Origin of the sequence: Gilliamella sp. wkB292, from assembly GCF_001690235.1 — a bacterium.
GTDB classification, from domain to species: Bacteria; Pseudomonadota; Gammaproteobacteria; order Enterobacterales; family Orbaceae; genus Gilliamella; species Gilliamella apicola_F.
Genome location: NZ_LZGO01000081.1, coordinates 1 through 46,226, shown reverse-complemented (window position 1 = coordinate 46,226; position 46,226 = coordinate 1). Strand labels below are relative to the sequence as shown.

37 protein-coding genes, 2 tRNA genes and 2 pseudogenes are annotated in these 46,226 nt (G+C 34.4%); 19 read left to right on the top strand and 22 right to left on the bottom strand.

Going from position 1 to position 46,226, the window contains the following annotated elements:
• Nucleotides 1-265: 265 nt before the first annotated feature.
• Nucleotides 266-1,729, bottom strand: a complete 1,464-nt coding sequence (locus A9G09_RS11700) for an aminoacyl-histidine dipeptidase (RefSeq protein ID WP_065635016.1) — start codon at nt 1,727-1,729, stop codon at nt 266-268.
• A 139-nt stretch (nt 1,730-1,868) separates the two neighbouring features.
• Here A9G09_RS11700 and gpt point away from each other — a divergent pair, with 139 nt between their 5' ends.
• From gpt to proA, 4 genes are read left to right on the top strand one after another with little or no spacing between them, the layout of a single operon-like run.
• On the top strand, nt 1,869-2,402 hold the full coding sequence (gene gpt, locus A9G09_RS11695; RefSeq protein ID WP_081297564.1) for a xanthine phosphoribosyltransferase: 534 nt from the start codon (nt 1,869-1,871) through the stop codon (nt 2,400-2,402).
• 19 nt (nt 2,403-2,421) lie between these two features.
• Complete coding sequence (locus A9G09_RS11690; protein WP_065635015.1) at nt 2,422-3,681, top strand: alpha/beta hydrolase; 1,260 nt, start codon at nt 2,422-2,424, stop codon at nt 3,679-3,681.
• A gap of 26 nt (nt 3,682-3,707) precedes the next feature.
• Entirely contained in the window at nt 3,708-4,817 is a 1,110-nt protein-coding gene (proB, locus tag A9G09_RS11685; protein WP_065635014.1) for a glutamate 5-kinase, read from the top strand.
• A 30-nt stretch (nt 4,818-4,847) separates the two neighbouring features.
• Nucleotides 4,848-6,101, top strand: a complete 1,254-nt coding sequence (gene proA, locus A9G09_RS11680; protein ID WP_065635013.1) for a glutamate-5-semialdehyde dehydrogenase — start codon at nt 4,848-4,850, stop codon at nt 6,099-6,101.
• Between the two features lie 56 nt (nt 6,102-6,157).
• Here proA and yegQ read toward each other — a convergent pair whose 3' ends face one another.
• Nucleotides 6,158-7,501 carry a tRNA 5-hydroxyuridine modification protein YegQ gene (gene yegQ, locus A9G09_RS11675; protein WP_065635012.1) on the bottom strand — a complete coding sequence of 448 codons (1,344 nt, stop codon included), beginning with the start codon at nt 7,499-7,501 and terminating at the stop codon, nt 6,158-6,160.
• Between the two features lie 397 nt (nt 7,502-7,898).
• On the opposite strand from yegQ, the gene A9G09_RS11670 reads away from it, so the two are divergent.
• The 3 genes and pseudogenes from A9G09_RS11670 (at nt 7,899) to A9G09_RS11660 (ending at nt 11,772) form a co-directional block, all read left to right on the top strand.
• The gene (locus A9G09_RS11670; protein ID WP_065635011.1) at nt 7,899-9,200 is read left to right on the top strand and encodes a GntP family permease; all 1,302 of its coding nucleotides are present in this window, start codon (nt 7,899-7,901) and stop codon (nt 9,198-9,200) included.
• A gap of 17 nt (nt 9,201-9,217) precedes the next feature.
• On the top strand, nt 9,218-10,375 hold the full coding sequence (locus tag A9G09_RS11665; RefSeq protein ID WP_065635010.1) for a glycerate kinase: 1,158 nt from the start codon (nt 9,218-9,220) through the stop codon (nt 10,373-10,375).
• Between the two features lie 242 nt (nt 10,376-10,617).
• Nucleotides 10,618-11,772, top strand: a pseudogene (locus tag A9G09_RS11660) (sugar diacid recognition domain-containing protein).
• A 30-nt stretch (nt 11,773-11,802) separates the two neighbouring features.
• On the opposite strand, the gene A9G09_RS11655 reads toward A9G09_RS11660, so the two are convergent.
• On the bottom strand, nt 11,803-11,994 hold the full coding sequence (locus A9G09_RS11655; RefSeq protein WP_065635009.1) for a thermostable hemolysin delta-VPH: 192 nt from the start codon (nt 11,992-11,994) through the stop codon (nt 11,803-11,805).
• A 668-nt stretch (nt 11,995-12,662) separates the two neighbouring features.
• Complete coding sequence (locus tag A9G09_RS12925) at nt 12,663-12,839, bottom strand: hypothetical protein (protein WP_176700983.1); 177 nt, start codon at nt 12,837-12,839, stop codon at nt 12,663-12,665.
• 569 nt (nt 12,840-13,408) lie between these two features.
• Here A9G09_RS12925 and A9G09_RS11650 point away from each other — a divergent pair.
• A complete protein-coding gene (locus A9G09_RS11650; RefSeq protein ID WP_065635008.1) occupies nt 13,409-14,308 on the top strand; it encodes a hypothetical protein in 900 nt (299 codons plus the stop codon).
• A gap of 460 nt (nt 14,309-14,768) precedes the next feature.
• On the opposite strand, the gene A9G09_RS11645 is transcribed toward A9G09_RS11650, so the two are convergent.
• Nucleotides 14,769-14,842: transfer RNA gene (locus A9G09_RS11645), tRNA-Cys, on the bottom strand.
• Between the two features lie 276 nt (nt 14,843-15,118).
• Here A9G09_RS11645 and A9G09_RS13270 point away from each other — a divergent pair.
• The 7 genes and pseudogenes from A9G09_RS13270 to A9G09_RS11615 form a co-directional block, all read left to right on the top strand.
• A pseudogene (locus A9G09_RS13270) lies at nt 15,119-15,271 on the top strand (helix-turn-helix domain-containing protein); the annotation flags it as partial.
• Between the two features lie 305 nt (nt 15,272-15,576).
• Nucleotides 15,577-16,416, top strand: a complete 840-nt coding sequence (locus tag A9G09_RS11640; RefSeq protein ID WP_065635007.1) for a MurR/RpiR family transcriptional regulator — start codon at nt 15,577-15,579, stop codon at nt 16,414-16,416.
• A 279-nt stretch (nt 16,417-16,695) separates the two neighbouring features.
• Complete coding sequence (locus A9G09_RS11635) at nt 16,696-17,127, top strand: PTS sugar transporter subunit IIA (protein ID WP_065635006.1); 432 nt, start codon at nt 16,696-16,698, stop codon at nt 17,125-17,127.
• A 10-nt stretch (nt 17,128-17,137) separates the two neighbouring features.
• Nucleotides 17,138-17,611, top strand: coding sequence for a PTS sugar transporter subunit IIB (locus A9G09_RS11630; RefSeq protein WP_065635005.1), 474 nt, complete (start codon nt 17,138-17,140; stop codon nt 17,609-17,611).
• A gap of 44 nt (nt 17,612-17,655) precedes the next feature.
• Nucleotides 17,656-18,450 (top strand): PTS sugar transporter subunit IIC, encoded by a 795-nt coding sequence (locus A9G09_RS11625; RefSeq protein ID WP_065635004.1) that lies wholly within the window; start codon nt 17,656-17,658, stop codon nt 18,448-18,450.
• Nucleotides 18,447-19,262: a PTS system mannose/fructose/sorbose family transporter subunit IID gene (locus tag A9G09_RS11620; protein ID WP_065635003.1), complete on the top strand. Its 816-nt coding sequence runs from the start codon at nt 18,447-18,449 to the stop codon at nt 19,260-19,262. The genes A9G09_RS11625 and A9G09_RS11620 overlap by 4 nt, the downstream gene beginning before the upstream one ends.
• A gap of 9 nt (nt 19,263-19,271) precedes the next feature.
• Complete coding sequence (locus A9G09_RS11615; RefSeq protein WP_141671582.1) at nt 19,272-20,333, top strand: tyrosine-protein phosphatase; 1,062 nt, start codon at nt 19,272-19,274, stop codon at nt 20,331-20,333.
• A 155-nt stretch (nt 20,334-20,488) separates the two neighbouring features.
• Here A9G09_RS11615 and A9G09_RS11610 read toward each other — a convergent pair whose 3' ends face one another.
• From A9G09_RS11610 to uvrA, 8 genes are all read right to left on the bottom strand, one after another.
• On the bottom strand, nt 20,489-23,554 hold the full coding sequence (locus tag A9G09_RS11610; RefSeq protein WP_065635002.1) for an FAD-binding and (Fe-S)-binding domain-containing protein: 3,066 nt from the start codon (nt 23,552-23,554) through the stop codon (nt 20,489-20,491).
• Between the two features lie 119 nt (nt 23,555-23,673).
• Nucleotides 23,674-24,285, bottom strand: a complete 612-nt coding sequence (locus A9G09_RS11605) for a YiiX/YebB-like N1pC/P60 family cysteine hydrolase (RefSeq protein WP_065635001.1) — start codon at nt 24,283-24,285, stop codon at nt 23,674-23,676.
• Nucleotides 24,286-24,373: 88 nt separating this feature from the next.
• Nucleotides 24,374-24,790 (bottom strand): DUF4878 domain-containing protein, encoded by a 417-nt coding sequence (locus A9G09_RS11600; protein WP_065635000.1) that lies wholly within the window; start codon nt 24,788-24,790, stop codon nt 24,374-24,376.
• A 145-nt stretch (nt 24,791-24,935) separates the two neighbouring features.
• A complete protein-coding gene (gene truC, locus A9G09_RS11595) occupies nt 24,936-25,643 on the bottom strand; it encodes a tRNA pseudouridine(65) synthase TruC (protein WP_081297565.1) in 708 nt (235 codons plus the stop codon).
• Between the two features lie 21 nt (nt 25,644-25,664).
• Nucleotides 25,665-26,483 (bottom strand): pyridoxal phosphatase, encoded by an 819-nt coding sequence (locus tag A9G09_RS11590; protein ID WP_065634998.1) that lies wholly within the window; start codon nt 26,481-26,483, stop codon nt 25,665-25,667.
• A 91-nt stretch (nt 26,484-26,574) separates the two neighbouring features.
• Nucleotides 26,575-27,180, bottom strand: a complete 606-nt coding sequence (gene recR, locus A9G09_RS11585; RefSeq protein ID WP_065634997.1) for a recombination mediator RecR — start codon at nt 27,178-27,180, stop codon at nt 26,575-26,577.
• 212 nt (nt 27,181-27,392) lie between these two features.
• Entirely contained in the window at nt 27,393-27,971 is a 579-nt protein-coding gene (gene plsY / locus A9G09_RS11580) for a glycerol-3-phosphate 1-O-acyltransferase PlsY (protein ID WP_065635018.1), read from the bottom strand.
• A 170-nt stretch (nt 27,972-28,141) separates the two neighbouring features.
• On the bottom strand, nt 28,142-30,982 hold the full coding sequence (gene uvrA / locus A9G09_RS11575; protein ID WP_141671585.1) for an excinuclease ABC subunit UvrA: 2,841 nt from the start codon (nt 30,980-30,982) through the stop codon (nt 28,142-28,144).
• Between the two features lie 320 nt (nt 30,983-31,302).
• Here uvrA and A9G09_RS11570 point away from each other — a divergent pair, with 320 nt between their 5' ends.
• The gene (locus A9G09_RS11570; protein ID WP_065634995.1) at nt 31,303-32,040 is read left to right on the top strand and encodes a cyclase family protein; all 738 of its coding nucleotides are present in this window, start codon (nt 31,303-31,305) and stop codon (nt 32,038-32,040) included.
• 104 nt (nt 32,041-32,144) lie between these two features.
• Here A9G09_RS11570 and A9G09_RS11565 read toward each other — a convergent pair whose 3' ends face one another.
• A complete protein-coding gene (locus tag A9G09_RS11565; protein ID WP_065634994.1) occupies nt 32,145-33,083 on the bottom strand; it encodes a sugar kinase in 939 nt (312 codons plus the stop codon).
• 27 nt (nt 33,084-33,110) lie between these two features.
• On the bottom strand, nt 33,111-33,581 hold the full coding sequence (locus tag A9G09_RS11560) for a YhcH/YjgK/YiaL family protein (protein WP_065634993.1): 471 nt from the start codon (nt 33,579-33,581) through the stop codon (nt 33,111-33,113).
• 671 nt (nt 33,582-34,252) lie between these two features.
• On the opposite strand from A9G09_RS11560, the gene A9G09_RS11555 reads away from it, so the two are divergent.
• Together A9G09_RS11555 and A9G09_RS13265 are read left to right on the top strand one after the other, a co-directional pair.
• Nucleotides 34,253-34,687, top strand: a complete 435-nt coding sequence (locus tag A9G09_RS11555; RefSeq protein WP_065634992.1) for a hypothetical protein — start codon at nt 34,253-34,255, stop codon at nt 34,685-34,687.
• Between the two features lie 992 nt (nt 34,688-35,679).
• Nucleotides 35,680-35,961, top strand: a complete 282-nt coding sequence (locus A9G09_RS13265; RefSeq protein WP_065635017.1) for a hypothetical protein — start codon at nt 35,680-35,682, stop codon at nt 35,959-35,961.
• A gap of 389 nt (nt 35,962-36,350) precedes the next feature.
• Here A9G09_RS13265 and A9G09_RS11545 read toward each other — a convergent pair whose 3' ends face one another.
• Both A9G09_RS11545 and A9G09_RS11540 read right to left on the bottom strand, forming a co-directional pair.
• Nucleotides 36,351-36,683, bottom strand: a complete 333-nt coding sequence (locus tag A9G09_RS11545; RefSeq protein WP_065634991.1) for a multidrug efflux SMR transporter — start codon at nt 36,681-36,683, stop codon at nt 36,351-36,353.
• 911 nt (nt 36,684-37,594) lie between these two features.
• Nucleotides 37,595-37,670, bottom strand: a tRNA-Lys gene (locus A9G09_RS11540).
• A gap of 238 nt (nt 37,671-37,908) precedes the next feature.
• On the opposite strand from A9G09_RS11540, the gene A9G09_RS11535 reads away from it, so the two are divergent.
• A complete protein-coding gene (locus A9G09_RS11535) occupies nt 37,909-38,580 on the top strand; it encodes an OmpW family protein (protein WP_065634990.1) in 672 nt (223 codons plus the stop codon).
• A 51-nt stretch (nt 38,581-38,631) separates the two neighbouring features.
• Here the strand turns inward: A9G09_RS11535 and A9G09_RS11530 are convergent, their stop codons facing one another.
• From A9G09_RS11530 to A9G09_RS11510, 5 genes are all read right to left on the bottom strand, one after another.
• Nucleotides 38,632-41,490: a valine--tRNA ligase gene (locus tag A9G09_RS11530; protein ID WP_065634989.1), complete on the bottom strand. Its 2,859-nt coding sequence runs from the start codon at nt 41,488-41,490 to the stop codon at nt 38,632-38,634.
• Between the two features lie 203 nt (nt 41,491-41,693).
• A complete protein-coding gene (panC, locus tag A9G09_RS11525; RefSeq protein WP_065634988.1) occupies nt 41,694-42,542 on the bottom strand; it encodes a pantoate--beta-alanine ligase in 849 nt (282 codons plus the stop codon).
• A gap of 6 nt (nt 42,543-42,548) precedes the next feature.
• Entirely contained in the window at nt 42,549-43,403 is an 855-nt protein-coding gene (panB, locus tag A9G09_RS11520; RefSeq protein WP_065634987.1) for a 3-methyl-2-oxobutanoate hydroxymethyltransferase, read from the bottom strand.
• Complete coding sequence (locus A9G09_RS11515) at nt 43,400-44,242, bottom strand: Rossmann-like and DUF2520 domain-containing protein (protein WP_065634986.1); 843 nt, start codon at nt 44,240-44,242, stop codon at nt 43,400-43,402. Before A9G09_RS11515 ends, panB begins: the two co-directional genes overlap by 4 nt.
• A 292-nt stretch (nt 44,243-44,534) precedes the next feature.
• Entirely contained in the window at nt 44,535-45,896 is a 1,362-nt protein-coding gene (locus A9G09_RS11510; RefSeq protein WP_065634985.1) for a hypothetical protein, read from the bottom strand.
• Nucleotides 45,897-46,226: the final 330 nt, after the last annotated feature.

Here is a 46,226-nt window from a genome sequence, read left to right as displayed (position 1 = left end):
AGACATATAGTAGGATATTTATTATATCAACACAAGCAATAAAATGAATTTTTATTCACTTTTTATGAATTTAATTTCATTTTTAATTTAAATTTTCGAAAGCGATTTGGACATTCTAGCGATTTATTTCATTTAACACTTTAAAAGATAGATATTTTGGCGTGATTATATGAGTCATCACGCACCAAAAATAGGTGAAGTCTAAGAAAAAGTTAGATGTAATACTAAAAAGATCCTGTCGAATAAATACGACAGGATTTTAAAATTATTTTAATTGAGTTGCAGAACGTAACATTGCAATGAGTAATTCCCAATAACGAATTACACTTTGAATATTAACTTTCTCATCAGGTGAGTGTGGTGAAACAATGGTTGGGCCAATTGAGATCATATCCATATTAGGATAAGACTGTTTAAATAAGCCACATTCTAATCCAGCATGGATAACCATAATCTTCGGTTTTTGCGAGAAGATTTCATAATACTTATCTTGTGCTAACTGTAAAAGACTCGAATTTAAATTTGGCTCCCAACCAGAATATCCCCCTTTTATTTCATAATTCGCATTAGCTAATTGACTGAGTGAGATAAGTGTTGAAACAACCGCATCTTTTGCACTATCAACTTGTGAACGAATTAAAAAATGAACATAAAGTTGGTTATCTTCAATATTCACAATGCCTAAATTTAATGAGGTTTCAACAACACCCTGCAATTGATCACTCATTCGCACTACGCCATTTGGTGCCGAATTTAGCCAATTAATAATTTTATTTTGGTGTTCTGTCGTTAAAACGCGTTTAATCTTATCAGATTTAACTTCAGTTAAGGTAATTTCTAGGTTTGGCTCGACTTTTCCTAATTCATTTTGTAATGTCGATTTGTATTGTTCAATAATAGATTCTAATTTAGATAAATCATCTTTACTTAAACTGATTTCGACAAAAGCTTCTCGTGGAATTGCATTACGGAGTGAGCCGCCTTTAATATCAGCAAGGCGAAATGAAATATCTTGCGCATATTCAGCTAAAAATCGCGCCATTAATTTAATCGCATTACCGCGCCCTAAATGTATATCACAACCAGAATGTCCTCCTTTAAGACCTTTAAGTGCGATCTGCATATAACAATCATGTTTTTCAGGTATAACCGCATAAGTCACAGCGAAAGTTGAGGTGAAATCAACCCCTCCAGCACATCCAGTAAAAATTTCGCCTTCATCTTCAGAATCAGTATTAATCAAATAGTGACTTTTTAACCAATTAGGTTGTAAACCGAATGCGCCATGCATGCCTGTTTCTTCCGACGTTGTCACTAAAACTTCAATTGGACCGTGTTCAATAGCTGGATCGATTAAAACAGCTAAAGCAGATGCCAAACCTATACCATTATCGGCGCCAAGTGTCGTTCCTTTTGCTTTAACCCATTCGCCATCAACATAGGCTTCAATAGGATCAGTAAAAAAATCATGGACAGTACCTTCATTTTTTTGTGGAACCATATCCATATGAGCTTGCAATGCAATTGATGGGCAATGTTCCATCCCTTTAGTTGCAGGTTTTGTTAACAAAATATTACCAACTTTATCAAGTTCACAACTGATGTGATGTGAATTAGCAAAATCAACAATATATTTAGTTATCATTTGTTCATGATGAGAAGGGTGTGGAATGTTACAAATATCATTAAAAATCTGCCAAACAAATTTTGGCTTTAGTGTAGATAGCATAATTTAACCTCAATATTATGTCATTAATGAATTAATGAGTGGTTTTTTTTGTCTAATCACTCTATAATAAGGTGCAATTTTACATCTATTTCAAGTCCATTAATATTAATTTATTAACGATTAAAATTGCAGGTTACTCATGTCAATAGAACAAATACTAACAGAAGAAGAAATTCAAGCTAAAAAACAACATAAAGCAGAACTCATCGCTGAAAAAGAAAAATTCAACGTAACATGGGAAATGCTACAATCCTATGGTCGACAACTTTCAAAAAGATTATTACCCGCAAACCAATGGAAAGGCATCATTGCTGTTAGTCGTGGTGGTTTAGTTCCTGCTGCTATTCTTGCTCGTGAATTAAGTATCCGTTATGTCGATACTGTTTGTATTTCAAGTTATGATCATGATCATCAACGCGAAAAGTTAATATTAAAACAAGCAAATGGCGATGGCGAAGGTTTTATTGTCGTTGATGATTTAGTTGATACAGGTAATACAGCTCATACTATTCGAGATATGTATCCTAAAGCACGCTTTGTGACTATTTTTGCCAAACCAGCAGGTAAACCATTAGTTGATGATTATATTGTCGATATCGAGCAAGACACTTGGATTGAACAACCGTGGGATACTGGGGTAATGTTTGTAAAACCGATTAGTGATCATAAATAATAAGGATACTAAGGTTGTGATGACAAATACCGAAAACCTATCAGAAAAGATCTTTAAACCACAATATGATTATCCTGAAACAACCACGCTGGTCAATCGTATCGATTGCAGCGCAGGTAACAGTGTTAGCCCATTAGATGGTGAAGTTGATTCAAAATGGTATCGGATTGTCAACCCTATTTTATGGTATTGGCGTGGTTTACCCAAATTAGAACTGGAAGAAGTACTATCAAAAATAGCAGCCTCGACCAAACGCCATACCAATGATAACTGGTTAGATTCAGTTATTGGTTATCAACCAGGTAATTGGATTTATGAGTTTTTGAATCAAGCAGCAAAATGGCAAGCCAAAGCGGATTCTATCGATAAATCCAATTTAACCGAAGATGATAAATCTAAACTAAATCAATATTATTTGATTGCTAGTCAATATTGTAGTATTGCAAGCTATCCTCATTTTAAAAATGATGAGCTAGCTATGTATGCGCAAACTTGTGCTTATCAAGCTTATCATAAGGCATTAGGCTATTCACCATTTACAAGTAAAGAATTGGAATTTAACGTCGATGGACGTAATGTTAAAACAATTTTACATTTACCACAAAATTGTGATGGTGTATGCCCTGTCGTCTTAGTATGTAATGCATTAGGTAATTTACAAATCGATTATTACCGATATTTCAGTGAATTTTTAGCACCAAATGGACTAGCTATGTTAACAGTCGATTTACCAACTGTTGGTTTTAGTCGTAACTTCGCTTTAACACAAAATAGTAGCCAAATTTACCAAGCTATCATTGAACAGCTTTCAAACATTCCTTGGATTGATAGTAATCGTGTTATTGTTGCGGGCTTTCGATTTGGCTCACATATTGCAACGCGTTTAGCTTACTTAATGCCAAATAAAATTAAAGGGTTATTTAATTTCACGCCTTTTGTTCATGAAATGTTTGTAAATAAAGAATTACAAAAAAGTCTTCCTAATGTTTATAAAGACATGTTAGCAAGCCGCCTTGGATTACCTTGTGTATCAAACCAGCAATTAGCAGCAGAATTAAATTATTTTTCGCTAAAAAATCAAGGTCTTTTGACCCATGCTTGTTCTTTGCCTGTTATGAATATTGTTTTTGAAGGTGATAAATTAAGTAGTATTAATGAAGCAAAATTAATTCATTCAACTAAGCAAAATAAAATAGTTACAATACAAAAAACACCATTACAAAAAAACTTACATGATGCTCTAACGCAATCGGTAAAATGGATGGAGACTATTTTGTAATACATTATTTTAAAAAGAGTATTGTTATGGACAATAAAAAACAACAAACTGTAGTGGTTAAACTTGGTACCAGTGTATTGACTGGTGGCACGAAAGAACTAGATCGTGCTCGAATAGTTGAATTGATTCGACAATGCTCTTACTTACATCAAGCCGGACATAAAATTATCATCGTTACATCTGGCGCAATTGCTGCGGGTCGTGAATACCTAAAATTCCCTACTCTTCCTAATACCGTTGCATCAAAACAATTGTTAGCATCTGTTGGACAAAGCAAGTTAATACAACTTTGGGAACAATTATTTTCGATTTATAAAATCTACATTGGTCAAATGTTACTAACGCGGGCCGATTTAGAAGATCGTGAAAGGTTTTTAAATGCTCAAGATGTCTTAAAGGCAATGTTAGATAACCATATCATTCCCGTAATCAATGAAAATGATGCTGTCGCTACAGCCGAAATCAAAGTTGGAGATAATGATAATTTGTCTGCACTAGCGGCTATTTTAGCCCAAGCAGATAAACTTATATTATTAACAGATATCGAGGGCTTATATACAGCCGATCCTAGATCCGACAAAAATGCAAAATTAATCGAAGAAATTGAACACATTGACGATCATTTACGTAGTATCGCAGGGGATAGTGTTTCAGGTCTTGGCACCGGAGGCATGAGCACTAAAATTCAGGCAGCCGAAGTGGCGGGTAGTGCTGGCATAGAAGTCATCATTGCTGCTGGAAATAAAGAAAATGTGATAATTGATGCCGTCAATAATCAAGCGGTGGGCACGCGTTTTTTACCACAAAAAACCCCATTAGAACATCGTAAGCATTGGTTATATGGCGCGCCAAATGCCGGAAAAGTCATACTAGATGACGGTGCTGTCAACGCGATTTTAAATAATGGTAGCTCGCTCTTACCTAAAGGAATTGTAGCGGTGGAAAAAGATTTTTCGCGTGGAGAAGTCATTGATATCTGTGATAAGTCAGGAAAACGAATCGCTAGAGGTGTAAGTCGTTATAATAGTGATGCATTAAAACAAATTGCAGGACACCACTCTCAAGAAATCAACCAAATCATTGGTTATGAATATGGCGCTGTTGCTGTACATCGTGATGATATGCTAATTAAATAACCTATAAAATACTACATGTAGAGGCAAAAAATGTTACAACAGATGGGAAAAGATGCAAAACAAGCTTCATATCAATTATCACAATGTCCTACTGCCATTAAAAATAAAGTGTTAAGTAGTATTGCTGATTTACTAGAAAAAAACAGCACAATCATCCTTAATGCAAATAAAAAAGATATTGAACTAGCTGAACAATCAGGAACAAGTGAGGCAATACTTGATCGCTTACTATTAACCCCGGAACGGCTAGCCTCTATTGCAAATGATGTACGTAAAGTCGAATTATTAACCGATCCAATCGGTCAAGTCATTGATGGTTCAACCTTAGAAAACGGATTAAAGTTACAACGTCACCGAGTACCGCTAGGCGTTATCGGCGTAATTTATGAAGCAAGACCCAATGTAACTATTGATATTGCAGCATTATGTTTAAAAACAGGAAATGCCACAATATTACGTGGCGGTAAAGAAACTATTCACACCAATACCGCTATTATAGCGATTCTTCAACAAGCATTAGAACAAGTTGGACTGCCCAAAACCGCGATACAATTTATTGATAATCCTGATCGTAAATATATCAATGAACTACTAAAGCTCGACCGATATGTTGATATGATTATTCCACGTGGTGGTTCAGCCTTGCATAAATTGTGTCGTGAACACTCCACTATTCCAGTTATTACAGGTGGAATTGGTGTTTGTCATATGTTCATGGATGAAAGTATGGATTTTGATTGTGCATTACCAATAATTATTAATGCAAAAACCCAACGTCCGAGTACTTGTAATACACTTGAAACATTACTTGTTCATACTAATATTGCCAATACATTTTTACCCAAACTAAGTCAAATCATGGCAGATAATAACGTTATATTACATGCCGATACCGATGCATTTAAAATTTTGGAAACAGGCGTTGCCAACGTATTTCCTGTTGAAGATGCAGAGCTTCGCCAAGAATGGCTATCAAAAGATTTAAATGTCGTTATTGTTGATTCATTAACTATGGCTGTTGAACATATTCGCGAATATGGCAGCGGTCATTCCGAAGCTATCTTAACGCGAGATTTAGCTAATGCGGAACAATTCGTTAATTTAGTTGATGCAGCAGCGGTTTATGTCAATGCATCTACTCGCTTTACAGATGGTGGACAATTTGGCCTGGGTGCTGAAGTTGCCGTAAGTACGCAAAAACTACATGCTCGCGGACCAATGGGACTTGAGGCATTAACGACTTATAAATGGATAGCTTTTGGTGACGATTTGATTCGTCAATAGTAAGATAGTAAAGGCTGTTCGGCTTGTTCCCCGAACAGCTTCAAATCGAAAATAAATTAATCAAAATTACGCATTAGTAGTGCATAATTTAAGTCAATTTCTTCGGGGATTGGGATATAAACAATGTGTCCATCACCAAGACCTGCTGGAACAGGTTGCCCTTTTTTATTTTCCATTCGTTCAATTACAAAGTTTTTATTGCCCTTAGGCGTCATCATTTCCACACTATCGCCCACTGAAAACTTATTTTTAACAATCACTTCGGCTAGACCATTTAAACGTTCACCGCTAAACTCACCAACAAATTGTTGTCGGTCTGACACTGAATGACTATGCACATAATTTTGCATATCTTCGTGTTTGTGACGACGTAAAAAGCCTTCGGTATAGCCTCTATGAGCTAGCGAGTCAAGTTCAGCTAATAATTGTGGATCAAAAGGTTTACCCTCACTCGCTGCATCAATAGCTTGACGGTAAACTTGAGCAGTCCTTGCACAGTAATAAAAAGACTTAGTTCGCCCTTCGATTTTTAAAGAATGAACACCAATCTTAGTCAAATCACCGACTAACTCAACAGCTCTTAAATCCTTTGAATTCATGATATAAGTACCATGCTCATCTTCATAGGCTTGCATATATTCACCTGGGCGCCCAGATTCTTCAAGCATAAAAACCTGATTAGTGGTTGGTCCAATACCTAAAGTTGGATCAATTTGCTGAACTGGTATAGGTTCACATTTATGCACAATTTGCCCTACTTCATCCTCTTTGCCTTCAGATACTTTATATTCCCAACGACACGCATTAGTACAAGTACCTTGATTTGAATCTCTTTTATTAATGTAACCGGAAAGCAGACAACGCCCTGAATACGCCATACACAGTGCACCATGAATAAATACTTCAAGTTCCATTTCAGGTACTTTTTCACGTATTTCTGCTATCTCATCGAGTGATAATTCACGCGATAAAACCACACGGGTTAATCCCATTTTGTGCCAAAATTTCACTGTCGCCCAGTTAACGGCATTCGATTGTACCGATAAATGCACTTCCATTTCTGGAAAATGCTCACGCACCAACATAATTAATCCTGGATCTGACATAATAAATGCGTCAGGTTTCATGTTGACAATAGGTTCTAGATCACGAATAAATGTTTTAAGTTTGGAATTATGTGGGGCGATATTAACCACTACATAAAACTTTTTACCTTGAGCATGCGCTTCGTTAATGCCTATAGCTAAATTTTCATGGTTAAATTCATTATTACGTACACGTAAACTATAACGAGGTTGACCGGCATAAACCGCATCGGCACCATAAGCGAACGCATAACGCATATTTTTTAAAGAACCAGCAGGAGAAAGTAACTCTGGTTTTGCATATAAAAGTGTCATTAAAAAATGCCTCTGATTTCAAGTCAGTATTACTTATCAGTAATAGGTTAAGCAAAATAGGTGGGCATTTTACGCTTTAGCGGATCGGTTGGCAAATTTATGTGAATCACTTAATTTAGAAAAATGATTTTAAGCATCATGTAAGAATAATTTTTAAAAACTACTTAAAAAATATAAAATCAATTATGTATTGAAAAATATTTTCTAACTCATTGTTAAAATGATAAATATATTTCCCAATAATGTGACGCGGCTCACATTAAATTATGACTACGCCCAATTTTTTCAGGCTAATAACTTATGATTTTTGGGCAATGTTACATAGCTTTAAACTCAACCTAAGATTAAAATTAGCCGAATTCAAATTAATGCTATTTTCAAAACAAGGAGAATTTTAATGACTGAACTGATCAATTGGTACGGTGCACTAATAGGTTTGTTTTTAGCTATTTTTTTAATTTTACGTGGTATAAATCCTGTTTATTCACTTTTCTTTGGCGCTATCATTGGGGCTTTTATTGGTGGCGCAAACTTACTTCAAACAGTATCGATATTAACTAGCGGTACACAAAGTATTATGGGAACGGTGATTCGTGTATTAGCTGCAGGTATTTTAGCTGGTGTGATGATGGAATCAGGTGCTGCAGAAACGATTGCCCAAGCAGTGGTACGAAAATTAGGTGAGAAAAAAGCACTACTTGCTTTAGCGTTAGCAACAGGAATTATTACTGCATCAGGTGTCTTTATACCTGTTGCGGTATTAATTGTAGCCCCTATCGCACTATCAGTAGGCAATAAAATGGGCATATCACGTTTAGCACTTTTATTGGCCTTATCTGGAGGCGGAAAAGCAGGAAATATTATTTCTCCAAACCCAAATACAATAGCCGTTGCAAATGGATTTAATTTAAGTTTAAGCGATGTGATGATTGCTGGTTTCATTCCTGCAATATTTGGCTTAATTGCTACAGTTGTTATTGCTTCATTAATAAAAAATAAAGGCGACAAAATTGCGACTCAAGAAGTACTAATGTTAAAAAATAATGCTGAGGAAAAAACCAATAATCCTTCATTAGGAAAAGCTATTGTCGCACCTGTTACTGCTATCTTATTACTAATGCTAAGTCCAATTGGTAATATATTTCATATTGATTTTTTAACTAACTTAAAATTAGATGCATTATATGTTTTACCTATTGCCGGTATGGTTGGTATGCTAGCGATGGGTCAGCATCGCAAAATTGCGCTGTACACTAAATCAGGTATCGATAAAATGACGCCGACTGTACTTATTTTGGTTGGAGCTGGTGCTATCGCAGGATTAATTGGTTCATCAAACTTAGCTAAACAAGTTATTGATATTATTGATTCTATGGGGATATCAGGTTATTACCTTGCACCAATTTCAGGTATTTTAATGGCTGCAGCAACCGCTTCAACATCAACAGGAGTAATTCTAGCAACAGGTACGTTTGGTACAACCATTACTGATTTAGGAATACCAAGTATAAGCGCTGCTGTCATGATGCATACCGGTGCTACTGTAATTGACTCCTTACCTCAAGGTAACTATTTCCATGTCACAGGTAATAGTATGAACATGTCAATCAAACAACGTATGAAATTAATTCCTTTCGAAGCACTTGTTGGTGGCACGATGACAATCGTCGCAACAATTTTATATGACTTTATTATTTAATATCGGGATATTATGTTATGAAACAAAAAACATTTGTACTTGCACCGGATTCTTTCAAGGAAAGTATGACTGCAAAGGAAGTTTGTAAAGCAATGGAATCAGGTTTAAAAAAAGTATACCCTGATGCAAATTTTATTCATGTTCCTATGGCTGATGGTGGTGAAGGAACAACACAATCCTTAGTTGATGCAACAAATGGTACGCTTTATTCTTGTCAAGTAACAGGCCCTTTAGGCGATAAAGTAACCGCACATTATGGAATATTAGGTGATAAAACTACTGCAGTTATTGAAATGGCTTCTGCAAGTGGCATTCAATTAATATCAAAAGAAAAACGTAACCCGTTGATTACCACAACCTACGGTACAGGTGAATTAATTCTAGCTTGCTTAAAACATGACGTAAAGAAAATCATTTTAGGTATTGGTGGTAGCGCAACTAATGATGGTGGAGCTGGAATGGCTCAAGCTTTAGGGGTTAAATTCTATGATAAAGATCATAAAATATTAAGCAAAGGTGGTGGTGCACTAGCTGAATTAGTAAAAATTGATGTGACTGATATAAATCCAGCACTAAATACAGTTCAGTTTATAGTTGCTAGTGATGTAACTAATCCATTATGCGGAGAAAAAGGTGCTTCTAACGTTTTTGGTCCACAAAAAGGGGCAACCCCTGAAATGGTCAAACAACTAGATAACAATTTAAAACATTATGCTTCGATTATCCAATCTCAACTCGGCAAAGATGTGGCGTCTATTCCCGGTGCGGGAGCTGCTGGTGGATTAGGAGCAGGATTAATGGCTTTTACTAACAGTAAAATGGAACGAGGCATTGATATTGTTATCCAGTACAGTGACTTAAAAAACAAATTAAAAGGCGCTGATTTTTGTTTCACTGGCGAAGGTGGTATTGATTTTCAGACAAAATTCGGAAAAACACCTTATGGTGTTGCACAAGTTGCTAAAAACTTAAGTATACCTGTTATTGCGTTAGCGGGTACTGTTGGTAAAAATATTAATGAACTTTATCCGGAAGGAATTGATGCAATTTTTGGCATCATTCCATGTGCTGCAAATATAGAAGATTTATTGGATTCAGGTTTTTGCAATATTGAACGAACAAGCGAAAATATAGCTCGTTTAATTAATATCGCTCAACTTAAAAACAAAATCTAGGCAACATCCGACAATAAGTAAAAAGGATAAAGTAAACTAAAAGATAAAATTTAGTTAAACTTTATCCTTTTTTATAAATAATATTTTCTTTATTAATATAGTAAAGATATTATCGTTTTCATTTTAAAAAATAATTTACATTACTTAAGTTGTTATTACTACACTAAGTTTTATACTAAATGCAATTTAGATCCAATATTTTAATGACTATTTTATTATTAATCTTTTAAGGTATTTGTTCTATGAAATCTGATAATATCTTGCCATCTCTTGCTCAATATATCGTTGAAAAAACAATGAAAATTATCAAGCACAACGTTAATGTCATGAATGGTGAGGGTAAAATTATTGGTAGTGGAGATTTGGATAGAATTGGGCAACTACATGAAGGCGCAATGCTTGCTATTTCACAAAAAAGAGTAGTAACCATCGATTCACCCACAGCAAAAAAACTTAAAGGCGTTAAACCTGGTATTAATTTTCCACTAAAATTAAACGATGAAATCGTTGGCGTAATCGGCATCACTGGCGAACCGACTCAAATCACACAATTTGCTCAGTTAGTTTGCATGTCAGCCTAAATGATGATGGAACAAGCGCAATTACTTAATCAATTATCGCAAGACAATCGCTTAAAAGAAGAATTTATTTTATCCATAATTCAATCAGAGAATACTGTAGTAGATGTAACAGAATGGAGTAGAAAACTCAATATCGATCTTTCTTTACCTTACGTTGTGGTGATAATTGAGGTTGATAGCGGTCAACTAGGCATACAAACTGCCATGAGTGAATTACAATATATACAAAATGAGATAATTAACATTACAAAGAATAATCTTGTTGCAATAAAATCATTAACAGAAATCGTCATGTTGATGCCAGCACTGAATAAATTTAATCGTTGGGATCTTGCTAGTCATAAACAAAAATTAGAACAATTAGTGAGCCATATCAAATCTTCCAGTAAATTCTTAGTGAGAATTTCATTGGGGAACTATTTTCATCAAAATAAAGATAGGATTGTCCGTTCCTATCAAACAGCTAAAACAGCGCTATTAGTCGGTAAACAAAGGATGCCACAATGCCGTAACTTTTATTATCAAGAACTTATTTTACCTGTATTACTTGATAGCCTAAATCAAGATTGGCAAGCTGAAGAGTTACTATCACCTTTGAAAAAATTACAATTAGAAGACTCTAATGGAGTACTACAAAGAACACTTTCCACTTGGTTTTGTCATAATTTACAATATAACAAAACTGCAGAAGCATTATTTATTCATCGCAATACCTTAGAGTATCGTTTAAATAAAATTGCGACTTTGACAGGATTTAATTTAGCCAAATTTGACGACCGAGTGTTACTTTATATCGCCCTGCAACTAAATAAATAGATGCGGTTGGTTTAAATTTAATAAAAATGATTATTGATTTGGACCAATTAAAGGTAAATATTCTTGCCAACGATATTCTCTAATTGGCATCGGTTTAGCATCTTTGAAATAGAGAACTAAAGCGGGTTTAATGCCATTCCAATTATCGACAAATTCATAATGAATAAGCATACCATCTTGAATTAATTTTTTTGCTTTTGCATGATAATTAAAATATGCCATAAGTTATTTTCCTTTCTGTGGTCAATAAGATTGTATTTAAATCAAAACGTATCAAAATTCACTAACAGTTTTAACTATAACTTCTATTATTTTCAGATTGTTAATAGCAGCAGACAAAATAACTTAGATCTAAGAAAATTGATGAAAACTCATTCATTAGCGACCCAATCAGATTAAAGATATCAAAATTATCAATATTTTTTTAAGAAAGAATAAACAATGCGTTACAGATATAATCCGATAATAATAAACGTAATTAATATTTTACCTGTAATGATCAATTTTCGGTTACCGCCCTTTTTTATTAGCGACAAGAAGTTAAATGGCTAAAACGAAAACGAGTCCATAAATATACCATGCCCCTAATGGAGCAGCTATATAAAGAAAGCGTAAAACATCCACACAGCTAAATCTAAGGCCACAAACACCTTGGTGCAAATAAGTTTGATTATATCAATTAATAATTTTATCTATAATCTTCTTTCGCTTTTATTAATGAACCTAGCTTTTTTATTCATCTTATCTCATCAATGATCGCTTTGACATAGTTACCAAATTTTTCTTTTTATTAAGTTACTCGAAAAAATAATTACTTTTAATATAAAAAAAGAAATTAGTTGAAACAGCATCTAAAAGATACCTTAAATTTTATTACAATAAGTTGTTCGTCATTGTAATGACCCGTTAGCATTATTATTGGTCATGATGTTTTGCATAGCTTTGCGCGGGTAACACATCGACACTTTACCTCGTGACAAAATTCTACCATTGAATAAATTAATAGCTTCTTGTTGAATACCAAGGCTATTCATTGCTTCATTTAAAACATCCCCCCCCTTTTCCAACTTTTACATCTTGTTAACTAAAGTAATAATGTAAAAAAACACGGTACTTGTATGAAATTTCTCTTGCATCAAAGTGTAATATGGCATGGTTGTTAAGTGGGAAAGAAAAAGCGTCAAAAAATGTACAAGTTATAAATATTAAGAAATTCAACTAGATTTGAATATATTATAATCTTAATAGAGTTATTAGATAAAGCATTTACATTACAGAGCAAGGGCTATTCAATGAAGCCTGAATTTAAAGAAAGTGATATTGTTATTATTTACCCTGTTGTTAAAACAACGCCTTGTGAATTTGTAGTAACAATGAAGGGAAAATCCTAAGCAACTGCTAAAAAATATAGAAAACTGGAATATAATGAACACGAAAAAATGTACTTTGAACTAATTGCTTTAAGTCAAAACTATATAATTATGAGAACATTAAAACAATAAATTAGAATTATTTGGACAATGGTTAAAGAATATTTAGAAGAAAAAGATAGTCACTTCAAATGGAGCGAGGTAAAAAAATCGACGTTTTTTTGACACAATAAAATAGATAATTTTAATTGGATATAGGAAAGAAAATGGCAAAAGATAAGACAACAGACAGAACAATATATTATCATCGATTTTCATTGATTAATATTGGTGACGAGGAAAAACCTGCTTTAAATCTTCAGGAAACATTAAAAAAAATTCTTGAGTCAAGAACAAATACATTTTTACGCTATATCAACTTGGATCATAGAGTCAGCTACATCGGAAAATACGAGTATGCAAAAGTTGAAGAGAAAGATATCTTACTTTTTCATATAGCGTTTTACGAACGTATACCAGCAGCTACCTCAGAGCCATACTGGAATGATAGAGGTGCATGTGTTTTAGTTTATAAAAACGATATGATTAGCTGTCCCTGCACCACGGGAATTTCAGCCGCATTAAAACATTTAAAATTATTAATAGGAAGTAATTTCAACTTAATTCCTTCATGTATAAAATTTAGTCCAGCGACAAAGGAAGATAAAATTAAATTAATAAAAAGAGATGGCGTGTCTTACATTGATTTAAATCTAAATCTATGTAAAGCATCACTGGAATATGCAAACTTGAAAGATCACAAGACTAAAGAGCAAATTGCGTTAGGTATATTAGGTGCATTGAAAAGTCTTTCTAATCAAAACGGTGATACTGACATTGAAGAATTAGCAAACATGAAAGTCGGTTTGACCTTTAATTTAAACCATAAAGATAAACAAATATCATCAAAACAGTTATGTGAGCTAGGCACTGCTTTTATTAATGATGAAAAAAGAGGTTATTGCATAAAAACACAGTCCGGGAATACAATTACTTTCAATGACTTAAAGATAAAAAAATCTGTAAAAGTTGAAAAAGATGGTAAAACCATGAATCTGATCAGTGCTTGGGATTGCCTGAAAAATTATTATGTAGAACTTGAAAAAAGTGGTATTACAAACGAATAACACAGTGCAAATAAACAGAAACTATCAGTTAGGATGGTTACAGTGAATATAATGAAATTTATACTAACCATTTCATTGAGTGCTTTCATGTCTTATTTAGGCAAGGATTATATAACTAATAATTCAGACGCTATTAATTTGCTGGTCAGTTTGTATTTAATACTAAGTGGTTTTCTAGTAATAATCATTCAAACTTGAATTAACGTTACAAAAAAAACATGAATTGTGTGATGCCATCAATAAAATAACAAGCATACTCACAACATAAACAAGACCTAAAATTAAACTCAATCAATCACCTAAACAAGTTAATACCTATGACAGAAAAGTCAAAGTTACACCTACGCTAAACCCACTCATAAAGAAGATTTATTCTAACTGTATATTCTAAGTATATTCCAAGTGTTTTAATTTTTTGAGCGATTAACTATTTAATTTATTGATTTGCTGGATGTCTTAATGGAGGCGCGTCCCGGAGTCGAACCGAGGTAGACGGATTTGCAATCCGCAGCATGGCCACTCTGCCAACGCGCCGTAGGGGTCTATCTGAATAGGTGGCAAATATTAGCATTGCCTTGTTTAGACGTCAAGTTTAAATAGACTATAATTACAGCAGTCATGTGTTTTGGGGTTAAATTTTTAAAAATAGATTTTATCTGTGAAAAAAAGTTACGCAATAACATATGTTTTAAAATAAAAATAGTGGTTAGCCCATGACGATGCAGTTCTTAGTCATTTTTCCATTCTTTACTCACGTAATATTTAACAGTCAATTTTAATGATGCTGATTCACCTAGTACCACCTTAAAAGACAAAGTAAAAAATTACGAGAAAGAGCTGATTATTAACGCATTAAAAAACCATAATGGTCATCGTGAAACTACCGCAAATGCCTTAGGTGTTAGTAAACGAACGTTACTTTATAAAATGCAAGAATATAAAATATTTGAAAAAATAAATTAATCATCAAAGAGTTTAACCGATCAAGCTAATCATTATCTTAGCGGTATTGCTTTTAAAAAATTTGTTAAATAATGATCTCGTTTTTGCTTTCAGTCAACAATAAGATAAAATCAAAATAATTTGCATGAATATGATTAAGTGGTATTTTACCCATCAATAGCATCAATAAAACTTAATTTATCGATTGCATCAACGTGAAATAATTAAATCACATTTAGAATAGATAAGATTTAATTATAAATTTTCTCAAACTTATACACTATTTTGTATACTCAGAATATGAGATTTAAACATTGAGGTGGGTAATGATTGATTTAAAACTTAGGGAAGTGAAAAAAGATCTGTCCGCAAAAGAACTTGCAGTGGCAACGTTTATTCAAGCAAATACCGATGCATTAAAAAACATGAGCATTCAATCATTAGCTAAATTAAATCAAGTTAGCACCAGCACCATTCTGCGTTTGTGCAATAAATTAGGATATAGTGGTTTTAGTGATTTTAAAGTCGATCTTATTTCTTCACTCCCCCGAAAACTCAACACAGATGTTTTACAAGATGACATCAATCTTAATGATTCCCTGCAAGATGTAAATAATAAAGTCCAAGCAATGGAAAAATCATCAATAGATGAAACCCACTCGATGATTAATTTAGAATCATTAAATAAAGCTATCGACCTTATTATAGATAGCAATAAAATTATTATTTTTGGCGCAAGTAGCAGTGGATTAGTTGGTAAGGAATTAGAATATCAATTAATTAAAATAAAAAAAGATGTTAGCTGTCATTTTGACTCTCATATTCAAAAAAGTATTGCTAATACTTTAGACAGCAATGATTTAATTATTATTATATCGCACTCTGGTGAAACTCCGGAATGCATAGACTTACTTAAATTAGCTCAAAAAAACAATGTGCGTTCAATTGCAATAACTAAAATGGGACAAAGTCAAGTATCGTCTCTTGCTGAGGTAATTTTACATACCACGTCAACCGAACATGTTTCTCGCTTAATTCCAATTCGCTCCAAAATATCGCAAATTTCGGTAATCAACATGCTAGTCACTAATTTGTTCATACGTAAATATGATGAACGTTTATTGCAACAAATCCTACACCGTGAAGAACGAAAATATCCACATTAATAAAACAATAATAAAACAACAAACTAAAGTTTTATTAGCCTACCTAATTTATCACTATTAATCATATTGATAGTGAATTTTATCACGTTAACCATGCCGCTATTTAAATTGTAATTAACCCAGTCCAAAAAACTTTTTTTTATAAATATGATCGAGTTCACAAATTTTTAAAAATCTAAAAAAAAGAGATGACTTACATTGCACATAGATGTAATTTTATTACTAAATATAAAACACATATAAGTAATATTATTACTAAAAAGCTAAAGGAAATAGATGATGCAAACACAAATACCAATCATTCTTGCTAGTCATGGCCCGTTTGCACAAGGTGCACTTGAATGTGCCGAAATGCTGATGGGTGAACAATCAAAAGTGCAAGTGATTTCGGTTTTAATCGATAGCAATATCGATAATTTACGCCAACAAATGCAAGAAAGTTATCAAAAATTAAATAATGGTAAAGGTGTAATTATTTTAGTCGATATTCTTGGAGGAACACCATGCAATCTTGCCAGTGAACTTTTATTAAATCATGATGATGTATTGCTATTTTGCGGTTTTAACATCCCTGTTTTACTTGAAGTTTTCAATAATCGAGAAGGAACTCTTAACGACGTTAAATCAGCCATTGAAGAAGTCTTTCCACAAAGCTGTATCGACGTACGCCAAGTTCTTAATTCTGAACGCGAACAATCTAATGAGCTGTAAGGAGAACACCATGCCAATTAATGTAGCTAGAATTGATGATCGTTTAATTCATGGACAAGTAATTACTACTTGGGTAAAAAATTACGATATTGAACAGGTACTTATAATCAATGATAAGGCCGCTGCGGATAAAGTACAACAATCAGTACTAACCATGTCTGCACCGCCAGGATTAAAAGTATTGGTTTTTGGTGTTCAACAATTCATTGATATCTTAAAAAAGACCCCTATCAAAAAACGTACTATGCTACTTTTTACCAATAGTATTGATGTTAATGCTTTAATCGAAGGCGGACTTGAACTAGAAAAATTAAATGTCGGTGGTATGCGCATGCAAGACGGACGTCATCAATTATCAAGAGCGGTATCCGTCACCCCTGAAGAAGAGCAGGCTTTTAGGAATATTATCGCGAATAATGTCGAAGTTGAAGTTCAAATGGTGCCAAAAGATCCTGTGGTTGATCTTAAAACCCTACTTAACTGATTTTCGCTTTTATCGCTCTAACTAATCAATTTGGAGGTTAACTTATGTTAACACAGGCTATTCTTGTCGCCATTTGGGCGGGAATTTGTTCGATGGATGACGTCGGACCACAAATGTTACGAAGACCATTATTAACCGGTACGGTAGCTGGAATTATTATGGGTGATATGGTTCAAGGACTCGCCATTAGTGCTACCCTAGAATTAATGTGGATGGGTATTGGCAATGTAGGGGCTTATTCAGCACCCGACATTGTTGCAGGCGCAATTATTGGTGTGTCTTTAGGAATTACAACAGGTGGTGGCATTGCAACAGGAATCGCGCTTGGCGTGCCAGTCTCTTTACTCTGTCAACAATTACTCATTATTTGGCGTTCGTTTGCTTGTTTCCTTAATCCATGGGCTGAACGTTCTGTATTAAGCGGAAGTTATAAAGGCTTAGCTAGAGTTCACTTTTTTTCAACTCCAGTCTGGTTTTTAATTCGAGCTGTGCCGTGTTTTATCGCGATTTATTTTGGTAGTGATTTAGTTAAAACCATTCTTGATGCTATTCCAAAAAGTATTATTGACGGCATGGGCGTTGCATCAAAATTAATTCCAGCGGTCGGTATTTGTATCTTATTATTAATGTTGTTAAAAGGACGCATGTGGTTCTTCTTTTTACTTGGTTTTATGTTAACGACTTACTTAAAGTTACCAATTATTCCAATCACCTTTATCGCCCTTGCCTTTGCTGTACTTTATGACATGGCGTCAAGTGGTAACAATAATAACAATAACGCCGAACAATCAGACAATAAACCTGCATTAAATAATACTGAAGAGGACTATGATCTATGAGCACTCAACATAAAATAACTAAAAAAGATCTTAATCGTATCTTTTGGAATCTGCAAACCATGTCTTTTTCTTATAACTATGAAAAAATGCAGATGATCGGATTTGCCCACTGTATGACGCCGGTATTAGAACGGCTTTATCATGATGCTGATCAAGAAACCCGTGTGCGAGCTATGAAACGCCATTTGGAATTTTTTAACACGCAAATTAATGCAGGTGCATTAATATTAGGTGTAACCGCTGCAATGGAAGAAAAAACCAGCGAAGATGAAAAAGAAGCTGTTGTGTCGGTTAAAGCTGGCCTGATGGGACCTTTCGCAGGTCTAGGTGATAGCTTACTTAAATTTACTTGGATGCCAATTTGCGGCAGTATTGGTGCAGCTTTTGCCTTACAAGGTAACATTATTGGTCCGATTTTGATGTTTTTGATTTATAACTTGGTGAATGTACTATCAAAATACTTTTTTATTCATTATGGTTATAACAAAGGGGTTGATCTAATTGAACAATCTAAAAATTCTAACATTATTCAAAGGATAAGTAATCTCGCTAATGTTGTAGGCGTTATGGTCCTTGGCTCATTAATTGCAACAACGGTAAAAATATCCACACCACTATCGATTAATGTCGGTGAACAATCCATCAAAGTACAAGAGATGTTTGATAAAGTCATGCCAAACTGTTTGACCTTACTTTTTGCCTTAGCTACGTTCTTTTTAGTTAAAAAATTTCAAGGAAAATACACCGTCACTTTAATTTTAGGTGTCATGGTAATTGGCGTAATTTTTTCAATGTTTGGTATATTAAAGTAAGGATGAATCATGATTACAAAAACACAAATAGCATCAGTTATCCGCAATAAAGTTGGGCAATTAGAAGTTTCGTTTAACATTGCTCAAAACCAACCTGTAGATTTATATTGGACTGATGAAGCTAATGCCAATTCTGTACATAAAACGTTAGTGAGTAAAAACATAAAAAGTCCTTTTACTTTTGATGATCCATTACAGGGTAAAAAACGAATTTATTTAATTTTGGCCATTGCAGGACAAGATAACTTTATATTTGCTGAGAGAACATTACCTATTACTGGACTAAATAATTTTCGTGATTTTGGTGGCTACCTAGGTACATCAGGTAAACGTGTAAAATGGGGGCAACTTTATCGCTCTAACCATCTATATGGTTTAAAACCAGATGCTGAACAATATATCAAAACGTTAGGAATTAAAACGATTATTGATTATCGAAGCATAAACGAAATCAAAACCAGTCCGAATACTTTTGTCGGTGAAAAACATACCTTCCATTTAGATGCATCAGCACAAACAGCGGAACTGGCCGCACAGTTTGCCGCCGATCCAAGTGATGAAGATCGTGCGTTAGTGGAAAGTGTTATTCGTGATATACCAAAAGAGTTGGTCAATGGCGAAGGTAAGCAAGTTCTTGAACAATATCGTAATTTTGTATTAAGCGATAAATCTAAAAATGCTTATCGGCAAATGCTAAACGTTGTTTTAGATGCCAATAATAGCCCTAGCCTGCAGCATTGTCGTGGTGGAAAAGACAGAACAGGTTATGGCGTATTATTAATTCAAATTATGCTTGGTGTGAGTGAGGATGACATTATTTATGATTACATGTTGACACATGATAATCGCTTAGAAAGAAATAAAATTAAAATGGCGGCTTATCGTAAGATTACCGATAATGAAGATGTGCTGGGTTATCTGCTAAGTCTGATTGATACTCGAGAAAGTTTTGTAATTGAAATCCTCAATACCATGAAAAAAGTAGCGGGAACGCCAAGTAATTATATCAAGCAAGAACTTGGTTTTACCGATGAACACTTCAAATTAATGCAATCTATCTACTTAGAATAATTCATTAATAAATAACCAATAAAAAAGCGCAATTTTATTGCGCTTCTTATATTTAATTTAAGGGCTATTTTGCATTGCCCTACTCACTTAAATTTACCATTCATCAATAAAGTTAGTTATGCTAAAGCATGACAATTACACATTAGGATAAGCAATTAACAATTAACACAAACCAATTCCAATAATGCCTGCACAGGGTGTTTTAAACTATATTTATCAAAGCGCTTAACTTGGCTACGACAAGAATAACCCGTTGTTAAACAAAATTGCTTTGGATATTTTTCAAGTGCTTTTTGCCAAGATAATTGATACAACTGTTTCGATGCGTGCAAATTTTTAACTTCATGACCATATGTACCAGCCATACCACAACATCCAACACTAATAGGCTGTAATTGTGCACCAAACTGCTTGAAAATATATTGCCACTGTTGATTACTTGCTGGTAATTGTGTCGTTTCGCTACAGTGACCAAGTAAAAACCATTGTTTATTACTACTATTTATTGTGAGGTTAGATTTAGCTATATTGGATAAAACATTTGTCAGCCATTCATGTGATAGTAAAACACTAAAATCGCCTAACTTATCTTGTAAAATCAATTTATATTCATCACGGTAACAAAGCACTAAAGCAGGATCAACCCCAACCATTGGAATATTTAATTGCGCTATTTGCGATAACAAATCAGAAGCATTTTGAGCAGTTTTGGCAAATTGTTTTAAAAAGCCTTTTATATGCTGTGCCTTACCATTAGGGACAAAGGGCAATACAACGGGTTTAAAGCCTAATTTTTCAATCAAACATACAAAATCAAATACGACCTTTGCATCGTAATAGGTCGTAAAGGGATCTTGCACCACCAATACATATTGCGCTTTTTCAGCAGTCGATAAATTTTGTAAATATTCTAATTTAACATTTGCGCTGGGATGCCCAATTAACTGTTTTTTTAATGTTGGAAACGACAACATAGGTAAACTGGCCATTCCAACTGTTTTATTAGTCAAGTATTCTGTCACTGACATTTTCATAAAAAAGTTAAAAAAACGAGGGGCACGAGCCATTAATGGTAAATAGGATTCAATATTACCAACTAAATAATCACGCATTGGTCTTAAATAACGGGTGTGGTAAAGTTGTAAAAACCGAGCCTTAAAATCAGGTACATCTATTTTAATCGGACATTGTGTTGAGCATGCTTTACATGACAAACAATGGGCCATCGAATCTTTTACCTCGTGAGAAAAATCATATTGGCCAAATTTGGCCTGTAAAGTATAAACAAGCTTTTTAGCAAAACTGATTAAACGACTCTGTCCTTTGGGTAATAATGCATCAAGTTCATCTTCTTTAACACCCAATTCTACCATCAAACGGAGCCATTCCCGCACTAATGCTGCCCGCCCTTTCGGTGAATAAATACGGTTTTGAGACAATTTCATTGATGGACACATTGGGCTGTTAACATCGAAATTAAAGCAAAGACCATTACCATTACATTCTGTGGCACCATGAAATACGCGTTTTACACTAATTGGAATTTGTCGATCATAAAAACCCCGCGTAACTGATTCAATACTTATCATGGGGTCATTAATTTTTAATGGCGCACAAATTTTACCAGGATTGAGACGATTATCAGGATCAAATGCCGTTTTGATAATGCGTAGACCATGATATAACGTTTCGCCAAAAAATGCTGGGCTATATTCGCTACGAAAACCTTTCCCATGCTCACCCCAAAGTAAACCGCCATACTTAGCCGTCAGCGCCACAACTTGATCCGAGATTTGCTTTACTAACTTTTCTTGCTGTGGATCACACATATCTAACGCGGGTCGAACATGTAATACCCCAGAGTCGACATGCCCAAACATACCATATGTTAAATTGTGGCTATCAAGTAATGCTCGAAATTCAAGAATATAAGCAGCTAAGTGCTGGGGAGGAACACATGTATCTTCGACAAAAGGAATCGGCTTACGTGCCCCTTTAGCATTACCAAGTAAACCTACTGCTTTTTTACGCATGGCATAAATTTTTTCAATTTCGCTAAGTTCGTCACATGTTTGATAGCCGATGATGCCAGTTGAATGATCTAACATAATTTGATCAAGAATCAAGCACAGCTTGTCCATCTTCCCTTTGACTGATTCAAAATCATTACCAGCAAATTCAACAATATTAATACCTTGCATCTGATGATTATCGACCTCAGTAATTAGGTCCTTAATTGATTGCCAAATAATATCTTCTTTGGCTAAACCTAAAACTTTTGAATCAACTGTTTCAACAGATAAAGCGTCTGCTTTGACTAAAAAGGGAGCATTACTTAGCGCGGATTGAAACGAATCATATTTGATATTAATTAAAAATCGATATTTAGGTAATGGAATAATATTTAATTTAGCTTCGGTGACAAACGCTAATGATCCTTCACTACCTGTTATGATTCGTGTTAAATCAAACTCGGTCAAATCATCATTAAAAACATGTTTAAGATCATAACCGGTTAAAAAGCGATTTAATTTAGGAAATTTATCTAAAATCAATTGACGGTTATTTTTACAATAATCAAAAACAGAACGATAAATAGAAGAATCCTGCACTAATTTTTCAATTTCTGTTAGCTTTTTTTTGCCCGTTTCAAGTAACTCACCAGTAATTAATACCGTTTTGAGTGCCAAAACATGATTTGATGTTTTACCATATATCATCGAACCTTGTCCTGAAGCATCGGTATTAATCATTCCGCCAATGGTTGCCCGATTGCTGGTTGAAAGTTCTGGTGCAAAAAAATAGCAATAAGGTTTTAAGTATTGATTTAATTGATCCTTAACAACACCAGCTTCAACTCTCACCCAACCTTCTTCAATATTGAGCTCTAAAATTCGGTTCATATAACGTGACAGATCAACAACAATACCACTGTTTAATGACTGCCCGTTGGTCCCTGTTCCTCCGCCCCTTGGGGTAAATTTTATCGTTTTAAACTCATCACGTTGAGCTATACTTGCTAGTAATTGTACATCATCTGTTGAACGTGGAAATAAAATAGCTTGAGGCATCAATTGATAGATACTATTATCTGTCGCCATGCTGAGGCGTGATGCATAGCTGTGCTCAATATCACCTGTAAAAGCAGAATTTTTAAGTGCGACTAAATAGTTAAGTGTAACCTCATTTATTTGAGGCGAGATGGATAATCGAGGAATCATAATAAATCTGCTATCAACAATTGATTTTTTACACAGTGTAATTCAAGCTGAATATATCGTCAAAGCATGTTGATTTATTATACAATACTCATTATTTAATTTAGTTATGACTAGAAACTTTAATTGACTTCAGGGTATTTATAGATCCAAGTAATATCAGGATAATGAGCAAACGCATTAGGAAATAAGTAAATACCAGTTAATAATGGAACATGTGAATACGTCCATTCTGGATTAAAATCAGGTTGAACTTTAACAATAGAATCGAAAAGCAGTGTTGTGCAGTACAAATGGGGTTGATCACGTGATGCCAATACAAATTCCTCACCCTTTTTCGTTAAAATATCCTCAACAATTTGCTGCTTTTGTCGTTCTGACAAAAAATTAGGTCTGGCTACCGCATATTTTTCGGCAAACTCTGGAGCGATAAATTCGGCTAAACTGGAAATAATAACTTGGTTTGGATAGTTAACATCATCACTTGTTGTTGCGTGAATAATTTTAACTTCAGGCTCGATGGATATTATCATACCAATATGTGAAAAATCCCCACCACTAATCTGATTAACAATAAGACTATCAACTTGAATCCCTTTTCTAAAGATCCAATCGCCCACTTTTACTGAAGCAGTAAATTGACGATTTAAATCGGGAATAACAAGCGGCACATTGGCCAAAACTAATTTCGTCAATATGATAAAAATTATAGGAAAAAAGCGAATATATTTCATCAAAATCGATTCCTAATAAAAAAGGGTAAATATGCTTTACCCTTTCCTTATTGTATTATCACAATATTGATTATTTAATATTGCTAAACTAGTTAAAATTCATCAACCATTTACCATCAATTTTGATTAAACTTGCACTCGCACCCTCTTGTTGCGTTTTATCTTTGAAAAAGATAGTGGTTTTAACTTTTGCCATTGTTTTATCTTCATTGATATATTCAGCAGGGGAAGCTTGAACTTTATCAACACCACCATGCTCTTGAGCCAATTTTTGTGCTTTACCTATTACTTGTTGCATTTTTGATTTAACTAATTCTTTCATATCAAAATTTTTGTTAGTTTTGTCTTCTGGTAGATACATTAGATTGATAACAGTGTCTAAATCACCGCTATAAACAGCTTTAACACAATTTTCGGCCGTTCTTTCTGGCGATTCTTCGGAAGAACATGCAGAGACTATAAGAGCAAGTAAAAAGACGCTAAAGAATTTCATTACTAATTTCATTGTTTCATTTCCTTACAGGGATCATTCAAAATGTATTAAACTATTAAGCCATATTGCAATAATAAATATGGCTTATACTTTCGTAACATACTATCTTATTTATCTAGATGAATCAAAGAGAAAAATAAACACTATACTCAATCATCTATTTAAAATTAAGTAGGATATTTTGCCAGCTTTGATCTAATTTAGCTTCAATCACTAGCGGCTGTTGTGTGATAGGATGAATGAGCGCTAAACAACTAGCATGTAACATTAATCGTTTAATACCAAAATAATCGGTGAAAGCTCTATTTTGATGAAGATCGCCATGCTTGCTGTCGCCTAAAATGGGATGAAAGATATGCTTCATGTGACGTCGTAATTGATGTTTTCGACCGGTCTTAGGTTTTAACTCTACAAAGCTATATCTTGCTGTTTTGAATTTCCCAACACTGACAGGTATCTCAATTTTGCTAATCGCTCGATAAAAAGTTACTGCATCTTGTGCAGGTTTATTACGATCAGCAAACTTATCGGCAATTTTATCGAGCTCTTCAATTAATGGATAATCAATCACTGCTTCACCATCGACATAACCACGAACTATTGCATGATAAGTTTTTTCAATTTGTTTTGAGTTAAATTGCTCTGACATTAAACGAGCAACGTCACTTGATAATGCAAATAATAGTACACCAGAGGTTGGTCTATCTAACCGATGTATAGGAAAGACATGCTGTCCAATTTGATCCCTTAGTGTTTGCATAACAACAACAGTTTGCTGTTTGTCTAACCAGCTACGATGTACCAACCATCCTGAGGGTTTATTAATCGCAATTAAATCATTATCTTGATAAAGAATTTCGAACACAATCAATATTTACCAAGTAATTTATAAAAAGAGTTTTTTCAATTCAGCTGCAATACTTGGGCTATTATTATCACCAATTGCATAATTTGCATGAGATTTAACCTCATCATCAGCATTTCCCATCGCGATGCCCAATCCTGCAATCGTTAACATACTGATGTCATTATAACTGTCACCAAAAGCAACAATTTCGTTTAAATCGATTTGCTCATGTTGTGCCCAATGAGTAAGTCCATTACCTTTAGTATTGCCTTTGATCGCAACATCAGCACGATTTGACCAAGACCATTCACACGAAAACTGGTCAAGTTTATCCACTGCTTGCGAAAATTGCTGCAATGCGGGTAAATTATGACTACTTGTTGCAAATTTGAAAATCGCTTTAGACTCTTCAATCACCTTTGCAAAACTATCGACCTTTTTGATCTCAGGCTGTAAAAAAGCAGGTAGCGCATTAACCCATTTAAAAAATCCTTCCAGATGATCGTCTAAAACTTCATAAGTCATCATTTTATCAGTGTAAATCAAAGTATGGATACCATAATGGTTAACTAGATTTAAAAGTATGTTAGCTTGATCTTTGGTCATTGGTTTAGCCGCTAAAGTTTTATGATTTTCGAAATCATAAAGATACGATCCGTTGCAACAAATAGCCGGCGTTGATAAGTTAAGTTGATAATAATAAGGATAAATCACAGAATGGTGGCGACCAGAAACTAAAATAACTTTTATACCTTTATCACTGATTTTTTTAAGTACGTCAACTGTTTCCGGTAAAATTAGGCGATTACTCGCCAGTAATGTGCCATCCATATCAAATGCAACCGCTTTATACTTCATATCTATCCTCTTGTATTTATACCATTTAACCTTAGAGTAAATATCCAATTGTTAATTTTATACGATAAACAATCTTACTAAATAAATAAGATTAAAATTCTATTTTTTGACGACCAATAAATGAGTGAGATAATGTTGTACCATCAACCATTTCAAGTTCACCACCAACCGGAACGCCATGAGCAATGCGCGTAGCGATAACATTAAATTCAAGGCACATTTGCGCAATATAATTAGCTGTAGCATCACCTTCAACAGTCGGATTAGTAGCTAAAATAACTTCATTTATTTGCTCTGTTGATAATCTTTGTTTAAGCAAATCAAGACCAATATCCGTTGGTCCAATACCATCAAGCGGTGACAAATGCCCCAATAAGACAAAATAGCGTCCACTATATTGTCCCGTTTGTTCAATAGCAATGATATCAGCCGGTGTTTCAACCACACAAAGCTGACCACTACTTTGCCTACGAACATTAGCGCAAATATTACAGATATCTTGTTCAGTAAAAGTACGACACTGCTTACAATGGCCTATATTAATCATAGCTTCATGCAATACATGTGCTAAATTAATACCACCTTGTCGATTGCGTTGTAATAAATGGTAAGCCATTCGTTGTGCTGATTTTGGCCCTACACCTGGCAAGCAACGCAAGGATTCCATAAATGATTCTAGTAATGGGCTAATTTGCATAAAATAATTTAGTAACCAACAATTTATTATTTATATTCATCATACCTTGTTTCTATTATTGATAAAACAAGATATGTTCTATTGATTTAATTAACGATTAATCAAATTCATTCAAAAAAAGCGTAAGCAATTTTTCTATTAATTTATATTTTATAAGTCATAATGTTGTTAAATTCAGAACAAATTAACAAACATTTGATACTGTTTTTCAACTATTTTAAATGTTTACGATAAAGACTTTTAGGCTCAACACCTTTAAATAGTCTGGCAATGTTACTGCTATGCCGAACAATAATTAGGCATGAAAGCATCGCAACAGGCAAGGTGAGTTCAGGTTTAAATAACCAAACATAAAATGGCGCTAAAAGAAAACCAACAATAGCAGCAACAGAAGAATAACCGGTGATAAGTAATACAATAAGCCAAGTTAAAATAAAACAACCGGTAAAATCTAACCCAATTGGGACCATCATTCCCAAAGCTGTCGCCACGCCCTTTCCCCCACGAAAATGAAAAAAGCAAGGAAAAATATGACCCAAACAAGCAGCAATACCAATTATGCCTAAAAAGAAAGGGGAAATACCAAGTCGATAAGCAATATAAACAGGAATAGCGCCTTTTAGCATATCAAAAACTAAAACAAATACTGCTGGCAATTTTCCACTAATACGCAGGACATTTGTTGCCCCCGGATTATGAGAACCATGTAATGAGGGATTTTGTAATCGCATAATACGACTAATAATCATCGCACCTGATAGTGACCCACATAAATAGGCAATAATGATCATCGTTACAATTTGTATTATCAAAATGCCATCCCTCTTAATTTTTAATAATCCAAGTAAAAACAAGCAATGCCGCATTCATAACAACTGCTTTATGCGGCATTAAATTGTCAGTAATGCAAATTATACTTAAGCTAAAAACTAATCCCTAATATAATCATTAACAAACAACTTTAACTCTTTTTTTGCTTTTCTAATAATGGTTTTAAATATTGTCCAGTATAAGATATTTTCGATTCAGCAACATCTTCTGGTGTACCTTCGGCAATTATTTGACCACCACCACTACCGCCTTCAGGACCTAAATCAACAATCCAATCGGCAGTTTTGACAACATCCAAATTATGTTCAATAACAACAATAGTGTTGCCTTTATCCCTTAATGAATGTAGTTGAGCTAGCAATTGTTTTACATCTGCAAAGTGTAAACCCGTAGTTGGTTCATCTAGGATATAAAGTGTGCTACCAGTATCTCGCTTAGATAACTCTTTTGCAAGTTTTACTCGTTGCGCTTCACCGCCTGATAATGTTGTTGCTGACTGACCAATGGTTATATAAGCAAGACCAACATCAATTAAAGTCTGTAATTTGCGTGAAATCATCGGTACCGCATCAAAAAATTCTCGTCCTTCTTCAACAGTCATGTTAAGAATTTCATTAATCGACTTACCTTTGTATTTGATTTCTAATGTTTCTCGATTATATCGCGCGCCATGGCACTGGTCACAAGGCACATAGATATCTGGCAAAAAGTGCATTTCAACTTTTATTAGACCATCACCTTGACAAGCTTCACAGCGCCCCCCTTTTACATTGAAACTAAATCGACCTGGATTATATCCTCGTGCACGCGATTCAGGCACTCCTGCGTAAAGTTCACGAATAGAAGTAAAAAATCCAGTATAAGTAGCAGGATTAGATCGGGGGGTACGACCAATTGGGCTTTGATCAATCGCAATGACTTTATCAAAATAGTTAAGGCCTTTTATTGCTTTATAAGGTGCTATTTCACTCTTTTCTGCACCATTTAACTCATTTTGCGCAAGTGGATATAAAGTATCATTAATCAACGTCGATTTACCCGAACCTGACACGCCAGTAATACAGGTAAATAATCCAACAGGAATATTTAAGGTAACATCTTTAAGATTATTACCGGTTGCACCAATAAGTGAAAGTATCCGTTTTTTATCGACTTTAGTCCGATTTTTAGGAATTTCAATTTTTTCTTTACCAGATAGATATTGACCGGTTAATGAATTTTTACAAGCCATAATCTGTTTTGGTGTGCCTTGTGCAACAACTTCGCCACCATGAACGCCAGCACCGGGGCCAATATCTATCACATAATCGGCCGCCATAATGGCTTCTTCGTCATGTTCAACCACAATAACGGTATTACCTAGGTCACGTAAATGGGTTAACGTATCAATTAGACGGGTGTTATCTCGTTGATGTAAACCGATTGACGGTTCATCAAGAACATACATTACGCCAACCAATCCAGCACCGATTTGACTAGCCAAGCGAATACGTTGTGCCTCACCACCCGATAACGTTTCGGCCGAACGTGACAAAGTCAAATAATTTAATCCAACATTAATTAAAAATTGTAGACGATCATTAATCTCTTTCAGTATTTTTTCAGCGATTTGCGCACGTTGACCAGTTAAAGTTAGCTTATCAAAAAAATCTTTGGCTTGTTGTGTACTTAAATCACTAATCGTTGGCAAATTAGTATCATTAACATAGACATGCCGTGCTGTGGTACATAATCGAGAACCACCACAGCTAGGGCAAGGACGATTACTAATATATTTAGCCAGCTCTTCACGAATAGTTTGCGATTCGGTTTCTTTATAGCGACGAGTAAGATTATTAATAATCCCTTCAAAAACATGTTTACGTTTAACTACATCACCACGATCATTAGTGTAAACAAATTGGATTTCGGTATTACCAGAACCATTTAATAAAATATCTTTTATTTTTTCTGGTAATTTTTCATAAGGAGTGTCAATATCAAACTTATAGTGCTCGGCTAGTGATGTTAACATCTGAAAATAATAAAAATTACGACGATCCCATCCCTTAATTGCGCCAGCAGCCAATGAAACCTCGGGCATTTGCACAATACGTTTTGGATCAAAATATTGCTGTACCCCTAAGCCATCACATTCAGGACAAGCACCCGCAGGATTATTAAACGAAAATAATCGAGGCTCAAGTTCAGAGATGCTATAACCACAGATTGGACAAGCAAAATTAGCCGAATATAGCTGTTCTTCGGCTTTCGGATCATCTAAATTGGCGACTTTAACAATACCGTTTGTAATTGAAAGTGCTGTTTCAATAGATTCAGCCAAACGTAATTTTAGATCATCTCGAATACGAAAACGATCCACAACGACTTCAATTGTATGTTTTTTCTGAAGTTCGAGTGTTGGAGGATCAGACAGATCATACACATCACCATCAACCCGAACACGAATATAACCACTTGCCGATAGCTGTTCAAACAGTTTAACAAATTCACCTTTACGTTCAGTAACAACGGGCGCAAGCAGCATATAACGATTGTCGGCAGGAAGTGCCATTATGCTATCAACCATTTGCGAAACAGTTTGCGCAGCTAAAGGTAAATTATGATTAGGACAACGTGGTTCACCGATTCTGGCAAACAATAATCGCAAATAATCGTAAATTTCAGTAATAGTACCTACAGTCGAACGCGGATTATGCGATGTTGATTTTTGCTCAATCGAAATTGCAGGTGATAATCCTTCAATATGATCCACATCGGGTTTTTCCATAAGCGATAAAAACTGACGAGCATAAGCCGACAGCGATTCAACATAACGGCGTTGCCCTTCTGCATATAAAGTATCAAATGCTAACGACGACTTTCCTGAACCAGAAAGTCCGGTAATCACAACCAGCTTATCTCTAGGAATGATTACATTGATATTTTTCAGATTGTGCGTTCGCGCACCACGAATATCGATATCTTTGATTGACATAGATCTCTTCTTAAAGTGAGTTTTTAGACGAATTAGGAAAAAATTAACTGTATATTATACCAGTAACATTTGATTAAATATACTACTATATAGCTCAATAGTGTCGCTTAGCAAAATTTCAATCATATTAACCAAAATTCTTAATCAATTAGCACGAATAAAGCATTTTTTGCCTCTTACTGTGCGTATTTAAACTTTTTGAAAAATAAATTAGAACTAAAAATTATATTTTTATAACTGAAAATTATTAGTTTAGAGAATTCAATCATCTTACAATAAACCAATCACACGTTTTTTAAAAATAAGGAGCTATTTTGAATAACGAAGTCTTGCAAGCATTAAACTTATTAAAATCGAAAAAATGGGTAGATTTAACTCATGCATTCGATCACAATTCTCCCCATTTTTTTATGTTTAAACCTGCTGAAATAAAAACGCTGTTCGATCATAGTGACGGCTTTTTAGCACAGAATTTTAGTTTTGCTGGTCAATATGGTACCCATTTAGATGCACCAATTCATTTTGTTCCTAATACTCGGTATTTACACGAACTTGAATTACAAGAATTAGTATTACCATTAATCGTAATCGATCAATCTAAACGCGCAGAACAAGATCCCAACTTTTCTTTTTCTAAAGATGATGTTTTAGCTTTTGAAAAGCAACATGGACAAATTGAAACCGGTAGTTTTGTTGCACTGCGAACAGACTGGAGTAAGAAATGGCCTTCACAATCGGCAATGGAAAATAAAGATAAAGAAGGAAACAATCAAATTCCAGGCTGGGGACTTGATGCATTAAAATTTTTATTTGAAGAGCGAAAAATTAAAGCTATTGGTCATGAAACGTTTGATACTGACTCTGCAAAAGCATTTCGAGAAAATAATGCGTTAAAAGGTGAATACTATGTTTTAGCGCAAGATACTTATCAAGTTGAGTTAATGACCAATTTAGATCAGTTGCCAACCAAAGGAGCGGTTATTTTTAATATTGTAGCCAAACCCAATAATGCCTCAGGTTTTCCGGTACGTTCTTTTGCAATATTGCCTTAATCTGTTTATTTAACCCTAAAAATCAGCATTAAATATTTTAAAGTTAATATGTTGGCATACATCATTGTGATATAAAAAACGGTCATTATTGACCGTTTTGTTGTTTAATCTTCGATTAATGTTGGTGTAACATCCAAAGGAATAATAGCCCCACGATACTGAATAACAGTACCTGCAACTAGATGCCCTTGCAATGCTGATTGCGCAGGATTTTGCCCACTTAAACGTGCACCAAGGTAACCTGCACTAAATGAGTCACCTGCAGCTGTCGTATCAATCACTTTTTCTTTAGCTATTTTATTGGCAGGCACATCAAAACGTCCTTCGGCTGATTCAATAATACAACTTTCGCTACCACGTTTAATCACAATTTCTGTCACACCAAAGTTTTTAGTGCGGTCAATGACTTGTTCATAAGGTAGTTTGCCCCATAATAGATCTTCGTCATCTAGTGTTAAAAATGCAATATCAGTGTAAGATAGAATATCGGCATATACGCTACGCGCTAAATCAAGACTACTCCATAAGCGTGGACGGAAGTTATTATCAAAAATCACTTTACCACCATTGGCTTTAACGCGTTTTAATAGATCCAATAATTTCAGAATACTTTCAGCATCTAATATGGCAATACTGATACCACTTAGATAGACATAATCGTATTTAGCAATTTGCTCAGCAATTCTTGCTGTTTCAGCCGTTTTTAACCAAAACTTAGCCGCTGCATCATTACGCCAATAATAAAATGAGCGTTCGCCATGTTCATCGGTCACAATCGAATAAAGCCCAGGCATTTTGTCAGACATTTTTTGCACAAGATCGGTTTGGATCTGCTCTTTTTGCCAGCTATCAAGCATCTCTTGACTAAAAGGATCAGTTCCTAATCCAGTCACATAATGAATCGAAAAATCTTTATTTTTTAATAAACGAGATAAATAAATCGACGTATTAAGTGTATCGCCTCCAAAGCTGCGGGTTGTTGAATCTTGTTTTATCGAAAGTTCAATCATACATTCGCCAATAACAGCGATTTTTGTTGCCATAGTGTTACCTAAAATCCTTACTTCTATTTATAAATAATCCAATGCGATTTTTACCACAACTTTTCGAACCGCTGCAATCTTATTATCGACTGCACAAAGCGGTTTATGCACTTCATTAGGTAAAAAAACAATAAAATCGTTCGGTTGTAATACTAACATCGTTTCTTCTTTTGGAGTCTCGATAAAAGCAATATCATTTTCCGCTATTTTATCATCTAAAACTTGAGTATAAGGAGGTAAAGTAGAAATAGCCATCCCTTCTTGACCAGCTAAAACAATTTGCACATCAATATATTTTTTATGGTATTCAGGCTTTGCTTCATGAATATATCTTGATGAATTATCAGACACCATAAAAAACATATTATCACCATCAATATCATAACGACCAACAGGCGTATTGCTATTAACATTGTCTTTTACATATTCAATGGATTGTTTTATTTTGGCGGGCAAATAAGGGACTAACCCTAAATGATTAATATTACCTAAAATCATACTCAATGATCCTTAACTGAGAAATTGGCACAATACCTGATACTTTCATTATGTGCGATAATGGCATCGGATAGAATAACGACTTAAATTTTTATGAGTATATACTTAAGTCACCTATTTTTGTAGGGGTATTATGAATAACTTTTTACTGTCTTTTATGTTTTTAACAACATGATATACTTTCGGGCGATTAAATTAGGAAAGTGAGTGAAATTATCAACTCCAAAAATAACTCATTATGATGATTAAAATTTAGCTTAATTTATCTAATGCAGACAATTAATCAGAACTGGACTTAATGCTGTTAGCAATAGATTTAATAACGTGTTTAGTGCGAAAGATTACCGATATTTTATCTATTGGTTATCTGGATAGCGATAATCAACTTTTAACTCGCTTAAGTATTTATCACATTGATACTCAAGTACTTGATTAAGCTTTCACTTAAAAGCTATCGTCATCAGTATTTGCAATAATCTGCCAACACTTTATATCATCACTCTTTTACGATTATAGATAATGAAGATATTTGATAGCGCTTTGTATGTTACGGTTATTTAACATTTGAGAATCAAGGTCAATAATATTTGCCAAGTAAAAACAGGCTTGCTTAATATTCGCTACAAATGGACGAGAGCTTATCAATTTTGTCTTTGAACTAGGATGATTTTATGACTAAAATAGTGGAATTATGGCACAAGCAACAATTGCCAATTAAAGACGGTATTTATTTTGCCAGTGGTCAATCTATTGCGCTCGATGCGGTATTTTTTCCGCAATTATCAATTCATGTAGGTGAAAAATTTGACCTTAATGTTATTTTAAATAACGATGCCGATAATTTAACCGATATTGATATCTTCGATAAAATCATCCTCGCTAATGGTGATCAATGCATTATAGGGGAAGGAAGTTATGGTTCAGAAGGCTTTATTGCCTATCTATCGGCTAATCAGGATTTAATTTGGGTGATATATTTTGAAAAATCGAATCCTTTTATCAAAGTATTACCATTAACCAACCAATCAATTATGGTTGAATCAAGCGCCAATTTTCAACTGATTATCGAATTGGCAAATCCGGTCAATCTTAAATTAATAAAATAAATTACAAATTAGCTTTATTTGAGCTAAAGGTGCTCAATTATCTATCAATAAAATGAACAGGATATATGGTATTTCAATTGTAAAACAATTGATTATAATGAAATAACAATCATTCTATAAAAGAATAAAAAATGAGTGAATTCTATAAATTATGCCAAGACTTAGATTTACCCTTTATTGATGTCTTTAGTCAAGACTGGAAATATGAAGTCCCAATTAAATATCGAACATCTGAGTGGTTAGCTAAATATTTATACGCTTATCTTAATAATAATTACTCAACAACACAAAAACAGATACTCATGAATTTGTGTCTTAACATATGCAATGATTTATTATCTGAAAATCCTAACCAAAGCAATCCTATATTTCATCAATTATTGAAGGTACTCTATAGCCATTATCAACAACATTGTCAGCTCATTGAGTATTGGGCGGCAACGAATCATCCATTAGATAATTGCTTTGCTTTAACCCAAAAAATAAGAGAATTACAACAAACATATCTTATTAATGCTAAAGAGTGGCTTGCGTTAAATCAGGCAGAACAAGATCTGTTAACCGCTAAGAACAATTTTCGGCAATGTCCAGATTTTTTAGTGCAGCTTCAAATCGCCCTGAATTTATCATCGCAACAAGTTGTCGCATTAAGATTAATCGGTGAGGATAAATTAAAGGATGAGCAGCTAAGCCATTTACTACCAAGCATTATTGCTATCGCCTTAGATAATAAGAATGATAACTGTATTTTTGCAGAAGACATTTTAATAAAGCTGAAAAGCAATCCCTATATTAATCAGCGAATAATCAATCTATTAAATGATTATATTGATGATCATGATCAAATTATCTACCGCAAAATGGTACCGCTATTGGCTATTCTAGATTATCCAGATTTAACCAATCGGTTAATCAATTGCTGTAAAACGAGTAATAAAACTGAAATTGTTCAAATTTATAATGAATTTACCAAACAGATAATCAAGCAATCTATTCCCCTATCCGACAATGAATTAAACCTAATTCAAAACCGATGTGATAGTGCGACACCTGGTCCATGGCAATCGTACGTCGAAGATCGTGATCATAGTAGTGGTAGCAATTTTATTATGACGGGGAGTAAACACCAGCGTGGTGAGGATATTGAACTAATTGGTGCTACAAATAACGATCAAGACTTTATCGCCAATGCAAGGCAAGATATACCTAAGTTAATTAACGAAATCAAACGATTAAAGAAATTTATTGCCCAAAATATGCAGCCTAAAAAATGAAATTAGGTTAAATCACTATGCCTTCGCTAGCTTAACCCGAAAACGTTTTTTAAAAGAAAAATAATGGGCAAAGATATTTTATTTAAAAAAGCACTTAACCCTATGAATCATGACAACTTGCAACTAAATAGCCATTTAGATACGTTAATCTTTATGATGCAAGACAATTTGTACAAGATATTAAGTATAAATATCATTGAAATAACTATTTTCAGAATGGAAAATCAGTGATTTTATAAAAGGTAACAAAATAGAATATTTCGTGATTTTTATCAAAGATCTCATTAAACCAGAATAAAACTTGTCATCGAATCTAATTACATCGTTTTATCCTTAGATAATCGATAAATTTTGCCGGTGACTCAGTGGTAACCAGCAACTTTGTGCCATCAATGCGCAGCAACTTTTGAAAAAAGATTAATAATGACCACACCAAACATAATAAATCCCATTCCAATTAAAGCGGCAAGATCTAATGTTTGTTTCATAAATATCCAGGCAATTAGACTAATAAATACAATTCCAATTCCCGACCAAATCGCATAAGCAATACCAACCGGAATGGTTTTTAAGGCCAATGAAAGAACATAAAACGAAGCACTATAACCAATAATGGTAATTATTGAATACAATAAATGCGTAAAGCCGTTAGAAAGTTTTAACGAAGAAGTTGCAATCACTTCACAAATAATCGCAATAAAAAGTAATAGATATGAATTCATATTATGACTCATAAGTTGGTTGAAATAAAAAATGAAGACTCACCAAAAATCTTAGTGTAAAAATGATTAATAAAAACTCAATAATCACACAATTCAGGAAAAAATAGAATAAATGCTGTGGTATGAGGGGATCAGAAAAGAGCTATAAAAAATACCTATTAAACATATAACGTTTATCATCCACTCAACACATCGATATAATATATCACTCCTCAATAATAAAGTAAAAAGTTAAAAGAAAACGGATTACTTTTCGCGTGATGAGTACTTTAATGTAATTATCAATTTTCATTGATTGATACACTTGATTCAGGACTTTTTATAATCAAGCTAAACTATTTAATATGTTAAACAGCACGACAATTGCTCATAATTTTTGATAAAATACAAATAGCCAACTAAAAGATTTTGGTAGTCTATTTAATCTCATACATAGAACAAATAGTTCAATTAAATACCTGTACTCCAATTAGCATTCAATACTATTATTGTATCAGCTTCATCTAAAAAAAGTTTAGCTATTAACTAAACACAAAAAGCTTAATATTGATAAAATTAAGCTAACAATGATAAATCCGATTAATAACTTACCAACTTTGTAATAAAACCTATTTTCCTGATTTTCCCGCTTCTTTCTATTGAAACAGACCAGAAAAATACCTATGAGAAGAATCGGTAAATAGATATACCAAAAACAAAACGGCGCAGCTATTATCAGAAATAAAATTGCTTGACCTGTAGTTATTGAATACATTTGAAATTTATATACTTAAATGATTATAACGTACCACTAAGAATCATCAGAAATCTATGATTCAACCTATATAAAAAAAATAGTATACGTAACGTCTTAATAAATCAATAATTATTTTTTAAGAAGGGTTATCAACGTATTAGATGACGCTGGTGAATGGTGGGTTGTGAGGGGATCGAACCCGCGACCAATTGATTAAGAGTCAACTGCTCTACCGACTGAGCTAACAACCCACGAAAGAATGCGAGCTATTGTATATAAACTTAATAAACAATGCAAATTATGATTGGCATTTTTTTAAAATGTGAACCAAATTGCAGAATTATCAAATTTATTATGATATTTTTTTAATATTAAAAGAGTTATACTAATAAAATAATTTTCGACATAAAATCTGAAAAACATTAATTAAAATTCCATTTTCTTGCATATTTATAAATTATGGATTAGAAGTAAAACGAGGAGGCAAAAATGAAAATATCTTCTATTGCAATGCTCATGTCAATGGGTTTAGCAAGTTCTATGGCTTATGCACATCATGCAAATGAAATCATCGTCCGTGGTGGTCCTGTTTACGTTCACCCAAAGGATTCAAGTGATCATGTTAAAGTAGGCGGAGCCAAAAGTGATTTAAAGGCTAAGGCAGATAAGGACACACAGCTTGGTTTAAACTTTCAATATATGGTGACTGATAATCTTGGTATTGAGCTACTGGCTGCAACCCCATTTAGTCATCGTGTAAAACTTGGAGGGGGTAACTCTACTGGTTTAGCGGGTGCTCATCTGGGTAAAATTAAGCACTTACCGCCAACATTAAGTGCTGTATTTTATCCACTTGATTCAAGTTATGATTTCCAACCTTATGTAGGATTAGGCGTTAACTATACTTTCTTCTTTGACGAAAAACTGAGTGGTGATGCTAAAAATGCAGGTTTTCATGGTTTAGATTTGGATAGCTCTTGGGGATTAGCTGCGCAAGTTGGTGCTGATTATAACATTACTGAAAATTGGCTTATAAATGCTCAATTACGTTATATCGATATTGAAACTAAAGCTAAAACTCATTTAGGTGATACCAAAGTAACGGCCAATTATAAACTTGATCCATGGGTTGCTATGATTGGTGTTGGTTATAAGTTCTAATATTGTTAGGTCGATAAAAAACTCTCGTTGTCACGAGAGTTTTTTTACAAACTAAAGACTTTTAATTACTAAATACTGCTCTTGCAGTTTTGCTTTATCAGCAACATAGCCTTGTTGTTTCTCTTTCTCTTTAGCTACTACCGCGGCAGGTGCCTTATCAACAAAACTAGCGTTAGAAAGTTTGTTGTCGATACGTGCAATTTCCCCCTCAATACGAGCGATTTCTTTTTCAAGACGAGCTAGTTCATCATCTTTATTAATTAGTCCAGCCATTGGAATTAATAGTTCTGCACCATCAACTAATTTAGTCACTGATAATGGCCCTACTTCACCTTCATCTAGCAAAACAATTTCGGATAATCTTGCTAAAGACTCAATAAATGTGACATTGTCACCAATGATGCGATGCACTGTCGGTGATGCTTTTCTGATCAATAATTGTAACGATTTGCTTGGTGCGATATTCATTTCAGCACGAATATTACGAACAGCAATAACAGCATCTTTAATCCAATTGATATCAGCTACCGCTTCATTATCGACTAATTTGCTATCAAAGGCTGGCATTGGTTGTAACATGATGGTATCAGCGTTGATGGCCATTAATGGTTTGACACTTTGCCAAATAGCTTCAGTTATAAATGGAATGATTGGATGAGCCAAACGCAAGAGTGCTTCAAGGATCGTCACTAACGTATGACGAGCTGCTCGTTGCTCTGATTGCTCACCATTTGCCAATACCGATTTAGTCAACTCTAAATACCAGTCACAGAACTGATTCCAAGTAAATTCATATAAGATATTAGCCGCTAAATCGAAGCGGTAAGTATCGAATGCTTCGCGGTAAGTTTTCACCGTTTGATTAAATTCCGATAAGATCCATTTATCCGCTAATGAATACTCTAAATCACCACCTTTGAATCCACAATCGTGATCTTGAGTGTTCATTAATACATAACGGCTAGCATTCCATAGTTTATTGCAGAAATTACGATAACCTTCTAAACGTTTCAGATCCCAATTGATATCACGACCAGTTGACGCCAGTGCGGCTAAAGTAAAACGTAGCGCATCAGTACCGTGGGCTTCAATACCATTAGGGAACTGTTTTTCAGTACGTTTGGCAATTTTTTCAGCAAGTTGCGGTTGCATCATGTTACCAGTACGTTTTTCTAATAAATCGGCAAGTGATATTCCATCAATCATATCTAAAGGATCAATAACATTCCCTTTAGATTTTGACATTTTTTGCCCTTCTTCATCACGAATCAAGCCAGTTACATAAACGGTTTTGAAAGGTACTTGAGGTTTGCCATCTTCATCTTTGATGAAATGCATCGTCATCATAATCATTCTTGCAACCCAGAAGAAGATGATATCAAAACCAGTAACAAGAACATTAGTTGGATGGAAAGTCGCTAAATCATCGGTCTTTTCTGGCCAACCTAAGGTTGAAAATGTCCAAAGTGCTGATGAGAACCAAGTATCAAGCACATCATCATCTTGTGATAATTCGATATCAGCAGATAGATCGTTTTCACGACGAACTTCAGCTTCATCACGACCAACATAGACATTACCTTGATTATCATACCAAGCCGGAATTCGGTGTCCCCACCATAATTGTCGCGAAATACACCAATCTTGAATGTCATTCATCCATGAAAAATACATATTTTCATACTGTTTAGGTACAAATTGAATATCGCCATTTTTTACAGCTGCTATCGCTGGTTCAGCTAAGACTTTAGCGCGAACATACCATTGATCGGTTAACATTGGTTCAATGACCACGCCACCACGATCGCCGTAAGGAATGGTAAGATCATGTGGTTCAATTTTTTCTAAAATACCTTGAGCTTCACACGCAGCAACAACAGCTTTACGTGCAGCAAAGCGTTCTAAATTTTGGAATTGTGTCGGAATATCAGTTGAGTAAGCGGTGCTTGGCTCGCCGTTAGTATCAAATACTTCTGCTTGTGTGCGAATATCACCATCAAAGGTAAAGATATTTATCATCGGTAATTGATGGCGACGCCCTACTTCATAGTCATTAAAGTCATGAGCTGGCGTGATTTTTACACAACCGGTACCTTTTGTCATATCCGCATGTTCATCGCCAACAATAGGAATACGTCGATTGACAAAAGGTAATATAACAAATTTACCAATGAGATCTTTATAACGAGGATCTTCTGGATTAACCGCCACACCAGTATCACCAAATAGTGTTTCCGGACGAGTGGTTGCGACAACGAGGTAATCTTTACCATCTGCCGTTTTCGCATCATCCGCTAATGGGTAGCGCAGATGCCACATTGAACCTTTAACTTCACGATTTTCAACTTCAAGATCTGAAATTGCCGTACGTAATTTTGGGTCCCAATTCACTAAGCGTTTACCGCGATAAATTAGATCTTCTTGATAAAGTCTTACAAACACTTCTTTAACTGCATTAGAAAGGCCTTCATCCATCGTAAAACGTTCACGATCCCAATCAACAGAATCCCCTAAACGTCTCATCTGCTTAGTAATACTTCCACCTGATTCAGCTTTCCATTGCCAAATTTTTTCGATAAAGGCATCTCGACCATAATCATGACGAGTTTTATTTTCTTCAGCGGCAATTTTACGTTCTACCACCATTTGAGTAGCAATACCAGCATGGTCAGTTCCTGATTGCCAAAGTGTGTTATTTCCTTGCATACGGTGATAGCGAATTAATGCATCCATAATGGTCTGTTGAAATGCATGTCCCATATGCAAACTACCGGTTACGTTTGGTGGTGGAATAGCAATGCAATAGCTAGGCTGAGATTTGTCACCATTAGGCTTAAAGTAACCACTTTTTTCCCAATGTTGATAGATAGGTTGTTCGATTTCTTGTGGATTATAAGTCGTATTTTTCATAATAAAGGCATCAATCCTAATTCAAGGCATAAAAATGGCTATTATTCTACAGTAAAATGACATAACAATAAATTAGCAAAGCAGTAAAGTCGATGATTTAATTCGCTGCTATCACGCCTTAATATAAAATATTTATATTTACTGATAAAACAAAAAAACCGTTTTAGATATAAAACGGTTTTGATAAAAGATATAAAAAAGCTTTAGTGGAAATGATAAATAAAATTATCGATCAATCGAGTTTTGCCAACATATACCGCTAATGCACACAGAGTATCTTGTGTTAACTGCGATACGGGTTTTAAAGAACAAAGATCGACAAATTCAATATAATCAATTTTAGCAAGTGACTGTTGTTCAATAAGTAATTGCATCGCGCTATGAATTGTCGCTACTGATCTTTCTCCTTTAGCGATCATAGTATTAGCAAGTTCTATCGATTGATAAAGACAAACGGCTGCTTTGCGCTCATTGTCAGATAAATAACTATTTCGTGAACTTTTGGCTAAACCATCTGTTTCACGTACAATCGGACATCCAATAATTTCAATATCAAAATTTAAATCCCTTACCATCTGTTTAATAACAGCTAATTGCTGCGCATCTTTTTGTCCAAAATAAGCTCGATCGGGACAAGTGATATTGAATAATTTGCTCACAACGGTGCAAACACCTTTAAAGTGACCTGGCCGCTTTTCGCCACAAAGCGCATCAGTTAAACCATTTACATCAACATAGCTATTAAAACAAGGGGAGTACATTTCTTCGGCAGTGGGGGCGAAGATTAAATCAACGCCCATTTGTTCACAAGCGATTTTATCGCGCTCAAGATCACGTGGGTAACTAGCTAAGTCCTCTTTAGGGCCAAACTGCATGGGATTAACAAATATAGTGACAATCACTCTTTGATTATCTTTTTTAGCGCTAGCCATTAAACTCTGATGACCTTCATGTAAATATCCCATCGTAGGCACAAGACCTATGGTTTCACCCGCTAAGTGCCAAGCTTTAACCTGATGGCGAACATCAGCAATTGAGGTAACGACTTTCATGTGCTTTTATCCTTTATTACTGATTAAAAATTCATATTTAAGTTTAGCCATGATTTCGCTATCTATAGCAAATTCATGAATTGAATCAGGAAATTGCTGCCGTTTAACCTCTTGGCAATAATCTGCAAATGCCTGTTTCATTTGCTCACCAATAGGTGCAAAGGATTTAACAAACTTTGATGATACGCCATCATACATAGACAACATATCTTGGTACACTAATACTTGCCCATCACAGTTATGGCCGGCGCCAATCCCTATTGTTGGAATATTGACTAAATCAGAAATAAGCGATGCTAAATCAGCAGGCACACACTCTAATAAAATTGCTGCCGCACCTGCTTGTTCAACAGCTAACGCATCAAGAATAATATTTTTGGCAGCATGATAATCTTTACCTTGCACTTTATATCCACCTAATGCAAGTACAGATTGAGGCATTAAGCCGATGTGTGCAATAACCGGTATAGAAGCTTGCGCTATCATTTTGATATGTTCACAAAAAGCCTGCCCACCTTCAAGTTTAACGGCTTGAGCATTGCCTTCTTGAATCAATCGACCAGCATTATATACCGCATCATAAACAGAAGCATGGTAAGACATGAACGGTAAATCGGTTACAACTAATGCCGTTTTAGCCGCTCTAGCAACAGCTTTTGAATGATGAATCATATCCTCCATAGTAACCGATACAGTGCTGTCATATCCTAGCATAACCATACCTAAGGAGTCTCCAACTAACAAACAATCAACACCACTTTCATCCATCAGTTTAGCGGTGGTATAATCGTAAGCTGTCAACATGGTAATTTTTTGCTTATTTTGTTTATGTTTTTGTAAAGTAAGAATAGTATTTTTCAAGGTAACAGCTCCAATTCTAATTGTCGATAGTCCTTATATGGATGTTTTTGTCGACTAATGTTAAGCAAAATAGTCGATAATTGTTGATAAATTGGTTTGAGCTCATCTGGCATTGCCATCATATGTTGCTTAATGGTTTCAATATCGTTACGCTCCACAGGTCCAGTTAATGCCTCTATGACACCTGCTTTACAAATGTTGTTGGCATTACCAAGAAATAGCGGATGCCAAGCTTGTTCACTAAACTCTTTATCTAATCCACATTGATTAAGTAAATCTACACCGATTTGTACCAAAGCTAGCACTTGATTACTTAGCATGACACAAGCAGCATGATATAGTGGTTTTTTATTTGCTGAAAGAATTGCTAAGCGATTAGGTAATAGCGCTAAAAAACGTTGTAATTGGTCGATAATAGCTTTATTTGCTTCGAGCGTAAAAGAGACGTCCGACATAGCATTATAGCAATCGAACTTATCATAAATAGCGTATAAAGGGTGTAATGAAAAAGCGAATGGATGCACAACTTTATTTTGCTGAAATATGTGTGATGTCAATAAGCCACTACAATGACCAATCCACTTATTGGTAATAGGTAATTGACATAATTCATGCCAGACAGAAGCAATTTGACCATCAGCTACTGTCACCAATAAACAATCGCAACTATTCACTAAATCAGCTAAAGATGAATAGGCATAAGATTGAGTAAAATCACTAGCTTGTTTGGCGTGTTCATAAGTTCTGCTAAAAAAGCCTGCAACTTGTAAACCCGATAAACTAAAATATTTCGCTAGTGTGCACCCAACTTTACCAGCTCCGATAAAACCAATAATCATATAAATACATCAATTTCAAAATGATCTGCATTATAACTGAATCGCCTTAATATTCAATGTGATTGATATAATTGACTTTAATAAAATTTCAATCACTATCTAATTGAATGGTATAGCATTGATTTGCTTGTTATTATTTACTATTTGTGAAATAAGACCCTAATTTAGGTTATTTTTTAAGCGCAAAAATTGGCAAACCTAATTTCGTTTTACGATATTAGGTTTGCCATGATAACTATTATAAATAGAAGCTTTATTTAAAACTATTTATACAATTTAAATAAAAGAATTATTACGGCGTGACGCATGCTGTTAAATAATTAGGCTCTTCATTACCTCTATTACCTATAACGCCATTTCTTGCATCTACAACATAATGATTTTGATCACTTCTTAAATCCGATGTCCAATAATAAGCACCTCCAAAATAGGGATCATGATAATTATCCCAATCGCTACCGACATAATAATCATTGGTTACACTTCCCCATTCAGAAAATAAACCACCCATCCACTGTCCACTACTATTTCGGTAACTAATTAATCTACGATCTACTTCTTTCACTCCTGGGACACCATTATTCCAATTAATATTATTACCACTTCCATCAGTTACTCGATTCGAATTGGTTAAATCCAAAACCCCCGGTAACCGGTAACCTCCATTTAATGAGTTGCATCTATTTTCTGAATTTACATAGCCTCCTGACGCGCCAGGAATACCAATATACCAGCGTGATATCTTGAATGTATAAAAGACTATAGTTTTACTTTTATCTGCATACAATCTAAATGTAGAAGGTGTAAATACACCACCATTACTCGATAAAGATGGGCCCTTTAGGCTTACACGTAACAGACCACCATAATTACTCAAACTTAAACTCACGCCACTACCAGAAACTTGTCCAACGCTACTCCCATTGATATTTATTAGTTCAGTAGCAGATAATCCAGCAACTTTCAAATCAAAGAATAAATTATTCGATCCCGTTGTTGGAAAGTTATTTTCAGGATTGCTAGGATCATAAGAATAAAATCCTTTTCCATACTTCCAATTATCACCAACATCTTCTTCGCTAGCTAAATTTGGTTTTGCATAACAAAATTTTGCTAGCGAATCAACTTTCGGATAAAGATAATAACTCTTACTCCCACCTCGATACACACTAGAGTTTGGTATGCCATATTTTGTTGAGATAAAACCAGCTAAGGGGATTGATAGCGTCAATTTGTAAGGTGCATTACAGCCTTCTAATTCACTATTAAAATTATTTTTTACAAAAGTAGTTATATTATTTCCCTCATAATCATACCAATTTAACGCTATATTCCCTGTAACCGTTGGTTGACCATCACCATCTCTATCCCCCCAGTAATTCGATGTAGTAATAATCTGTGTTAATGGATATTGTGGATAACTTGAATTACTATTTGGAGGTGAAACAAACGTTTGGATATCGGAAAACTTTGCTTTACTGGTAACAAGTTGAATAGGTTTTGCTGAAGTTGAAACATCATTATCAGGAGTAACTTTTTTACCATCGGGCAATATTATTCTTAAAAGAGGGGTAATATCAGTATTCTTGGTTAAACCGTTGAATGATATGTAAGGGGCATTACCTTTAATTGCATTAACCGTTTGTGCTGACAAAGCCGAAACATGATTAGTAAAAGTAAATAGACTTAAAAATAATAATAGATTTTTATTTTTTAAAAAGTTGCCAAGTATTGATGAATTATTGGCTGGCTGGCTGGCTGGCTGGCTGGCTGGCTGGCTGGCTGGCTGGCTGGCTGGCCTTTAATCCCTTATATTTTAACATATTAGCATATCCCTTTCTATTTTATTTACTTGTTTTTTTTGTTGATTTTTAATCAAGATTAATAATCAGCTAAAGTATAAATAACTGCGGGTGGCTGAGCAACAATAAATCTGAGATATTTGTTAAGATTTGTTAACTTCAATCATTATCAATCTTCTACA

Excerpts from the sequence above, each read along its gene's own strand:
- A9G09_RS11700 (WP_065635016.1), bottom strand. The coding sequence starts at position 1,729 with ATGCTATCTACACTAAAGCCAAAATTTGTTTGGCAGATTTTTAATGAT.
- recR (WP_065634997.1), bottom strand. The coding sequence starts at position 27,180 with ATGCAAATTAGCCCATTACTAGAATCATTTATGGAATCCTTGCGTTGC.
- panC (WP_065634988.1), bottom strand. The coding sequence starts at position 42,542 with ATGAAAGTCGTTACCTCAATTGCTGATGTTCGCCATCAGGTTAAAGCT.
- A9G09_RS11515 (WP_065634986.1), bottom strand. The coding sequence starts at position 44,242 with ATGATTATTGGTTTTATCGGAGCTGGTAAAGTTGGGTGCACACTAGCG.
- A9G09_RS11535 (WP_065634990.1), top strand. The coding sequence starts at position 37,909 with ATGAAAATATCTTCTATTGCAATGCTCATGTCAATGGGTTTAGCAAGT.
- A9G09_RS11555 (WP_065634992.1), top strand. The coding sequence starts at position 34,253 with ATGACTAAAATAGTGGAATTATGGCACAAGCAACAATTGCCAATTAAA.
- proB (WP_065635014.1), top strand. The coding sequence starts at position 3,708 with ATGGACAATAAAAAACAACAAACTGTAGTGGTTAAACTTGGTACCAGT.
- gpt (WP_081297564.1), top strand. The coding sequence starts at position 1,869 with ATGTCAATAGAACAAATACTAACAGAAGAAGAAATTCAAGCTAAAAAA.
- A9G09_RS11600 (WP_065635000.1), bottom strand. The coding sequence starts at position 24,790 with ATGAAATTAGTAATGAAATTCTTTAGCGTCTTTTTACTTGCTCTTATA.
- A9G09_RS11640 (WP_065635007.1), top strand. The coding sequence starts at position 15,577 with ATGATTGATTTAAAACTTAGGGAAGTGAAAAAAGATCTGTCCGCAAAA.
- A9G09_RS11545 (WP_065634991.1), bottom strand. The coding sequence starts at position 36,683 with ATGAATTCATATCTATTACTTTTTATTGCGATTATTTGTGAAGTGATT.
- A9G09_RS11625 (WP_065635004.1), top strand. The coding sequence starts at position 17,656 with ATGTTAACACAGGCTATTCTTGTCGCCATTTGGGCGGGAATTTGTTCG.
- A9G09_RS11605 (WP_065635001.1), bottom strand. The coding sequence starts at position 24,285 with ATGAAATATATTCGCTTTTTTCCTATAATTTTTATCATATTGACGAAA.
- plsY (WP_065635018.1), bottom strand. The coding sequence starts at position 27,971 with ATGATCATTATTGCCTATTTATGTGGGTCACTATCAGGTGCGATGATT.
- A9G09_RS11650 (WP_065635008.1), top strand. The coding sequence starts at position 13,409 with ATGGCAAAAGATAAGACAACAGACAGAACAATATATTATCATCGATTT.
- yegQ (WP_065635012.1), bottom strand. The coding sequence starts at position 7,501 with ATGACACTTTTATATGCAAAACCAGAGTTACTTTCTCCTGCTGGTTCT.
- A9G09_RS11590 (WP_065634998.1), bottom strand. The coding sequence starts at position 26,483 with ATGAAGTATAAAGCGGTTGCATTTGATATGGATGGCACATTACTGGCG.
- A9G09_RS11670 (WP_065635011.1), top strand. The coding sequence starts at position 7,899 with ATGACTGAACTGATCAATTGGTACGGTGCACTAATAGGTTTGTTTTTA.
- A9G09_RS11565 (WP_065634994.1), bottom strand. The coding sequence starts at position 33,083 with ATGGCAACAAAAATCGCTGTTATTGGCGAATGTATGATTGAACTTTCG.
- A9G09_RS11690 (WP_065635015.1), top strand. The coding sequence starts at position 2,422 with ATGACAAATACCGAAAACCTATCAGAAAAGATCTTTAAACCACAATAT.
- A9G09_RS11530 (WP_065634989.1), bottom strand. The coding sequence starts at position 41,490 with ATGAAAAATACGACTTATAATCCACAAGAAATCGAACAACCTATCTAT.
- A9G09_RS11630 (WP_065635005.1), top strand. The coding sequence starts at position 17,138 with ATGCCAATTAATGTAGCTAGAATTGATGATCGTTTAATTCATGGACAA.
- A9G09_RS11615 (WP_141671582.1), top strand. The coding sequence starts at position 19,272 with ATGATTACAAAAACACAAATAGCATCAGTTATCCGCAATAAAGTTGGG.
- proA (WP_065635013.1), top strand. The coding sequence starts at position 4,848 with ATGTTACAACAGATGGGAAAAGATGCAAAACAAGCTTCATATCAATTA.
- A9G09_RS11620 (WP_065635003.1), top strand. The coding sequence starts at position 18,447 with ATGAGCACTCAACATAAAATAACTAAAAAAGATCTTAATCGTATCTTT.
- A9G09_RS11655 (WP_065635009.1), bottom strand. The coding sequence starts at position 11,994 with ATGGCATATTTTAATTATCATGCAAAAGCAAAAAAATTAATTCAAGAT.
- A9G09_RS11610 (WP_065635002.1), bottom strand. The coding sequence starts at position 23,554 with ATGATTCCTCGATTATCCATCTCGCCTCAAATAAATGAGGTTACACTT.
- A9G09_RS11635 (WP_065635006.1), top strand. The coding sequence starts at position 16,696 with ATGCAAACACAAATACCAATCATTCTTGCTAGTCATGGCCCGTTTGCA.
- A9G09_RS11665 (WP_065635010.1), top strand. The coding sequence starts at position 9,218 with ATGAAACAAAAAACATTTGTACTTGCACCGGATTCTTTCAAGGAAAGT.
- A9G09_RS11560 (WP_065634993.1), bottom strand. The coding sequence starts at position 33,581 with ATGATTTTAGGTAATATTAATCATTTAGGGTTAGTCCCTTATTTGCCC.